52 protein-coding genes and 1 tRNA gene (1 of these 53 only partly in view) are annotated in these 52,361 nt (G+C 49.2%); 33 read left to right on the forward strand and 20 right to left on the reverse strand.

Annotated elements, in window-relative coordinates; all coding sequences use genetic code 11:
• The 7 genes from KK062_RS21810 to KK062_RS21840 all read left to right on the forward strand — a co-directional run.
• Window positions 1–388: the 3' portion of a dihydroorotase gene (locus KK062_RS21810; protein ID WP_254086474.1), read on the forward strand. 872 nt of this gene lie to the left of the window's left edge; the window shows 388 of its 1,260 coding nt (coding positions 873–1,260); its start codon lies off the left edge, out of view; it ends in the stop codon at window positions 386–388.
• A gap of 11 nt (window positions 389–399) precedes the next feature.
• A complete protein-coding gene (locus KK062_RS21815) occupies window positions 400–924 on the forward strand; it encodes a DUF4199 domain-containing protein (RefSeq protein WP_254086475.1) in 525 nt (174 codons plus the stop codon).
• Between the two features lie 7 nt (window positions 925–931).
• Window positions 932–1,447 (forward strand): DUF4199 domain-containing protein, encoded by a 516-nt coding sequence (locus KK062_RS21820; RefSeq protein WP_254086476.1) that lies wholly within the window; start codon window positions 932–934, stop codon window positions 1,445–1,447.
• Between the two features lie 3 nt (window positions 1,448–1,450).
• A complete protein-coding gene (locus tag KK062_RS21825) occupies window positions 1,451–2,458 on the forward strand; it encodes a glycosyltransferase family 2 protein (RefSeq protein ID WP_254086477.1) in 1,008 nt (335 codons plus the stop codon).
• 3 nt (window positions 2,459–2,461) lie between these two features.
• Window positions 2,462–3,424: a glycosyltransferase family 2 protein gene (locus KK062_RS21830; RefSeq protein WP_254086478.1), complete on the forward strand. Its 963-nt coding sequence runs from the start codon at window positions 2,462–2,464 to the stop codon at window positions 3,422–3,424.
• Between the two features lie 86 nt (window positions 3,425–3,510).
• Entirely contained in the window at window positions 3,511–4,719 is a 1,209-nt protein-coding gene (locus KK062_RS21835) for an OmpA family protein (RefSeq protein WP_254086479.1), read from the forward strand.
• 100 nt (window positions 4,720–4,819) lie between these two features.
• Complete coding sequence (locus tag KK062_RS21840; protein ID WP_254086480.1) at window positions 4,820–5,596, forward strand: hypothetical protein; 777 nt, start codon at window positions 4,820–4,822, stop codon at window positions 5,594–5,596.
• Window positions 5,597–5,598: 2 nt separating this feature from the next.
• Here KK062_RS21840 and KK062_RS21845 read toward each other — a convergent pair whose 3' ends face one another.
• The 9 genes from KK062_RS21845 to rpsT all read right to left on the reverse strand — a co-directional run bounded on the left by KK062_RS21845 (window position 5,599) and on the right by rpsT (window position 13,864).
• Window positions 5,599–5,883: a GNAT family N-acetyltransferase gene (locus KK062_RS21845; RefSeq protein WP_254086481.1), complete on the reverse strand. Its 285-nt coding sequence runs from the start codon at window positions 5,881–5,883 to the stop codon at window positions 5,599–5,601.
• A gap of 85 nt (window positions 5,884–5,968) precedes the next feature.
• The gene (gene rny, locus KK062_RS21850; protein ID WP_254086482.1) at window positions 5,969–7,537 is read right to left on the reverse strand and encodes a ribonuclease Y; all 1,569 of its coding nucleotides are present in this window, start codon (window positions 7,535–7,537) and stop codon (window positions 5,969–5,971) included.
• Between the two features lie 68 nt (window positions 7,538–7,605).
• Window positions 7,606–7,893: a cell division protein ZapA gene (locus tag KK062_RS21855; RefSeq protein ID WP_254086483.1), complete on the reverse strand. Its 288-nt coding sequence runs from the start codon at window positions 7,891–7,893 to the stop codon at window positions 7,606–7,608.
• Between the two features lie 24 nt (window positions 7,894–7,917).
• Entirely contained in the window at window positions 7,918–8,214 is a 297-nt protein-coding gene (locus tag KK062_RS21860) for a hypothetical protein (RefSeq protein ID WP_254086484.1), read from the reverse strand.
• 89 nt (window positions 8,215–8,303) lie between these two features.
• Window positions 8,304–10,730, reverse strand: coding sequence for a phenylalanine--tRNA ligase subunit beta (gene pheT / locus KK062_RS21865; protein ID WP_254086485.1), 2,427 nt, complete (start codon window positions 10,728–10,730; stop codon window positions 8,304–8,306).
• Between the two features lie 107 nt (window positions 10,731–10,837).
• On the reverse strand, window positions 10,838–11,458 hold the full coding sequence (locus KK062_RS21870) for a DUF1684 domain-containing protein (RefSeq protein WP_254086486.1): 621 nt from the start codon (window positions 11,456–11,458) through the stop codon (window positions 10,838–10,840).
• Window positions 11,455–12,723 (reverse strand): serine hydrolase domain-containing protein, encoded by a 1,269-nt coding sequence (locus tag KK062_RS21875; RefSeq protein ID WP_254086487.1) that lies wholly within the window; start codon window positions 12,721–12,723, stop codon window positions 11,455–11,457. Before KK062_RS21875 ends, KK062_RS21870 begins: the two co-directional genes overlap by 4 nt.
• Before the next feature lie 51 nt (window positions 12,724–12,774).
• Entirely contained in the window at window positions 12,775–13,473 is a 699-nt protein-coding gene (gene radC / locus KK062_RS21880; protein WP_254086488.1) for a RadC family protein, read from the reverse strand.
• Window positions 13,474–13,609: 136 nt separating this feature from the next.
• Window positions 13,610–13,864 carry a 30S ribosomal protein S20 gene (gene rpsT, locus KK062_RS21885; RefSeq protein WP_254086489.1) on the reverse strand — a complete coding sequence of 85 codons (255 nt, stop codon included), beginning with the start codon at window positions 13,862–13,864 and terminating at the stop codon, window positions 13,610–13,612.
• A 346-nt stretch (window positions 13,865–14,210) separates the two neighbouring features.
• Between rpsT and KK062_RS21890 the strand changes: the two genes are divergently transcribed.
• Window positions 14,211–15,164: a zinc dependent phospholipase C family protein gene (locus tag KK062_RS21890; RefSeq protein ID WP_254086490.1), complete on the forward strand. Its 954-nt coding sequence runs from the start codon at window positions 14,211–14,213 to the stop codon at window positions 15,162–15,164.
• 16 nt (window positions 15,165–15,180) lie between these two features.
• On the opposite strand, the gene KK062_RS21895 is transcribed toward KK062_RS21890, so the two are convergent.
• Both KK062_RS21895 and KK062_RS21900 read right to left on the reverse strand, forming a co-directional pair.
• Entirely contained in the window at window positions 15,181–15,468 is a 288-nt protein-coding gene (locus KK062_RS21895) for a hypothetical protein (protein ID WP_254086491.1), read from the reverse strand.
• Window positions 15,469–15,538: 70 nt separating this feature from the next.
• On the reverse strand, window positions 15,539–16,069 hold the full coding sequence (locus KK062_RS21900) for an SRPBCC family protein (RefSeq protein WP_254086492.1): 531 nt from the start codon (window positions 16,067–16,069) through the stop codon (window positions 15,539–15,541).
• Between the two features lie 230 nt (window positions 16,070–16,299).
• Between KK062_RS21900 and KK062_RS21905 the strand changes: the two genes are divergently transcribed.
• Window positions 16,300–16,761 carry a DUF4199 domain-containing protein gene (locus KK062_RS21905; protein ID WP_254086493.1) on the forward strand — a complete coding sequence of 154 codons (462 nt, stop codon included), beginning with the start codon at window positions 16,300–16,302 and terminating at the stop codon, window positions 16,759–16,761.
• Between the two features lie 54 nt (window positions 16,762–16,815).
• Here KK062_RS21905 and KK062_RS21910 read toward each other — a convergent pair whose 3' ends face one another.
• Complete coding sequence (locus tag KK062_RS21910; RefSeq protein ID WP_254086494.1) at window positions 16,816–18,129, reverse strand: alpha-L-fucosidase; 1,314 nt, start codon at window positions 18,127–18,129, stop codon at window positions 16,816–16,818.
• A gap of 67 nt (window positions 18,130–18,196) precedes the next feature.
• Between KK062_RS21910 and KK062_RS21915 the strand changes: the two genes are divergently transcribed.
• From KK062_RS21915 to KK062_RS21925, 3 genes are read left to right on the forward strand one after another with little or no spacing between them, the layout of a single operon-like run.
• Window positions 18,197–19,492 (forward strand): aminopeptidase P family protein, encoded by a 1,296-nt coding sequence (locus KK062_RS21915; protein WP_254086495.1) that lies wholly within the window; start codon window positions 18,197–18,199, stop codon window positions 19,490–19,492.
• Between the two features lie 11 nt (window positions 19,493–19,503).
• The gene (locus KK062_RS21920) at window positions 19,504–20,304 is read left to right on the forward strand and encodes a DUF4198 domain-containing protein (RefSeq protein WP_254086496.1); all 801 of its coding nucleotides are present in this window, start codon (window positions 19,504–19,506) and stop codon (window positions 20,302–20,304) included.
• 21 nt (window positions 20,305–20,325) lie between these two features.
• Window positions 20,326–20,742, forward strand: coding sequence for a RidA family protein (locus KK062_RS21925; protein WP_317195803.1), 417 nt, complete (start codon window positions 20,326–20,328; stop codon window positions 20,740–20,742).
• On the opposite strand, the gene KK062_RS21930 is transcribed toward KK062_RS21925, so the two are convergent.
• Window positions 20,731–21,129 carry a hypothetical protein gene (locus tag KK062_RS21930; RefSeq protein ID WP_254086498.1) on the reverse strand — a complete coding sequence of 133 codons (399 nt, stop codon included), beginning with the start codon at window positions 21,127–21,129 and terminating at the stop codon, window positions 20,731–20,733. The genes KK062_RS21925 and KK062_RS21930 overlap by 12 nt on opposite strands.
• Before the next feature lie 130 nt (window positions 21,130–21,259).
• Between KK062_RS21930 and KK062_RS21935 the strand changes: the two genes are divergently transcribed.
• The 3 genes from KK062_RS21935 (at window position 21,260) to KK062_RS21945 (ending at window position 25,486) form a co-directional block, all read left to right on the forward strand.
• A complete protein-coding gene (locus tag KK062_RS21935) occupies window positions 21,260–21,844 on the forward strand; it encodes an acyl carrier protein phosphodiesterase (protein WP_254086499.1) in 585 nt (194 codons plus the stop codon).
• 66 nt (window positions 21,845–21,910) lie between these two features.
• Complete coding sequence (locus KK062_RS21940; RefSeq protein ID WP_254086500.1) at window positions 21,911–22,270, forward strand: hypothetical protein; 360 nt, start codon at window positions 21,911–21,913, stop codon at window positions 22,268–22,270.
• Window positions 22,271–22,297: 27 nt separating this feature from the next.
• Window positions 22,298–25,486, forward strand: a complete 3,189-nt coding sequence (locus KK062_RS21945) for a sensor histidine kinase (protein WP_254086501.1) — start codon at window positions 22,298–22,300, stop codon at window positions 25,484–25,486.
• Here KK062_RS21945 and thiL read toward each other — a convergent pair.
• Window positions 25,471–26,508, reverse strand: a complete 1,038-nt coding sequence (thiL, locus tag KK062_RS21950) for a thiamine-phosphate kinase (RefSeq protein ID WP_254086502.1) — start codon at window positions 26,506–26,508, stop codon at window positions 25,471–25,473. The two genes, KK062_RS21945 and thiL, sit on opposite strands and share 16 nt — an antisense overlap.
• Window positions 26,509–26,640: 132 nt before the next feature.
• On the opposite strand from thiL, the gene KK062_RS21955 reads away from it, so the two are divergent.
• Window positions 26,641–26,802: a hypothetical protein gene (locus KK062_RS21955; RefSeq protein WP_254086503.1), complete on the forward strand. Its 162-nt coding sequence runs from the start codon at window positions 26,641–26,643 to the stop codon at window positions 26,800–26,802.
• Here KK062_RS21955 and mce read toward each other — a convergent pair.
• Window positions 26,780–27,196, reverse strand: coding sequence for a methylmalonyl-CoA epimerase (mce, locus tag KK062_RS21960; protein WP_254086504.1), 417 nt, complete (start codon window positions 27,194–27,196; stop codon window positions 26,780–26,782). The two genes, KK062_RS21955 and mce, sit on opposite strands and share 23 nt — an antisense overlap.
• Window positions 27,197–27,332: 136 nt before the next feature.
• Between mce and KK062_RS21965 the strand changes: the two genes are divergently transcribed.
• From KK062_RS21965 to KK062_RS22015, 11 genes are all read left to right on the forward strand, one after another.
• A complete protein-coding gene (locus tag KK062_RS21965; RefSeq protein WP_254086505.1) occupies window positions 27,333–27,659 on the forward strand; it encodes a HesB/IscA family protein in 327 nt (108 codons plus the stop codon).
• A 41-nt stretch (window positions 27,660–27,700) separates the two neighbouring features.
• Window positions 27,701–28,228 (forward strand): redoxin domain-containing protein, encoded by a 528-nt coding sequence (locus KK062_RS21970; protein ID WP_254086506.1) that lies wholly within the window; start codon window positions 27,701–27,703, stop codon window positions 28,226–28,228.
• A 142-nt stretch (window positions 28,229–28,370) separates the two neighbouring features.
• Window positions 28,371–30,155, forward strand: a complete 1,785-nt coding sequence (gene lepA, locus KK062_RS21975; protein WP_254086507.1) for a translation elongation factor 4 — start codon at window positions 28,371–28,373, stop codon at window positions 30,153–30,155.
• Window positions 30,156–30,170: 15 nt separating this feature from the next.
• Complete coding sequence (locus KK062_RS21980; protein ID WP_254086508.1) at window positions 30,171–31,058, forward strand: bifunctional 5,10-methylenetetrahydrofolate dehydrogenase/5,10-methenyltetrahydrofolate cyclohydrolase; 888 nt, start codon at window positions 30,171–30,173, stop codon at window positions 31,056–31,058.
• An 85-nt stretch (window positions 31,059–31,143) separates the two neighbouring features.
• Window positions 31,144–31,725 carry a 7-carboxy-7-deazaguanine synthase QueE gene (locus KK062_RS21985; protein WP_254086525.1) on the forward strand — a complete coding sequence of 194 codons (582 nt, stop codon included), beginning with the start codon at window positions 31,144–31,146 and terminating at the stop codon, window positions 31,723–31,725.
• A 7-nt stretch (window positions 31,726–31,732) separates the two neighbouring features.
• Window positions 31,733–32,707: an aminodeoxychorismate synthase component I gene (locus KK062_RS21990; RefSeq protein ID WP_254086509.1), complete on the forward strand. Its 975-nt coding sequence runs from the start codon at window positions 31,733–31,735 to the stop codon at window positions 32,705–32,707.
• Window positions 32,691–33,287, forward strand: coding sequence for an aminotransferase class IV (locus KK062_RS21995; protein ID WP_254086510.1), 597 nt, complete (start codon window positions 32,691–32,693; stop codon window positions 33,285–33,287). The genes KK062_RS21990 and KK062_RS21995 overlap by 17 nt, the downstream gene beginning before the upstream one ends.
• 8 nt (window positions 33,288–33,295) lie before the next feature.
• Complete coding sequence (locus KK062_RS22000) at window positions 33,296–35,224, forward strand: OmpA family protein (protein WP_254086511.1); 1,929 nt, start codon at window positions 33,296–33,298, stop codon at window positions 35,222–35,224.
• Between the two features lie 217 nt (window positions 35,225–35,441).
• Entirely contained in the window at window positions 35,442–38,606 is a 3,165-nt protein-coding gene (locus KK062_RS22005; RefSeq protein ID WP_254086512.1) for a SusC/RagA family TonB-linked outer membrane protein, read from the forward strand.
• A 35-nt stretch (window positions 38,607–38,641) separates the two neighbouring features.
• Complete coding sequence (locus KK062_RS22010; protein ID WP_254086513.1) at window positions 38,642–40,177, forward strand: SusD/RagB family nutrient-binding outer membrane lipoprotein; 1,536 nt, start codon at window positions 38,642–38,644, stop codon at window positions 40,175–40,177.
• Between the two features lie 51 nt (window positions 40,178–40,228).
• Entirely contained in the window at window positions 40,229–41,071 is an 843-nt protein-coding gene (locus tag KK062_RS22015; RefSeq protein WP_254086514.1) for a BT_3044 domain-containing protein, read from the forward strand.
• A gap of 99 nt (window positions 41,072–41,170) precedes the next feature.
• On the opposite strand, the gene KK062_RS22020 is transcribed toward KK062_RS22015, so the two are convergent.
• Entirely contained in the window at window positions 41,171–41,896 is a 726-nt protein-coding gene (locus tag KK062_RS22020) for a hypothetical protein (protein WP_254086515.1), read from the reverse strand.
• Between the two features lie 139 nt (window positions 41,897–42,035).
• On the opposite strand from KK062_RS22020, the gene KK062_RS22025 reads away from it, so the two are divergent.
• Both KK062_RS22025 and lpxB read left to right on the forward strand, forming a co-directional pair.
• Window positions 42,036–42,455, forward strand: a complete 420-nt coding sequence (locus KK062_RS22025) for a 6-pyruvoyl trahydropterin synthase family protein (RefSeq protein WP_254086516.1) — start codon at window positions 42,036–42,038, stop codon at window positions 42,453–42,455.
• Window positions 42,456–42,492: 37 nt separating this feature from the next.
• Window positions 42,493–43,614, forward strand: coding sequence for a lipid-A-disaccharide synthase (lpxB, locus tag KK062_RS22030; RefSeq protein WP_254086517.1), 1,122 nt, complete (start codon window positions 42,493–42,495; stop codon window positions 43,612–43,614).
• 5 nt (window positions 43,615–43,619) lie between these two features.
• Here lpxB and clpX read toward each other — a convergent pair whose 3' ends face one another.
• From clpX to KK062_RS22050, 4 genes are all read right to left on the reverse strand, one after another.
• On the reverse strand, window positions 43,620–44,855 hold the full coding sequence (gene clpX, locus KK062_RS22035) for an ATP-dependent Clp protease ATP-binding subunit ClpX (RefSeq protein ID WP_254086518.1): 1,236 nt from the start codon (window positions 44,853–44,855) through the stop codon (window positions 43,620–43,622).
• Window positions 44,856–44,951: 96 nt separating this feature from the next.
• Window positions 44,952–45,626 carry a ClpP family protease gene (locus KK062_RS22040; RefSeq protein WP_317195804.1) on the reverse strand — a complete coding sequence of 225 codons (675 nt, stop codon included), beginning with the start codon at window positions 45,624–45,626 and terminating at the stop codon, window positions 44,952–44,954.
• Window positions 45,627–45,843: 217 nt separating this feature from the next.
• The gene (locus KK062_RS22045; RefSeq protein WP_254086519.1) at window positions 45,844–47,190 is read right to left on the reverse strand and encodes a trigger factor; all 1,347 of its coding nucleotides are present in this window, start codon (window positions 47,188–47,190) and stop codon (window positions 45,844–45,846) included.
• An 88-nt stretch (window positions 47,191–47,278) separates the two neighbouring features.
• Window positions 47,279–47,363, reverse strand: a tRNA-Leu gene (locus KK062_RS22050).
• Between the two features lie 123 nt (window positions 47,364–47,486).
• On the opposite strand from KK062_RS22050, the gene KK062_RS22055 reads away from it, so the two are divergent.
• The 4 genes from KK062_RS22055 (at window position 47,487) to KK062_RS22070 (ending at window position 52,246) form a co-directional block, all read left to right on the forward strand.
• Window positions 47,487–49,700, forward strand: coding sequence for a RelA/SpoT family protein (locus tag KK062_RS22055; RefSeq protein ID WP_254086520.1), 2,214 nt, complete (start codon window positions 47,487–47,489; stop codon window positions 49,698–49,700).
• 421 nt (window positions 49,701–50,121) lie between these two features.
• Window positions 50,122–50,595, forward strand: a complete 474-nt coding sequence (locus KK062_RS22060) for a Fur family transcriptional regulator (protein ID WP_254086521.1) — start codon at window positions 50,122–50,124, stop codon at window positions 50,593–50,595.
• Between the two features lie 12 nt (window positions 50,596–50,607).
• A complete protein-coding gene (locus KK062_RS22065; RefSeq protein WP_254086522.1) occupies window positions 50,608–50,937 on the forward strand; it encodes an STAS domain-containing protein in 330 nt (109 codons plus the stop codon).
• 28 nt (window positions 50,938–50,965) lie between these two features.
• The gene (locus tag KK062_RS22070; protein ID WP_254086523.1) at window positions 50,966–52,246 is read left to right on the forward strand and encodes an adenylosuccinate synthase; all 1,281 of its coding nucleotides are present in this window, start codon (window positions 50,966–50,968) and stop codon (window positions 52,244–52,246) included.
• The last annotated feature ends 115 nt before the right edge of the window (window positions 52,247–52,361 follow it).

A 52,361-nucleotide genomic window follows, 5' to 3' on the forward strand; every position in this document is an offset into this window, starting at 1 on the left:
GCTTCGCGACGGTACTATCGACGTCCTCTGCTCGGGGCATACGCCCCACGAAGAAGAAAGTAAAAGCCTGGAGTTTGACATGGCCGACTTCGGCTTGATCAACCTCCAAACCTTTGGCGCCAACCTCGTGGCCCTGTCCAAAGCAGTCGACCTGGATGTATTACTGGAAAAAGTAACCATAAACCCCCGGAGATTACTCAACCTGGAGATACCACGCATCGAGGTCGAGGAGAAAGCCAACCTCACACTGTTTGACCCCGATAAGACCTGGACATTAGACGACCGGACGAACCTGTCGAAGGCTAAAAACTCGCCCTGGTTTGGAAAAGAAATCACCGGCAAGGTCGTAGCAGTATTTAACAACAACCGGCAACGGACGGAGGACTGAGTGGTAAGCGTATGAAACAGCCTCTGTTAAAGCTATCAATCCGGTATGGCCTCGTAGCGGGAGTGATGGCCTCCGCCGTATTAGTGGCCATGTTTTACATGGGAAGACACCCCGCCATGGTTTCTCCCTTCCTGGATTTTCGCATCATGGTCTTTGGTATCTTTATCTTTTTCAATTTGAAGGAGTTGCGCGATTATTACCAGGGCGGCGTGCTGTACTTTTGGCAGGGTATGATCGGCGGTGGATTGATTGTGCTTATCGCTACTGTGGTATCATCGCTGGGCCTGCAACTCTTCGGTAGTTGGGAAGGAGAATTTGTCAGTCAGTACATCAAACAAATGACCGACTACTTAAAAACCTTCCCCAAAGAAGACATCGAACGGATCGGAAAAGATGTCTATGAACGTAATTTGAACGACCTCCCCGAGACTAATATCCGGAAGCTGGTGGAAACGTATTTTGCGCAGGGTATCGCCATTGGCTTTTTTGTGAATATCATTCTTTCGGTAATCCTGAGACGGCAACCTAAACCCTAAAAACGATATGGAAAACATTGTAGCCAAGCCCAGCACTTTTTCGGTAGGACTGAAATGGGGTCTGATTTCGACCTTGATTCACGTTATTGTTTTTTTGACTACTTCTTTGGTCGGAATAGACCCCTTCGATCAAAAAATGGCATTCCTAAATATCCCGCTTAGTATTGCAATCCTCATCCTGGCACACAAAGCATTTAAGGACGGCGGCGATGGATTTATGACCTATGGCCAGGGAATCGCAATCGCCTTTTGGATCTCATTATTTGGCGTAGTCATCGGTGGCTTGTTCACCTTCGTGTACACAAACTTCGTAGACACTGCCTTGATGGAGACCTACTATCAAAAACAGATGGATGCAATGAGCGAAAAGAAAATGAGCGACCAACAGATCGAAATGGCCATCACGTGGACCAAGAAGCTGTTTTGGCCCATTTACGTGTTTTTTGGGATTTTCTTTGGCGTATTACTCGGCCTAATTGTTACTATCTTTACGCATAAAAAGAATCCAGAACCGACATTTTAATTCATGAACCAACCGGATATTTCGGTCATTGTGCCCGCCAAAGACGAAGAGGAATCAATTCCAGAACTCAGCCAATGGATAAGCCGTGTCATGCAGGCACACGGATTCCGGTACGAGGTCTTTTTTATTGACGACGGCAGTTCCGATGGAACCTGGCAACAGATTCTGAAAGTGAACGCCGCCGACGAGCGGTTTAAAGGGATTCGTTTTAATCGCAACTTCGGAAAGTCGGCCGCCCTGCAAACCGGCTTTCGCGTAGCGCGCGGAAAGGTGGTAATCACCATGGACGCCGACCTCCAGGACAGCCCTGACGAAATACCCGAGCTGTATCGCATGGTCACCCACGATGGATATCACCTCGTTTCCGGCTGGAAAAAGAAGCGGCATGACCCGATCTCCAAAACAGTACCATCGAAATTCTTCAACTACATAACGGGCTTGCTCTCGGGCATACGTTTGCACGACTTCAACTGTGGCCTGAAAGCCTACCAGTCGACCGTAGTGAAGAACATCAACGTCTACGGTGAAATGCACCGCTACATTCCGGTCATTGCCAAATGGGCTGGCTTCACGAAGATAACAGAGAAAGTGGTAGAGCACCGTGAGCGTAAGTTTGGCTATACCAAATTTGGATTGGAGCGCTTTATCAACGGCTTTCTGGACCTGTTATCCATCACGTTTGTAAGTCGGTTCAGACAGAAACCCATGCACTTTTTTGGCACATGGGGCACCGTATCGTTCCTGATCGGTTTCGTATTTACCGCCAAGCTTTTCTGGGATAAAATGAACTCCCTCTTTTTCTCCCGGGTACCCATGAAACGTGAGATCACCGAGCAACCGCTCTTTTACCTGGCGCTTGTGGCAGTCGTCATTGGCGTACAGCTATTCGTAACAGGATTTTTGGCAGAGATGTTCGCAATGCAGTCCCTCTCCAAACGCGATTACCTTGTAATCGAAAAAGTGGGCCTGGAAGAAGAAACAGCACGCAAGCTTCAAGGGGTTGTTAACTGAGTCGTGAAATATTCCATCATTGTTCCGGTCTACAACCGCCCCGAAGAGGTGCGCGAGCTATTGGATAGCCTCACGCACCAAACGGTAAAGGACTTTGAGGTACTGATTGTGGAAGATGGATCTTCCGTGCGATGTGACGACATAGTAGATAGATACCGCAAGCAGTTATCCATTCAATACTTTTTTAAGCCGAATGCTGGTCCCGGTCCAGCCCGGAATTTTGGCTATTCCAAAGCCGCAGGCGAATATCTAATCGTATTCGATTCAGACTGCATTATACCTCCCGGCTACCTGGAAGCCGTCCACAAGGCATTGGCTATCTACGGCTGGGATGCGTGGGGTGGCCCCGATCAGGCACATACAACCTTCACCCTTGTACAACGCGCCATGGGATATACCATGGCATCGGTATGGACAACGGGGGGGATCCGTGGCGGGAAGAAACGTGTCGGCTCGTTCCAGCCCCGCAGCTTTAATATGGGTATCTCCCGGAAAGTATACACGCAGACACAGGGATTTCACTTTGACCGGTATGCCGAGGATATAGAATTTAGCATCCGGATGAAAAATGCCGGTTATAAGGTAGGACTAATACCAGAGGCCTACGTCTACCACAAACGCCGTACATCGTTCTCCCAATTTTATCATCAGGTTTCTAACTTCGGCAAAGGTAGAGTCCTGGTAGGCCGCGCGCATCCGGGCGAAGTTAAAATTACACACTGGCTACCGGCCATATTTGTACTCGGTACACTCAGCCTACCCCTGTGGGCGCTGATCAGCCCGATACTCTTTTATACCGTGCTGGGTGGGTGGTTGTTCTACCTGTCCGTTATTTTCCTGCATGCATTATGGCAGAACAAGAATCTGGGGGTGGCCTTCCTGGCAGTTCCCGCGGCATTAATCCAGCTGAGCGGCTATGGGCTTGGATTTTTACGCGAATGGAGTAAACCATACATTCGCAAGTGACCGATTTAGTGACATTTAATCATGCCTGATACGGTTTTATTCATTATTTTTAAATAATATTGATAAGAAACTGTCTTTATTCTTACATGAGAAAATCATTCGCGCTTGCACTTATAATTGGCTTTGCAAGCCTCTCATCCACCGCTTTCTCCCAAACGCCCGAACTCGCTCCTGGTTATTACCTCGTAGTAGGCGCGTATGCTAAAACGCGCGAAAGCGCAGCCCAGGCTTACACGCAACAACTAAAACAACAGGGTAAAGAAGCGACCTACGGTTTTAACACAGGTCGTGGGTTATATTTTGTCTACCTCCAATATTATACAAGCCTGCGCACATCCTTGCTTGAGATGACGGCAGTACGTAAGCAAGAAGCCTTCAAAGACGCCTGGATCCGCGTCGTGCCGGGCGACATAGCCGCCCTGCAACCTCCTGGTAAGAAAGTAACAACAACGCCGGTAGTAGAGACGCCGCCGGTAACGCCGGAAACAACTCCTTCCGAAAACCCGCAAGAACCCACAACACCTGGCGATGGTATCGTCGTAACCGATAACCCCGAGATCGTGCAATACAAGGTCATGACCCTCGGAAACACCGAAGTATTCTTGAGCGTGTACAACGCTCGCAACGATCGTATTGTAGATGGTACCGTGCAGGTGATCGATACAGACCGTGCCCATCCGATTACGCGCGTGAAAGGAAATGAATACCTCAACCTCCCAGACCCGAAAAGCAAATCCGGCCAGCTAACACTAATCTGCGACATATTTGGATATCGTAAGCTACAACAGGAGATAAACTACCCATTGCCGCTGGCCGACACCGTCAAGCCATACATTGACCTGGTGGGCACCACCGTCGTAATCAACTTTGACATGGTGCGCTACCATCCCGGAGATATAGCCACCCTGTACAATGTATACTTCTATAACGACGCAGCCATTATGCAGCCCGAGTCGAAATATGAGCTTAACAGCTTGCTGCAGCTCATGCAGGAAAACTCGCGCTACCGCATTCGCCTGCACGGCCACACGAATGGAAACTACCATGGCAAGCTCCTCACAATGGGTCCCGATAAGAAATTCTTCTCCCTCGACGGCGCCAAACAAAGCACAGGATCGGCCAAAGACCTTTCGCACCATAGGGCCGACGTGATCAAACAATACCTGGTGGCCAACGGCATCGATGCCAGCCGCATCGAGATCAAAGCTTGGGGAGGAAAACGTCCGCTATACGACAAGCGCAGCGCAAACGCCAAAAAGAACGTACGTGTAGAAGTTGAAATATTGGAAGAATAATACAGTTGATTCGATTGGAGCCCCGCTAAAAGCCCCACCTGGGGCTTTTAGCTTTTTAACGAGGGTATTACCTTCGCGTGGTTTATAAAAAAAGACTTACGTGAAAAAGGTACTGAAAAGCTTCTTCCTCATCATCAACTATAAGACCCTCATCATAACCGCATTATCGGTCATTTCAACCTATGTATGCTACCACCTCGGCCTGACTGCCAAATTTCCCGACATGCTGGTTGGTGTAGCAATCGTATTTCCGGTAGTGTTTTCGATTGGCTCCGCCTACAATCGCCGCGAAACAGCCCTGCAACGGTTCTCGGATTTTAAAGGACATGCACTGGCCGTCTACTTTGCTACGCGCGATTGGACAACAGACAAACAAAATGATATACCTCAACGGACACGGATCATCGTCGGGTCTATGATCGTCTTGATGCGCTCGATGTTCACATCAAGACACGACAAAGATATAGTCGCAAACGAGAAGAAAATCTTTCAGTATTTCTCAGACCTGTCCTTACTGATGAGAGAGCTCAAGAACCACGGGGTGCAGGCAGGGGAACTCTCGCGCGTGAATCAGTATATCAGTAAAATGATCATCGCCTTTGATAATCTGCGGATCATTCACGTATACCGCACCCCCATCACACTACGGGCCTACAGCAAAGTGTTTATCTATATCTTTCCCATCGTCTACGGCCCATATTTTGCCAGCACATTCCACGATTTCTCGGCACACCTCGAATATGTCATGCCCGTATTATACAGCTTTATACTGGTAAGCCTCGACAATATACAGGACCACCTGGAGCATCCCTTCGATGAAGTCGGCGAAGACGACGTCCGGTTCGACGAGAAAGAAGTGATCATGCACATGGAATAAGCCTATTGGTCCAGCACATCTCCGTACTCGGCCACCTTGTCAAAAACGCTTTTGGCAAAAGGACAAAGCGGAAGAATCTTTAAGCCATGATCGCGCGCATGTTGAACAGCGGCCGCGACGAGTTGCTTGCCAGCACTCTTCCCGCGCAGAGCATCCGACACTTCCGTATGATCGATAATGATGAGGGTAGGGCCGGCTTTGCTAAAAGTCATCTCGGCCGCGCGGGTGCCGTCTTGCTCGATGTAAAATGCCCCCTTGTTTGCCGTTTCAGTAAGTTTAATTTCCATAGTCGCCAGATAGTTTGTCAAGCTGCATTAAATAAAAAGGCCCTGCACATAGCGGGGCCTTTCTGTATAAAACGTGGTTGTATATTTATTTTGCGTAAGAAACGCTGCGCATCTCGCGAATCACCGTCACCTTCACCTGCCCCGGATACTGCATATCCCGCTCAATTTTTTGTGAGATATCAAAGCTAAGCTGACTGGCGCGCTCATCGCTGGCCTTTTCAGCATCGACGATCACACGCAGCTCACGGCCGGCCTGGATGGCATAGCACTTCTCCACGCCGTCGAAGCTCAGCCCCAGTTCTTCCAGTTCTTTGAGGCGTTTGATGTATTGTTCCATCACCTCGCGACGAGCACCTGGTCGCGCACCGCTGATGGCGTCACAAGCCTGTACGATCGGCGACAGGATGTTGGTCATTTCGATTTCGTCGTGGTGAGCACCAATGGCGTTACAAACCACCGGATGTTCCTTGTATTTCACGGCAAGCTCCATACCGACAATAGCGTGCGGCTTTTCAAGTTCCTCATGCCATACCTTGCCAATATCGTGAAGCAGACCAGCACGCTTCGCTTGTTTAACGTTCAAACCGAGTTCACTGGCCATGATGGCGCAGAGGTTAGCTACCTCACGCGAGTGTTGCAGCAGGTTCTGACCGTACGAAGAGCGGAAACGCATACGGCCTACCATCTTCACCAGCTCCGGGTGAAGCCCATGAATGCCCAGGTCGATCACCGTGCGCTCGCCGATCTCAACGATTTCGTCTTCAATATTCTTCGTAGTCTTGGTAACGATCTCCTCGATACGGGCCGGGTGAATACGACCGTCTTGCACCAGGCGATGCAACGACAACCGGGCAATCTCCCGTCTCACCGGGTCAAAACCCGAAATGATAATGGCTTCTGGTGTATCGTCTACGATGATTTCGACACCGGTAGCCGCTTCCAGCGCGCGGATATTCCGGCCTTCACGACCGATAACCTTTCCTTTGATATCGTCGCTCTCGATGTTAAAGATGGATACACAGTTCTCAATAGCGTGTTCCGTAGCAGTACGCTGAATGGTCTCGACAACGATCTTTCGGGCTTCCTTGGTAGCCGAAAGTTTCGCCTGCTCCATGATGTCCTTAATGAAGCTGGAGGCACGTGTCTGGGCTTCGTCTTTCAGGGCAGCGACAAGCTGCTCGCGAGCTTCTTCAGCGGTCAGCTTGGAAATACTCTCCAGTACCTGGATCTTCTGCTGGTTGAATTTATCAAGCTCTTCCTTGCGCTTCTTCGTATGCTCGAGCTGGGCGGCCAGGTCCGTCCGGATGTCGTCAAGCTCGCCCTCTTTACGCTTCAAATTCTCGATTTCCTTGCTCAGGGTCTGTTCCCGTTGCTTGATCTTTTGCTCGTTGCTGATGATAAGGGATTTCTTTTTATTGGCCTCGTCTTCAAACTCCGAACGCATCTTAAGGATCTTTTCCTTGGCTTCCAGGATTCTGTCCTTCTTCAGGTTTTCAGCCGCAATTTCGGCCTCTTTCAGAATCAGATCGGACTTGTCTGTGGCTTCTTCCTGTTTCTTTTTAAGCTTCCGCTTGTACGACGCGGAACTAATGAGCAGACTCAGCACAGCCGTAACGACTATGCTGACAACAATAGCTATAGCAATGGATGACATAAAAAAATAGGGTTTATACTGCCCGGAGTGCCACCTTGGCTCAGAAAATGATCATCAGGAACGAAGGATTACAGAATGGATTGGGAAACCAAATGGTTGAGATGACTAACTTTCTCAAACACGGTTTTATCGATGACATGATGCGTTTCCTCTGCTGCCATTTTATCGACAAGACAGTCAAATGCAGCCATAGCCAACAAATCTTGTTTGTCGTCGATCCCAAATTGCTCCCGGTAAGATTTTAGCTTTTCGTTGATGAGTTTACCGGCCAGTCTTACCCGCTCTTCATCAGATCGCTTCACCTTCATCGGATATTCGCGGTCGGCTATTTTGATTTTTATAGAAAGTTCCTCCATCAAGAAATCTTACAGGGTTTTACCTTATCTGCTTAAGTGAGCGATGCACTTGTCGATCTCGCGAATGTATTCGTCCACTTTTTTCTTCAGCTCCAGAACACTTCCGTCTTCCGGGTTCAAATTATCCACAATTTTAGTGATTTTCAGTTGATTATGAAAGCTGCTGATCTGCTCGTCCCGAGCTTTAAGAGCCGACTTTAGTCCCTGGTTTTCGATTTTCAGGTTTTTAAGTTCCTCCTTCAGGTTTTTGTGCTCGTTCAGGAGCACTACAAGTTTACGTTCCAGCCCCGAAAGGTTAGACTTTAAGAGTTCTTGATCCATGCGAATATCTTTTGCCCTGGCAACGCCATCGGCTCTTGTAACAGTTCGTTCTGGTAGCGCCCGGCTCCTTTCCGGATATATACCTTTTTCTACTTCCGGATAACCGCCCCAAGCTTCGTTTCAAAAGCCTGCATCAGGCGAGTCATGGTCTTTTCAATCTCTTCATCCGTCAGCGTCTTCGTCTCATCCAAAAGGGTAAACCCTAATGCATAGGCCTTCTTCCCCGCAGGGAGATTCTCACCCTCATAAACATCAAACGCTATAATATCCTTGATCAACCGCTTCTCGGTAGCCATCACAAGACTGCTGATCTCACTGAAATGTACCTGCCTGTCCAATACAAGCGAAAGATCACGTCGCACCTCAGGGAATTTAGCAACTTCTTGAATTACTAACTTAGGGGTTGCCGATTGGAAAAGCAAGGATGTGTTTAGGTCAGCAAAAAATATTTCCTGTTTGATGCCGAAATCCTTCAACAAGGCCGTTTTTACTTTTCCAAGTGTCCCGATTTCAGTGTTTCCACGAAGAAGTTTCGAGCCATATTCCAGCAGTTGGTCTTCTGTGTTTTCCTGCTGTACCGACGAAATACCACTTTTCGAAAGTATATGCTGTACCTGCTGAGCTAAGTCATAGTATGTTACCGCCTGTGTCTTATGCCGCCAGTTCTCCGTCTCCACGTTACCCGTCATAAACAGCGACAAACGGTCCACCTCCTGATACTTACCCCCGTCTTTATAGTAAATCTTTCCAAACTCATAAAGCTTCAGATCGCGCTGACGACGGTTGATATTATAAGCGCATACCTCCAGCCCGGAGAATAATAACGTCTGTCGCAAAACACCTTGCTCTTCACTCAGCTTGTTCAAAATTTCCACCGGAGAGCCCGTAAAGCTGAGCTGGTGCTTCTGCTGGTAGGCCTTGTTCGTAAGCGAATTGGTCCAGATCTCATAAAAACCGTTGGCGACAAGCATTTCGCCCATACTCCGCTTATACTTATCTATACTCTTAACCGGGAACTCCGCCAGAAAATCCGTGCGGGCTGTATCCGAAAGCGGTATATTATTGAAGCCATAAATGCGCAGAATCTCTTCTACGACATCCGCTTCTTGTAAGACGTCCACACGGTACGGCGGCACAGACACCGTATAGTGGTCCGCCTGCTTTTCGATAATCTGTATGTCCAGTCCCTCCAGAATGGCAAATGCCTCTTCCCGGGAAATGGTCTTGCCAATCAACCGGTCAACATTCTTGTCCTTAACGACGATAATACGACGCTCGATCCTGGAAGGATAGACATCGACAATGTCCGACGAGACCTTTCCGCCCGCAATTTCCTGGATCAACAATGCAGCCCGCTTCAGCGCATATACCGTAATCTCAGGATCTGTGCCACGCTCAAAACGGAACGAAGCATCGGTCTTCAGCTGGTGATGCTGTGAAGACTTGCGAACAGAGTCCGGCGAGAAATATGCACTCTCCAGGAAGATGTTTTTAGTTTGTCCCGTGATGCCCGAAGTAGCGCCGCCAAAGACACCGGCAATACACATGCCTTCCTCGGCATTGCAAATCATCAGGTCGGTAGCCAGCAACGTACGCTCTTTGTTGTCCAGCGTAGTAAACTTGGTGCCGGCTGGCAATGTCTTAACAATGACCTTTTTTCCGGCGATCTTGTCAGCATCAAAAGCATGCATGGGTTGCCCCAATTCATGACAGACAAAGTTGGTGATATCGACAATGTTATTGATCGGAGAAATTCCGATGGCAAGCAGACGGTTCTTTAACCAGGTAGGAGACTCTGTCACCGTCACACCCGTAAGCGTCACACCCGAATAACGCGGGCAAGCCTGTGCGGCCTCCACCGATACCGTGATGGTGAGATCCTGGTTGTCGATCGTGAAGTGATCAACAGAAGGCCATCGGATGGCACGCTTCTGCGAAGCGCGGATGTCACGCGCCACGCCCAAGTGAGATGCAGCGTCGGCCCGGTTAGGCGTCAGGCCAATCTCAAAAATATAGTCCGATGCGATATTATAGTATTGGGCCGCAGACGTGCCGTTGGCTAATGACAACGCTTCAGGGCTGGTCAGCACGATGATCCCCGCATGGCCTTCTCCCAGACCGATCTCGTCTTCGGCGCAGATCATACCCTCCGACTGCTCGCCCCTGATTTTCGCTAGTTTGATTGTAAAAGGTTCTCCTTGAGTAGGATAGATCGTTGTGCCGGGAACCGCTACAACAACCTTCTGGCCGGTTGCCACATTCGGCGCGCCGCAAACGATCGACAACGGTCGCTCACCGCCTACATCCACAGTTGTCAGTGAAAGCTTGTCAGCGTTCGGATGCCGGCTGCAGGTAAGGACCGTTCCCAGTACGAGCCCCTTCAGTCCACCCTTAACCGTCTCATGTTCTTCCACTTTTTCAACTTCCAGGCCGGTAGACGTCAATACCTTGCCGATGTCCTCCGCGGTCTCCGGAATATCAATGTATTCTTTCAGCCAATTATAAGAAATGGTCATAATTCCAGTGTAAAAAAGCCCTGAACACTGCTCAGGGGTGTGTAAACCTCAAAAATAAGGGTTTGGTGCTAATTATTATGCTAACGTAATACTTTAAGATAACCCGCTTAATGATATTGTCGCTCACCTGCCCGGATGGCGACTTTCAGCAGGTTTTCCGCCGGTGGAAGCGGACACGAGAACTTGTCAGAATAGGCACAATAAGGGTTGTACGCCAGATTAAAATCCAACGTAACCGTATTGGCGCCCTGTACCTTGTTCAGATCCAGGTATCGCCCTGCTCCGTAGGTCTCTACGGCACTGGTCTCATCGCCGAAAGCCAGAAACAATTTTCCTCGGAACGGTCCCATGTCAATCATTTCCAGGATCAGTAACCGGTTATGATAACCACCCAGGTCGAAATCGGCGTAAGCGTATTGAACGTAGCGCTGCTCCTTCCCATCGTTGGTTGCCAGCAAGACCACCTGCTTGTTCGTAATAGGAGAAAGGGTGGCCATAACCTTATAGCGAATGTCTACCGGGTAATAGCGCAACCCCGTAAACGCAGCCGTGGAATCATTTGCAAAAGGAGATTCCTGAGAGGTACGCATAAATTGATCCTTAGAATCTCGCTCCTCCTGAATCTTGTCTGCGTAGGCACTTTGGTCTTGACTACCAGTAAAAGAATACAGCACCCCGACGACCGCGGCGACAACAACAATCAGGATAATAACGCTTTGCTTCTTCACGGAACTTGTATGTTGGGGGATAGTGCCCGGCGCTGGCGATCATCATATACTAAAATGGAATCCCGGTGCGCACGGAATAAAGTAAAAAAAGTAGGAATGCCCTTGTCGGCCACTGCACCCGGTGCATTGGCGAGGATACAAATGGCAATATGATCTTTCGTATTAACGGCCACTTCACTGCGATACCCATTCACAAACCCGCCATGATAAATAACAGTATCGTTGGGATAATATAACACACGCCAGCCAAGGCCGTAGTACGAACTGCTAAGTCGTTGAGACCGGCCATAATTCCGGTTCTTGGAAGGAGCCTGTACCTGCGGAGAAAACAGTTGATGCACCGTGGCCTGATCGATCACATCCTCGCGATGGCCTAGTAATGCGATCATCCAATTTGCCATATCGGAGATACTTGCATTTACGCCGCCAGCAGGGGCCACGTTATAATATGTGCTTGTAATCGAAGCCGGAACCCACCGCCCACCACGCGACTTGTGCGGACGTGCAATGTTGGGATTCGTCATAAGCGTAGTGTAATCCATCGACGCCTGCTCCATGTGCAACGGCTTGAACACCCGCTCCGCCATATTTACCTCATAGGGTTTGCCCGTTGCCTTATGAATAACTTCACCAATTAAACTGTACGCTACATTTTGGTAACTATACTCCTTACCAACCTCTCGGAACAAATCGACATCCTTCAACTTGCCAAGCAACACCGGAAGTTCCATGCCTGCTTCCACCAGGTTAGTATACGTATGATAGGGGAGCCCCGTAGTATGCGATAAAACATGCCGAAGCCGAAGCGCACGGGTTTGCTCAGGCGACTTTAATCGGAAGTCAGGCAAATACTGAATCACAGGATCATTCCATCCGAGAATACTATCGGAAACAAGAATGCCCGTGAGAAAAGAAGCAAAACATTTCGACACCGAAGCAATTCGAAATACCGTATGCGCATCCACGGCGGCGCTACTGCCAGCCGCCCGAACACCAAACCCTTTCAGATAAACAATGGATGAATCTTTCACCACAGCAATGGCAAAGCCAGGTGTTTGAGAGGTTTGCGTCAGCAGGTCGATTTCATGCTCATACGCATGCATAAGTTGATCGAAGGCTGGATTTATATAGGGAGGAGGGGGTGCCGGTTGCACCAGGGGTACCACAGTAACAGGTGTCGTGTTACTTTTCCATACCTGTGCCAGGAGGATAGGTAAAAGGATGATAAGCGTTCCGACAAGTAAGAGTTGCTGCTTTTTTTTCATTCACCACACAGATATCTCCAGGCATCCGGCTACGGGGATGTTCCCCACCGTTTACAAAATGCCCTCGTCTGCAAAGCTAAAATATTTCTGGCCCGCGAGGATAAGATGATCCAGAACTTGTATTTCGAGCAACTTACCGGCTTCTTTTATTTTTTGAGTGAGATTAATATCTGCCTGGCTAGCCGTAGTTTCTCCCGACGGGTGATTGTGAGCCATAATAAGGCCCGACGCGAGATTATCAACAGCAAGTTTGAAAACAATTTTGGGATCAGCCACCGTGCCGGAAGTTCCGCCCTGACTGATCTGGTGAGTTCGGATAACCCGGTTAGCACGATTTAATAAAATGATCCAGAACTCCTCGTGGTTAATATCTTGCAAACAAGGAGCAATAACCTCAAAAGCATCTCCAGAGCTGACAATCCTCGGTCTTTTTTCGGTATCAGCAGCTTTCCGCCGCCGCCCCAATTCCAACGCTGAAACAATAGCCAACGCCTTCTCCTCGCCAACACCCTTAATCTTCATCAGATCGCTGGCCGTAAGCTGTGCCAGATTGTGCAGATTATTACCCGCCATCTGCAAGATCTTCTGCGCAAGATCAACAGCACTCAAAGTGGAAGTTCCCGAGCGCAAAAGAATTGCAAGCAGCTCAGTATTAGAAAGCGATGATTTTCCGTGGAGGAGGAGTTTTTCACGAGGCTGGTCTTCGCGCAACCAATCTTTAATGGCAGGTCTTTTTTCTATTATCTCCATATCTACAAACAACGTAACCCACAAATATATCCCTCCCCCTCGGATTTTCAAGCCCCGCCAATAAAAAAAAGAAAACCCCTCACCGCACGGGTAAGGGGCTCCCTAAAATATCAGTAATCCTAAAAAGGATGCTTAATTAGGCGAGTTTGTTTACCAGACGAGTCAGTCTGGACTTCTGATTGGCCGCTTTCTTCCAATGAATGATGTTCTTCTTGGCCAACTTGTCGATCATAGAAGAAACTTCTTTCAAAAGAGTCACAGCTTCAGATTTTACCGTAGCGCTCTGCAATCTCTTGATGAACGTGCGGGTAGTCTTGTTCTGGTAGCGGTTTCTCACGCGCTTAGCCTCATTAGCACGGATTCTCTTTTCTGCTGATTTATGGTTTGCCATAGCTCGTTTTCAAATAAGGACTGCAAAGGTAGAGGTATTCTCCAAATTTCCAACGCCCCTCTAAAATCTATTTTTCAAAATACTGAAAATGAATGTTTTGGGAGTATTGCGATATCTCCAGAAGGCCGGTCGTGACTTGTCGAGGCAGAGGTTCTCGGGAAGCTTAAAATGGTGCTCAGTTGGGTTTTACCCGTATCAAAGCCGTACCAAAGCTATACATTACCCGTATCAAAGCCATATCAAAGCTATCCTTGACCTAACCCTGACCTATAGCACAGTTGCCCTCATCCCGTAAAATACCGTATCTTCCTCCAAAGAAAATGTTGTGAAACCTATCCACTGCCTTTTGGCCATTGTCCTTCTTACCCTCACAAGCCTGACCCTTCCCAACCCCACTTGGGGCTTCTTCGCCCACCGCCGTATCAACCGCTTGTCCGTATTTATTCTCCCACCTGAAATGGTCGGCTTCTACAAAAAGAACATCGGCTACCTAACCGAAGCCGCCGTAAACCCCGACCGCCGTAGATTCATCCTTCCCGACGAGGCACCCCGGCACTACATAGACCTCGACCACTTCGGCGACAGCGCCCAATATAAAGTCCCCCAATACTGGGATAGCGCCGTCTCCAAATATTCTGAAGACACACTCAAAGCACACGGTATCCTGCCGTGGCATATCGTGAAGACTTATTACCGCCTGAAAGATGCCATGATGATTCGCGACCCCGCGGCCATCTTACGTCTGTCGGCAGACCTTGGTCATTATATTGGCGATGCCCACGTTCCGTTGCACACAACAGTAAATTACAACGGGCAACGCACCGGCCAGGAAGGCATTCATGCCTTCTGGGAATCCAGACTCCCCGAACTGTTTTCTGACGACTACGACTTTTTTGTAGGAAAAGCAAAGTACATCGAGCATCCCCAGACGGCAACGTGGAACGCAATTCTCGGAGCGCACCGCGTAGTGGACTCAGTGCTACAAGAAGAAAAGAAGCTCGGCGCCCAAATGGGCAACAAAAAATACTCATTTGAATCGCGCGGAATGCAAACGCAAAAAGTCTATTCACAAGAGTATGCCGCGGCGTACCACCGCATCGTGGGGCAAATGGTAGAACGTCAGATGCGCGCCGCGATACACCTCACAGGAAGCATTTGGTACACCGCATGGGTAAATGCAGGCCAGCCCGATCTGCAGGCGTTGATAGTAGAGGTGCCTTCAGAAGCAGAATTACAAGAAAGGCGGTCAGTCCTGCAGGATTGGAAAGGACAGCAAAAGAAAATCCGTGACCACGAATGATTCGTGAGAATAGAAATCAGGATAACAGAGCTTGCACTATATTTTCCCACTCTTCTTGTAGGCCGACCTTTGGTACCGGCTTGCCTGCATGATGATACCAGAAAGAGGCATTTCCAGGATCACCTTCGACACGGTGAAGATAAGCATGTACCCATGAGCCTTCAGCCGTAGGCACATCTTGTGCGAGAGCATGTGCAGCATCCCAATCGTCGTTTCCCGCAAACCAGAGGGCTTGTAACAGCGGCGAGAGAGTAGGTGATGGCGCCGTGTCTTCCAGGGAGGCAGTAAATTCTTCGTAAGTCATGTCGCCAAAGTATTAAAGCCTCGTCAAAAACCAAAGCGCCGTCTCCTGGGGGCCGCCACCGGAACCTGTTCTACTGTACCGGTTTCGCTTCTGCCAGCGCCTTCAGGTGGGTAAGGTTATAATCAAAAGCCTTGTTCATTTCGGGCTTCATGATAATACCAAACCATCGCGAGATCGGATTGGGGCCCAGGTCGCTGGAAAAACCAATCGTCAGCTGCGTGCTGTCACCCTTCGGTGTAAATGTATACCAGCCTTTGGCAACACCATGCTCCATAAAATCAAGATCCGTTTTAATCGACGAACCAGGAATGCTTTCAGTGATCGTTACCTTACCATCACCCGACTTCTTGCCCGTCCAGGAATACCATGCACCCGAGCCCACGCGCTTGTCGCCATAGGTCAGTTGCATATCATCTTTGTATAGATCGTTCCAATAAGACCACCTGCCCCAGCGCTCGAGATCATTGATTTCCTCAAAGATATTTTCCGCAGGCGCTGCGATAGTAATATGGCGGGTTATCTCCATCTTTCCTGGTAACATCAGGCCGACGATAGCCAATAGAACAAGAATGGCTAAAAGTCCGAAAAAGAATTTTTTCATAGTTGTGGAGGGTTAAAGTGACGAAGCAGGAAGATAAGAAATAATCTTTTACGAAAACGTTTGCATTTATAGCAGAATGTCAGGATATTCAGCAGGATATGCGTTGCTAAGTGATTGATTGGTAGTAGTATAAATAGGATCAAAAGAGATTGTCAGAACGTAGTGGGTACCAGTCCTGTGGCACAGTATTTTAAGATTTTCTATCAGAAGAACACGAAACCTAAAGAATTATGAATATCTGGAACAGAAGCACCCGCATTCCTGAGATCTACGGTACAGCGATCGCACTGGGATTGATTGTTTATTTCTTCTTCATGTACGCTGTGGGGCTGATCCATGTCGTCGAGCTTCGACTGCTTAATCTGGTCATCATGCTGGCCGGTGTTTATTACGCGCTGAAACAATTCACCCGTACCCATAATGGACAGCTAAACTACTTCCGCGCCATGGCTATCGGCGTAGGAGCTGCTGCAATAGGCTCTGCCACGTTTGCAGCATTTTTGTTTTTCTACCTCAAGATCGATACAAACCTGATGCAATCCCTCATAAAAAATGAACCGATGGGACCTTATCTGAACGCTTACATAGCTTCATTTATGGTCCTGCTGGAAGGCCTTTTCTCCGGTCTGTTTGTGACGTTCGTACTCCTGAACTGGGTACGCACCGATCAGGTAAACCAGCCGGTTGGCTAGTGAAAAAATATAACTAAAGAAGCCCATGAAACAAGGGCTTCTTTAGTTTATAGACTACTTCATTTGAAGTTCAATAATCGTATCAAACTCCTGCCGCCCGGCAGGAGGTATCTGTAACGTAATGCCGTATTCATTCTCTGCGAACTTGACCGGTGTCGTCGTACCGTAAACTTTGGCGCCCTTAACCTTTTTGCCCCAGGAAGGGATTGTTAGCACATTATCCGCCCAGCGTAGAATATGAACAAAAACCTTATCCCCTTTTTGAGTCGTTACGCCCCAGTCTCTCGCGGTCAAGGGGCCACCGTGCGTACCATAGATGGTCTCTCCATTCTTGGTTAGCCACGCCCCCACCTTTTGCAGGCGTTCAACATGTTCCGGCTGTATTTGCCCGTTCGGCATCGGTCCAATGTTCAGTAGGAAGTTGGCATCATAGCCGGCCGCTTTGACCAGGTACTGAACAAGCTCTTGTACACTTTTGTGGTGGTCGTCTTTTAAATTAAAGCCCCACGAATGGTTGATGGTCTCGCAAGTCTCCTTCGGCAGATCACCAACCTTTTGCTCAGGCGCAAATCCCGTAGTATTGTGGCCGGGCAGATCTTTTTCGAACATCTGGAAATCTTCGCCCGCAAAAGGTGTCACGTGGTGGTTACTGCCGACGAGGGCACCAGGCTGAAGCTTGTGGATCAACGAGTACGTGCGCGTCAACCGCCAATCGGCATCCTTTTTATCCCACATACCGTCAAACCAAATACCACCGATCTCACCATAGCCTGTCAGGAGCTCCGTAAGCTGGGCGTCCATATAGTCGAGGTAAGCATTCCAATTGCCTTGTTCTGGCCGGCCCGTCCAACTGCCGCCGGTGTTGCCCCGGGGAAAATAATCAGGATGATGCCAGTCTAACTGAGAATGATAAAAGAACAGCTTAATGCCCTCACGGCGGCATTCATCTGCGAGCATCTTTAAAACATCCTTGCCATAGGGCGACCGTTTTACAATAGTATAATCCGACACACGGCTGTCCCACATCGCAAACCCGTCGTGGTGTTTACTGGTGATGACAATATACTTCATGCCTGCAGCCTTGGCCAATTGCACCCAACTCTTCGCGTCAAAAGCCGTAGGGTTAAAGAATGCCGGAAGCTTCTCATAATCACGGATGGGAATCTGCTGCTGATTCATAACCCACTCGCCGTCGCCTAGCACGCTATATACGCCCCAGTGAATAAACAGGCCGAACCGCGCCGATTGAAACCATTCCCGGTTTTGCTTGTTGACATCAGAAGGTGTATAAGTTGATTGTGCCATGACGTTTCCCGAAACCCACAACAGGATCAGGAACGACTTTAGAAGGATAGAAATTGGCTTCATAGAGTTTTGGTTTAAATTGCAGCCTAACCACCGTTTAAAACGGTGTTTTGAAAATTAACCATTGAAAATGAGATACAAAAACATACCCAAAGAACTCTTCGAATCGAACCGGGAAAAGCTTCGCAAAGAGCTAAAACCCCACTCCCTGCTGGTGGTCAATGCGAACGACGTGATGCCGACAAACTCCGACGGCACCGTGCGCTTCCGACAAAACAGTGACCTCTTCTACCTCTCAGGCGTCGACCAGGAAGAAACCATTTTGGTAATGTGTCCCGATTTTCCCGACGAACGATATAGAGAAGTCCTCTTCATACGCGAGACCAGCGAGATGATAGCCATTTGGGAAGGACATAAGCTCACCAAACAGGAAGCGCGCGAAAAGACAGGCATTCAAACCGTCGTGTGGGTATCAGAATTTCAAAAGGTATTTAACCTCATGATGCTCATGGGGGATACCGAATATGTATACCTCAATACCAATGATCATTACCGCGCCGACAATCCCGTGGAGACACGCGAGGGGCGTTTTGTGAAATGGTGTATGGAAAAATTTCCGCTTCACAAATACGAACGTCTGGCACCCATCATGCACCGCTTACGGTCGGTAAAATCGCAGCACGAGCTCGACCTGATGCAACGCGCATGCGATATCACGGAAGCCGGCTTCCGCCGCGTCTTGAAGTTTGTAAAGCCTGGTGTAAAAGAATATGAGATCGAAGCCGAATATGTACACGAGTTTCTGTGCAACGGTTCGCGTGGCTTTGCCTATGAGCCCATCATTGCTTCCGGCACGAACTCGTGCGTGCTGCATTACCTGGACAACAACCAGGTCTGCCAGGATGGCGATCTCCTGTTGCTCGATGTAGGCGCAGAATATGCCAACTACAATGCCGACCTAACGCGTACCATACCGGTCAATGGCCGGTTCTCCAAACGCCAGAAAGAAGTGTATAATGCGGTGCTGCGTGTAAAACGTCATGCATACTCGCTGTTGCGTCCCGGCGTAAAATATTACGAGTACCACAAACAAATCCAGCAGTTTACCGAGCAGGAACTGATCGGCTTAAAACTTATAGACAAGACCGACATTAAAAACCAGGACAAAGACAAACCCCTCTTCATGAAATACTTCATGCACGGTACCAGCCACCAGCTTGGCCTGGATGTGCACGATGTCGGCAGCATGTATCATGAAATGAGCGTAGGACAGGTTTGGACAGTAGAGCCCGGTATATATATCCGGGAAGAAGGCCTCGGCGTACGCATTGAAAATAACGTTGTGATCGGCAAAGAAGGCGTGCACGACCTGATGAAGAACATCCCTGAAGAAGTAGAGGAAATAGAACACATCATGAATAGCTAAACGGATCGACCATGCGAAAGCGGATTCTCATGCTGACAATACTTCTCGCGGGCACGTGGGGCGTAGAAGCTGCCACATGGTGGATGTTACCCAGCAACTACTTCTTCGAAGTAGGAGAGACCGCCAGGATCGGCTTCGTACAAGGAGAAGAATTTAAGGCAGAGCCCTGGCCACTGACGCAAGACCAGGTAGTACGCCTCGAACATTATCGCGCGGGGCTTGGCGTCAAAGACCTACGTGCTTCCATACAAAACGACGATCGCGAGCGACTCACCATAAAGTTTGACAGGGCCGGCACACACTTGCTGACCCTGCAAAGTGCAGTGCAATTTAAAGCGTGGGATGCCGCAGAATTCAATACGTTTCTCGAAGAAAACGGATTAGAAGACGTTCTGACAAAGCGTAAGGAAAACGGTACGAGCGATAAGCCCGCCGGTGAGCGCCATGAGGTCTACACCAAACTATTAATACAGGTCGGGAATACATCAGACGATGTGTATAAAAAAGTAGTAGGTTTTCCCCTGGAGATAATACCCGAACGAAATCCATATAGTCTTCAGTCGGGAGATGTCATGCGCTTTAGGATATTGAAGGATGGCAAGCCCATCTTTGGAGCGCGGGTTAAAGTATGGAATCGAAAAGATAACCGCACCACCCTGCAAAATATCTATACCGAGAAAGACGGAACCATGGAAACCCGTCTGAGTAGCGCTGGGCCGTGGATGGTAAGCGTCGTACAAGTAGAACAATCAAAAACAGCAGGCGCTGAATGGGATACATCTTCAGCCAGCCTTGTCTTTGGTATTCGATAGAATCAAAAAACAATGGAAGCTATGCTTTTTTCAGATAAGGCACCCAAGCCCGTCGGCGCATATCCGCACGCAAGGCAGGTCGGCAACTTACTTTTTTTATCCGGCGTAGGCCCGAGAAAGCGCGATGCAAAGGACATTCCCGGTGTTACAGTGGATGCAGAAGGAAAAATTGTACAATACGACATAGAGACGCAGTGTCACGCTGTCTTTGAGAACGTACGCTATATCCTGGAAGCATCCGGAGGCCGCTGGGAGAACCTGGTCGATGTAACGGTCTTCCTCACCAACATGAAAGACGACTTCCAGACCTTTAACAGGATTTACGCCGAATACTTCAAAGAGAATCAACCGTGCCGTACCACGGTGGAGGTAAATGCACTACCCACTCCCATCGCAATCGAGCTCAAATGCATTGCCGTGGTGGGATCAGGACACTAAGTACTTTTTCGTGAGCTCTTTCAAAGCGGCCGTTTCTTCAGCCGACATGGGAGTGGCCTTCACATGCAGCAACAGGTCGAACATCACCTGTTGATCGTATCCTAATGATGCCGCAATCTTGGAGCAAAACATCATCTCCTCCTTGTACATGCGTTCGTCAATTTTCATGAGTTGAACCAAACTGAAGATATAGTTGAACTTCTCGTCGTCCGTAAGATCTTGTGGAACAATCAACTCGTGGTAGGCATCAAAAAGAGGTTCGATCTCATCGGGATAAAAACCGTTGGCCCGGCCAATGTTAATGATGTAAAATTGTTCGCGTTCAGCTACGCGACCGTCGATCTGTGCAAGACTGATCAATAGCTTCATTTGTGCAAGTGGTGCCATAGAGAGAAATCCGGATTGTCGGGCTGGGGCAAAATTAACGACAATAAGCAATTATGTCCAAAAGTCGTCGTCCGAACAGCCATGGAGCATAAAAACGTCATATTTAAGCGAGGAATTGTAATTTACGGACATGAATTTTTTGGCGCACCTCTATTTATCGGGCAACAGCCCGAAGATCATGGCAGGCAACTTTATGGGAGACTTTGTCAAAGGACGCGCCTCGCTTGAAAAGCTCGACCCTGAAATTGTACGAGGTGTGGAGCTGCATCGCGCCATAGACCACTTCACAGACCACCATCCTGTCGTCTCACAAAGCAAAAATCGCCTGCGCCCCACCTACAGGCACTATGCCGGCGTGATCGTAGACGTATTTTATGATCATTACCTGGCGCGACAATGGCCTAAGTATCATAGCATATCGCTGGAAGACTTTGCCGCAAACGTCTACGCCACCATGCACGAGCTTCGACACTTGTTGCCGGAGAGCCTGCAGCAAATGCTGCCCTATATGATTCGCGGCAATTGGCTGGTAGGCTATTCTTACACAGAAGGCATACAGCGCACCCTCATCGGTATGTCCCGGCGAACGACGCACGTCTCCCGCATGGACGAAGCCGTCAACGACCTGCGCAAGTACGATAAAGAATTTGAGCGGGAGTTCGAAGCATTCTTCCCGGACCTGCAACATCACGCCCAGGCATTTTTAGCACGTTAGAATAGTGCAAGACATTGTTTTTCAGCGAATGAAATAGTTTTTTTACCGTGACTTTTATTATGAACTATGCAGAACGATCCTGAACTGAACGGAAAATACCTGGGCACCATCTCACAGGATTTTGTTAAAGTAGCAGATGCGTTGAAAGAAGCATCCTACCAGATCCGTAAGGCGGGCTTCGACTATCCTGTTTTTGTGCTGTGCAAAGATGTACAACCCATCGGACAATTATTGTTCGATCAGCGCCAGCAAAGCACAGCGTGGAACTACTTTGCATCCTTTCTGGATGAATTTTTGCAACGAGGATTGGTCGCAGATCGCGAAGACTTTGAAAAAGCATACAAAGACCCCGATGAATTTTGCTGCCTGTTCGTAGTGGACGAACAGTTTACGAACTTTTTATTTATTCCCTATCCCGAGGACTAATACATGCAGCATACCGGAAATTTAGTTATGCGTAAAACGCTTCACAGTCGACTTCCGGTATGGGTATTGTTTCTATTTTCCCTCCCCGGCATAGCCCAGATTATGCCCGACGACGTTCCCTTCGAACATGTATCCGTTCCGGGCAGCATTCGCTCTTCTTACGCCGTGGACATACTGCAGGATCCGGGAGGACTATTGTGGTTTGGAACGGCCAGCGGCCTGTTCCGCTTTGATGGCTACAACTTTACCGCCTTTGACTACGTCGAGCCCGACTCCGTACATATGGCCAGCCGACAGATAACGTCGCTCCTGTGGGACGAGCAGGGCAAGCGCCTGTTGGTTGGAACCCGGCAGCATGGCTTGCTGATGTACTCAAACGTACGCGACAGACTGGTAACACTTGTCCGCTCAAAAGAAGCCGAGCTCAACGAGCTGGCGCAAACACGTGACGGTGTGATTTGGGCAGCCTCCGGTACCGCCGGCCTGTACCGTGTGGCAAACGATACCCTGATATATTGTGATACCCACGATTCCGATCCCGGGGTATCGGCCTTGTTAGCCCACGAAAACAAGATTTTCGCGGGAGGCAAACATCACGTCACCGTCATGGAAAACGGAGTGTTCCAATACGCCATTCCCTTGCAGAAGGATGGATACACGTTTGCATCCAAGACACGCGTCACAGCCCTCATGATCGACCACCGCAACCAGCTGTGGGCGGGTACAGACCTGGAAGGGGTAGTGGTGATCGATCTGGCTACACGCAAAATTGTAGAACATTTCTCCGCCAACGAAGAACCCTTCACCGGCCGCATTAATAGTTTCATGCAGGATGACCAAAAGCTGATCTGGATCCTGACAAAAACATCCGGAACCGTATTATACAATCCCGATACCCAAAAAATGGTGCAATTGATGCGGGATCCAACAAACCAATACTCCATCAGCGGAAACAATTGCGCATCCATTTTTCAAGACCGGTCCGGCATCATTTGGATCGGCTCGAATGGCGACTTGAACAAATACGATCGGGATAAACGTAAATTCATGCACTATGAATTTAATCCGCATAATCCACATTCGCTTAGCGACAATATTATCCGTGGCATATATGTAGATCCAAACGATCGCATCTGGACGGCGAGCGAAGGCGGCTATATCAACATCGTCGATCAGGCAACACATAAGGCTCAACGCATAAAAATCACAATACCGGGTTTTGATGATATCGTGATACCCTATGCCTTTGCGCCCAAAAGCAAAACGGAAATGTTCGTGGGGTCGTCCGCGGGAATGCTCTTGTTTAATACCCGGTCTCAACAGATATCCGCGTATAACCCCCTGGCGCAATACACCGACGGGAAACGCGTACGGCAGCTATTGCGCATCGGGCAGAAGCTATATGCGCTAGTAGCCGGCAATGTGTTGGTCTACGATTTGCAAACGGGTGACGTCGAAGAATGGAAAGACTTCGGTGGCCGAGCAACCTTTTTGTATGAAGACAACGAAGGTCGTATCTGGATCAGCACACCGGACTACCTGTGGCACCGTGACAAAGGTACCGGCGTCCTGACGCGACAGCAGTTTTCTGCGGATACAGTAAAACAAATGCCATTGCTCATCCAACAGGTGGGGCATTCATTGATCGTAACGGTATACGAAGCCGGTATGTATATACTGGACGTAGGCGCCGATGGCAAGTTCACGGTGAGAAAACACTTTACGACAAGAAACGGCTTGCCCGATAATACGGTGTACGCCGCTCTGGAAGATAAAAGTGGCAACCTCTGGCTAAGCTCCAATCAGGGTATCGTTCGCTATGGACACAGCGACAGCACGTTCACCAGCTTCGATACATCCGAGGGAGTACAGGATGAGGAGTTTAATCGCCTGGCATTTGCCCGCACCAACAGCGGAAAATTAATCTTCGGCGGAATCAACGGGCTAAACGTATTTGATCCCGAACGCTTTTCCATTAAAAGGCATACTGTCACCCCTGTTCTTTTTGGCCTAACGACCTACACAGCCGAGTCCGCATCAAACACACGCGACTACTATACGCTCTTCGATCGGAAAGATTTAAAACTGAAACACATCCAGAATTTTTTCACCATCACCTTCGGTACGGCCGATTTTCATACCCCCGTTCGTCACACATACCAGTATAAATTAGAACACATCGACAAAAACTGGATCGACGCCGGGCAGCATAATTTTGCTAATTACACAGAATTAGAACCGGGCGAATATATATTCCGTGTCAAAGTCACCGGTACCGGCGGGACAGATACGGAAGCATCTGTTAAAATCTATATCATTCCACCCTTCTATAAGACATGGTGGTTTAACGTGCTGGCCTTCGTGGCCGCCGGTGTAATTGTGCTCGGCGTGATACAAGGTCGTGTGCAGCAAGACAAACTGGATCGGCATCGCCTGGAAGGCCTGTTGACCATGCGTACCGGAGAGATTGAACGCTCGCGTGAAGAGCTGAAAGCCCTGAACCAGAAAAAAGACCTCATCTTCTCTATCCTCTCGCACGATCTGCGGTCGCCTTTGACAACGTTAAAAGGCTTCTTGGGAATTCTCATTGAAGATGTCGGCGTACTGTCTCGGGAGGATATAAAAAAATATGCATTGACAATTCGCAATTCGGTCACCAACTCACTCGACCTCATCGATAACACCCTTTTCTGGTCGCTTTCTCAGATGGGCAATATCACCTACAATCCCTCCCGTGTACCGGTAAACACGATTGTAGAAAAGATCATGGGGCTGTATCAACTGACCGTACAAAAAAAGAAGATCGAGCTCACCTATAAAGCCGATGAAGCATTGGTCGTATATGCTGACGAAAATATGTTTTACGTCACCCTGCGGAACCTGGTGTCCAACGCCATAAAGTATACTCCTGAAGGCAAGGCCATTCGGGTAACCTGTATACGCAAAGGAAACATGGCCGAAGTCGTGGTCCACGACGAGGGTGTTGGCATGAGCGCCGAATACCTCAGCAAAGTGTTATCGATGAAACAACCGATCCTGAAAAAAGGAACACTCAACGAAAAAGGTACTGGTCTCGGATTGTTGTTATGCAAGGAGTTCATCGCCTTGAATAACGGCACCTTTGATGTCTTCAGCGAAGAAGGCATAGGCACCACCATCCGGGCAGCGTTTCCGCTCGCCGGAGAAAACGCTCCGCAAAGTCAAGATGCAAAGTGATTCCATCCCTGCGCTTGCAGCGGTACGATGGTGCCTTGCTTGCTGATCATCAAATGCTGATTGGCCTTGTCGTGCACATAACCAATCATATGAATGTCCGGATGGTTTTTGATCTTCTCTTGATCCGCCTGCGAGATCGTAAACAACAGCTCGTAATCTTCACCGCCGTTCAATGCACACGTGATAGGATCTAGATTGAACTCGACTGCCGTATTAAAGGTGACCTGATCAATGGGAATTTTGTCTTCAAAGATTCGAACGCCTACACCGGAGTTTTTACCAATATGGAAAAGCTCAGAAGCCAATCCGTCCGAAACGTCGATCATCGAAGTCGGGAGGACACCTGCTTCTGCCAAATCAGAAACAACATCGGTGCGCGCTTCGGGTTTAAGTTGACGACCAACGATATATTCAAACGAATCCAATGCCGGCTGCATATTGGGATCCGCCAGAAACACTTGCTTCTCGCGCTCAAGGACTTGAAGGCCGATAAACGCGCCGCCCAGGTCGCCCGTTACGCAGATGATATCATTGGGCTTTGCGCCACTGCGATATACTACCCTATCTTTCTTCACACGACCGGTCACCGAAATGGAAATGACCAATCCTGACGGAGAAGCAGTAGTGTCGCCGCCGATGAGATCAACACCATAATTTTCACACGCCGCATGAATACCCTTATACAAGGCGTCGACAGCTTCCACTGAAAAACGGTTTGTCAGCGCAAGACTCACCGTAATCTGCTCTGCCTTACCATTCATAGCGGCAATGTCCGATACGTTGACCGCCACAGCCTTATATCCCAGGTGGATCAACGGCATATACGCTAGGTCAAAGTGAATACCTTCCACCAACATGTCGGTGGACAATAACAGGTAATCATCCTGCCCAGCCGACAGCACGGCAGCATCGTCACCAATGCCCTTAATAGAAGAAGTGTTCTTTAGGGAAAAACCCCGACTGATGTGGTCGATCAGCCCGAACTCTCCAAGCTGGCTGATTTCTGATCTGGTCTCGCTCATAAAATAAAATAAGGCAGATGCTGCTTCACCGGGAGAACAGCCCTTTCATCCTGCAAAAGTAAGATTATGCTCGAATATGAGCGATTTACTTCCTAATATCGTAGTAACTATGCCCCTGAAAAGGAGACTACGATGAAGAAGATGATCGCGATGTTGGTTGTAATAGCAGTGGTTATTGGCGCCTGCGGCTCGTCAAAACCCTATTACAAGACAAAAAAAGGGAAGAAGAAACAGAAGTATTATAACGACATCCAGTTTGGCGGAAAAAGCGCTAGTCAGATGAAGCGTCCCTAATCTCCTGGCAAAGCTCCACCAGCACCCCCTGCGTCGTTTTAGGATGCAAAAAGCAGATACGCTTGTTGTCGGCTCCATTTTTAGGTTGCGGATTGATCGGCTCAAACCCCTTCGCCTGGTAAACTTTTATGCTTTTTTCCAGGTCGGCTACTTCAAAGGCCAGGTGATGGATGCCTTCACCACGCTTTTCAATGAACCGGGCAATAGGCGAATCTGGCCGCGTAGCCTCCAGCAGCTCAATTTTCACCCCACTCACGTCAAAAAAAGCCGTGCGTACGCCTTCGGAGGCCACTTCTTCCACCTTGTAATGCGGCTTTCCCAAAAGAGCAGCAAAAAGCGTATTAGCCAGCTGCATGTCCTTTACCGCAATACCGATGTGCTCAAGTTTTTCCATAATGTGTTAGCTTTGTATTCAAAGATGAGCCTTTTGCCAGAATTAAACAGCGCAAAAGCTTCTAGTGAAGGCAAGAAGGGAACATTAATGGCCTGCGGGCAGTTATAATACAACAAAGACAAAGTTCATTCCTACAATGATACAGGTAACGGATAAAGCAAAAGAAAGGATTGCCGCTTTGCGCGTCGAAGAAGGCAGAACAGAAGAACATAACATTCGTGTTTCCGTAAAGGGCGGCGGGTGCTCGGGACTGATGTATGACCTCGGATTCGATAACGAGATCAATCCTGCTGACCAGGTTTTCGAAGACAAGGGCGTGAAAATTCTCGTCGATAAAAAAAGCCTGCTGTACCTCTTAGGCACCGTGCTGGATTTTACAGACGGCTTAAATGGAAAAGGCTTTCAATTCATCAATCCCAATGCCACCCGTACGTGTGGTTGCGGTGAAAGCTTCTCGGTTTGACCCACTATCGGCGCAACCGACTCGCACAATATTTTCCGCACATGGCACTCCTCTGTTGGGTGACCATGATCAGTTGGCATACAACCGCACAGCAAAAAACTTTACGGGATACCCATACACAAGGCCTTACTGACAGCCTCACGGTATGGGTATTTCTGGCAGTGGACTGTCCCATCAGCCAAAAGTACATAAGCGAGCTCCGCCGCATGGATAGCGTCTACACCGCGCATAAGCTCCGCGTACGGGGTATCGTACCGGGAAAGATTAATCCAAACGAAGTAAAAACATTCGTGGACGAGTATGCCATTAAATTTCCAGTATCGATCGACCGCGATTTCACGGACGTGCGACGGTTCCACGCCACCATTACGCCCGAAGCCATTCTCGTAGATCGCCAGGGCCAAATCCTCTATCAGGGGGCTATCGACAACTGGTTTTTTGATCTCGGCAAATATCGCCAGCGAGTAACAGAACATTACCTGCAGGATGCCATCGACGCTGCCCTGCAGGGCAAAACACCCACTGTTCGAAAAACAGAGGCGGTTGGCTGCATTATTCAAACGCCATAGACGAAAGCGGGAATACCGCGAAGACAACGAAAATCGCCATGGATAAGGCTCTAAAGACCGCTTTGGGCCGGCAAATTCCCGGAGGTTAATCCAGTAATAATTCCTACTTTTGCATTCCTAAATTTTTGAGGAACAGACGGGTATGGAAAACATCCGCAATTTTTGCATAATTGCCCACATCGACCACGGTAAAAGCACGCTGGCGGACAGGCTCCTGGAATTCACGGGAACCCTCAATGAACGGCAAATGGAAGCACAGGTCCTCGACAACATGGACCTGGAGAAAGAAAAAGGCATCACCATCAAGTCACACGCCATCCAGATGAAATACAAACTGGATGGTCAGGAATACATTCTCAACCTCATCGACACCCCCGGCCACGTCGACTTCTCCTACGAAGTGTCGCGTTCAATCGCCGCCTGCGAAGGAGCGCTTCTCATCGTAGACGCCAGCCAGGGCATCGAAGCGCAAACCATCTCCAACCTCTACCTGGCATTGGAGCACGACCTGGAAATTATTCCGGTCATGAACAAGATCGACCTCCCACACGCCATGCCCGAAGAAGTGACCGACGAGATTGTTGAGCTTATTGGCTGCAAACGTGAAGATGTCATCCGCGCCAGCGCAAAAGAAGGTAAAGGGATTGAAGAAATTCTCCAGGCAGTAGTACGCCGCATCAAGGCGCCGAAGGGTGATCCAAAGGCACCACTCCAGGCGATGATTTTTGACTCCGTGTTCAATTCCTTTCGCGGTATCGAAATCTATATGCGCGTAGTGAATGGAACCATTCGCAAAGGCGATAAGATCACGTTTGTAAACACCGGTCAGGAATACTTTGCGGAAGAAATCGGTGTATTAAAACTGGATAAGCAACCCCGCAGTGAGATCAGCGCAGGCAACGTGGCCTATCTGATTTCGGGTATCAAGGTTGCCAGTGAAGTGCACGTCGGTGATACCATTACACACCCTGATCGACGCGGTGAATCGCTAAAAGGTTTTGAAGAAGTGAAACCCATGGTGTTTGCCGGAATCTACCCGGTAGACACCACCGAGTTTGAAGAGCTCCGTGCATCCATGGAGAAACTTAAACTCAACGATGCATCGCTGGTGTGGGAATTAGAAACCTCCGCGGCCCTCGGCTTCGGCTTCCGTTGCGGCTTCCTCGGCATGCTGCACATGGAGATTATCCAGGAACGATTGGAGCGGGAATTCAACATGACGGTGATCACCACCGTACCCTCGGTGGAATTCAAAGCCTTCCTGACAGATGGCGAGGAGCTAAGCGTCAACGCGCCATCGGAAATGCCGGACCCGACCCGAATAAACTATCTCGAAGAGCCATACATCAAAGCACAGATCATTTCCAAATCCGAATACATTGGACCGATCATTAGCCTTTGTATGGATAAGCGTGGCGTCATCAAAAACCAAAACTACCTCACGACCGACCGCGTTGAGATGTCGTTTGAGATGCCACTGTCCGAAATAGTATTTGATTTCTTCGATAAGCTGAAATCAATTTCCCGTGGATATGCGTCCCTGGACTATCAGCTCATTGGCTTTCGCGAGTCAGACATGGTGAAGCTCGACGTGATGCTCAACGGCGAAAAGGTCGATGCACTTAGTGCGATTGTACATCGCGGCAAATCCCACGAATGGGGCCGCAAGCTCTGCGAAAAACTCCGCGAGCTGATTCCGCGCCAGATGTTCGACATCGCCATCCAGGCTGCCATTGGTCAGAAGATCGTTGCCCGCGAAAACCTGAGCGCTATCCGCAAAAACGTACTCGCCAAATGTTACGGTGGTGATATCTCCCGTAAACGTAAACTGTTGGACAAGCAGAAGAAAGGTAAAAAACGCATGCGCCAGATCGGCTCTGTAGAAGTGCCACAGGAAGCATTTATGGCGATCCTGAAAATTGAATAATATTTTAAGCAGGGAATGACAGAAGCAATGACGTATACATTGATCGACGGTAGAAAAGTATCGACCGATATCAAGAATGAGATCTCACAAAAAGTAGCCGAGCGAAAAGCCCTGGGCCGGAAGATTCCCCACCTGGCCATCATTCTCGTCGGCGACGACGGCGCCAGCCAGACCTACGTAGACAACAAAGTGAAGTCTTGCAAGTCGGTGGGATTCCATTATACCATGATGCGATTTGCCGACACCATCTCGGAAGAGAAATTGCTCAAACACATCGATCACGTCAACAACGACGACGACGTTGACGGCTTCATAGTACAGCTGCCCCTGCCACCGCATATTTCCGTAGAGAAAATTACCGAAAAGATTCGCTCCGATAAAGACGTGGATGGATTTACCAACCACAACTTCGGTAGCATCATCTCGAAAAATCCACTGCTGATGCCGGCCACACCCTTCGGTGTTATGGAATTGCTGCGTCGCTATAACATCGATACAGAAGGTAAACATGCTGTAGTAGTAGGCGCCAGCCGCATTGCCGGCGCACCACTGAGCATGATGCTCGCCGAACAAGGCCGTGCCACGGTAACCATTTGCCACAAGTTCACAAAAGACCTGGGTAGCTATACCCGTTCGGCCGATATTCTGCTCGTCGCCGTAGGCAAGCCCGGACTGATCACGGCCGATATGGTAAAAGAAGGCGCTGTTGTCATTGACATCGGGACCACCCGTGTAGAAGGTCCCCAATATCCGAAGGGATGGGCCATTCAGGGTGATGTAGACTTCAAAGCAGTAGCCCCCAAAACATCCTATATTACGCCGACACCAGGTGGGGTAGGACCCATGACCATTGCTTCGTTGCTGCTCAATACCCTGCGGGCTACTGAACTGCAACACCCCTAAAGTTGTTTAGACGCACAAGGGCCTGTACAGCCCATGAGACAACGTGAAAACTGCACAAGCTATAGCGCCGCCGTCACTTCCTCTGATGGAAGATTTTTATACCATTCAGGGAGAAGGGCACTATCAGGGCCATGCGGCCTATTTCATCCGCCTGGGCGGATGTGATGTAGGATGTGTGTGGTGTGACGTAAAGGAATCGTGGGATGCCAGCCTGCACCCGTCCGTTGCAATAACGGAGATGGTAGACCGCGCCACGGCAGCAGGAGGGAAGATCGTCGTGATAACCGGTGGCGAGCCAGCCATGCACGACCTCGCACCCCTCACCGCAGCATTGCAACAAGCTGGCCTGCGTACCCACATCGAAACGTCGGGTGTATATCCGCTTACCGGCACCTGGAACTGGGTATGTTTCTCACCCAAAAAATTTAAGAATCCACACGAGTCAATCTTTGAGAAAGCAGATGAATTGAAGATCGTGGTATACAACAAAAGCGACTTTGCCTGGGCCGAAGAGCTTGCAAAAAACGTAGGCTCGTCGTGTCAGCTCTTTTTGCAACCCGAATGGTCAAAGGAAAAAGAAATGCTGCCGTTGATTATTGACTACGTCAAGGCCAACCCGCAATGGCAGGTATCGCTTCAGGTACACAAATACATGAATATACCGTAAGACACGCATGACCATTACCGACTTTGTCGATACAATGAATGCATGGGGGCAACAAAAGGTCCCCTTTTTATTTGTGATCGACTTTGAAATGGAAAAGCCTTTCATTGCCCGGCTGGCAGATCTGCCGGAATCGGAAATATGGTTTGATATTAATGGTTATACTAACACTTCCAGCGCAGGATACGCCGGCACACCCATTGAGCCTTTACGCGTAACACCGCACGACCGCGAGGAGTACATCCGAAAATTCGCACACGTATTTGAAAGGCTGGGATATGGCGATTCGTTTTTGACAAACCTCACGGTTAAGACCCACGTAACGTCCAACAATTCCCTTCAGACGTTATTTCACGCCAGTCGCGCCCGGTATAAATTATTATTCCGAAACGAGTTCCTGGTTTTCTCACCCGAGATCTTCGTACAGATACGCGACGGCAAAATATACTCCTATCCCATGAAGGGCACCATCGACGCCGCGGTGCCGAACGCAGCCCAACGAATCCTCGACGATGAAAAGGAACGGGCCGAGCACACGACAATAGTCGATCTGATCCGCAATGACCTGAGCCAGGTGGCCACACGCGTAACCGTAAACCGATTCCGCTACCTCGACGAGATCCGTACAAGCCACAAGAATCTGTTACAGGTAAGCTCCGAGATCATCGGCGAGCTACCCGGTGACTACCGGTCGCGACTGGGGAGTATCCTCGTCACGCTGTTGCCGGCAGGATCCGTGAGCGGCGCACCCAAAGTGAAGACGTTGGAAATCATTCGTCAGGCAGAAGGAGAGAAACGTGGTTATTATACAGGAATATTTGGTTATTTTAATGGACAGCAACTGGACAGTGGTGTCATGATCCGCTTCCTCGAAAACCAGGACGGAACATACTACTACCGAAGCGGTGGTGGTATTACCACCCAAAGCCAGGTTGACGCAGAATACCAGGAAACAATCGACAAAGTCTATGTCCCTCTTACTTGAAACGATTAAGCTACTCGACGGCAACTTCCTGAACCTCTCCCGCCACGAACAACGCATGAACCGTGCGCTGAAAACACTGTGTGGTGCCGAGGACCACGTGGAGCTGGAGCCTATGCTGAACACCCTGGCACGTCCCGGGCAAGGGTTATATAAATGCAGAATTGTATACGACGACGTCAGCCGCGAAATTGAATTTGTTCCGTATACTTATCGCCCGGTACAAAGCCTGCGCGTAGTGGAGCACGATCGTATAAACTACGAATTTAAATATACCAACCGTAAACTGTTAGATCAGTTGTTTGCCTTGCGCAAAGATTGTGACGATATCCTGATTGTGAAGCGTGGCTATGTAACCGATTCATCCTACGCGAACGTAGCGTTCCGGCGCAAAAATCAATGGGTAACGCCCTGGTCTGCATTGCTCAAGGGTACACAACGACAAAAACTCATTGAGCAAAACATTCTACAAGAGGAAGATATACGCGTGGAGGACATTCGGTCGTTTGATGCCTGCAAGCTCATCAATGCCATGCTGGAATTTGATGCGCCTGAAATTGACGTATCCAACATAGTTTTTTAGCTTTAAGCATGCGTAGACTTCTGTTCCTGCTCTTACTCGTATTGTTGTCCACCAGTTATGTATCCGCACAGGTTCAGCTGAGCACCAAATCAAAGAGAGCCATCGACTTGTATACACAGGCCGACAACTTTCGCGTACGCCGTCAGTTCAATACCGCCATCGACATGTTGCGGCAAGCCATTGAAAAAGACGAGGAATTTGTAGAAGCCTACTATCGCCTGGGCCTGGTCTATGCCGACATGAAAAATCCCACCGAGGCAATCCGCTATTACGAACAGGGACTATCACATACAACCGATGTCAACAAACAAAAGGTATTCTGGTTTGACCTTGGCGAAGCATACTTCGCCTCTGGTAACTATGAAAAATCCGCAGCGATGCTGAACCAGTATCTTAAAAAGGAAACCCAGAACAGATCTCGTTTGGGCCGGGCAGCCCACTTGCTAAAAAGTGCAGAGTTTGCGCTACAGAATCAAAAAGAAGTAGCTCCGTACAAACAAAAAGCTTTAAGCGACACCGTAAACTGTTTCGCCATGCAGTACTTCCCCGTGCTGACAGCGGACCAGCAGCAACTGATCTTCACCCGGCGCGTAACCAACGATCCGAATGCCGACGAAGACCTGGTGGTATCAAAAAAAGACGCGCAGGGCCGGTGGACTACGCCCCAGGCTATATCCAAAAATATTAATACCCAGTTAAACGAAGGCACCAGTACAATTTCCGCCGACGGCCGCAAGCTGATCTTTACTGCGTGTGTGGGCCGTCCCGACATCATCGGCAGTTGCGACCTGTACGAAAGCCGCAAGATCGGCAACGACTGGACTAAGCCCGTCAACCTGGGGGCTAGCGTAAACAGCACGGCGTGGGAGTCACAACCATCCCTCTCGGCCGATGGCCGTACATTATATTTTGTCTCCGATCGCCGCGCAGGCATGGGGCGCCGCGACATTTGGATGTCCACGCTCGACGACCTCGACCGTTGGACCAGAGCCGTGAACGTCGGCAAGCCCGTGAACTCAGCCTTTGACGAGATCTCACCCTTCATCCACGCAAACAACCAAACGCTATATTATGCCTCCAACGGTCTGCCGGGTTTTGGTGGTTATGACGTTTTCTTTGTAGAGAAGGACTCCACGGGTTGGACTAGCCCCGTGAATATTGGTGCCCCCATAAACACGCATGAAGACCAGTTCTCATTATTCGTTACCGCCGACGGTAAGAAAGGATACTACTCACACGAGGAAACCACCGGCCCAGGCACCTCCCGTAGCCGAATCTTTGAGCTGGAATTTCCCGAGGGCACGCGCCTGAACAAAAAGAGCAATTACGTACGAGGCATCGTGCGCGACAAGCAAAGCCGGCAGCCTCTGGGCGCTCGGGTGGAGCTGGTAAACCTGTCGAGCAACCAGGTAGTAGCCCTGGTAACATCAGACTCCATTTCCGGCGAATATCTAATGGTGCTGCCGGAAGGAGCCGATTATGCACTTTATGTTAACAAAACGACGTATCTGTTTAAAAGCTTACACTTTAATTACGCGGGACCGGTGGAGTTGCGACCGGTAGAGATCGATGTAGACCTGGAAAAGGCGGCAATAGGCTCTGGCGTCGTCTTAAACAACATTTTCTTTGATGTAGACCGGTACGAGCTTAAGCAACAGTCTATTCCTGAGCTCGAAAAGATCTTGCGGTTCCTGAACGACAACCCGACCCTGAAAATTGAAATAAGCGGCCATACCGATAACTCTGGCGCCGCCGCCCACAACCGCCAGCTTTCCGAAAAACGGGCCCTGTCCGTATACAGTTACCTTATATCGAAAGGAATCGCCAAAACCCGGCTCATTCCAAAAGGGTATGGTCCCGACAAACCCATTGCCTCCAACGACTCCGAAAACGGCCGCCAGCTGAACCGCCGGATCGAATTTACTATTGTTCGGTAGCCGGGGATTCTACCCCATTTTCAAACAAACGATTTAAAGGTGTTTAAACGCCGTTTTTTGGCTAACACATACTAGCACAAACGTTTCCTATAACCTTTTTTGGGGGATTTTTTTCGGCATTACCTACTAAATTTTGAGGGAGTACCCTTTTATGGGTTATTATTTTGTTATAAGTTTGAAGTGCATATTTAATTTTCATTAACCTAAACTTAGCAGTATGAAGAGAATTCTACTCGTATGCTTAACAGCGATGTTTGCACTCGCCAGCAGCGCTGTATGGGCACAGGAGCGAACGGTCACAGGCCGTATCACCTCCGCCGAAGATGGTAGCCCGCTACCAGGTGTTAACGTTGTCTTGAAGGGCACCACCAATGGTACCGTTACAGACGTCTCAGGTGCTTACACCTTGAAGGTCCCCGCAGAAGGGGGAGTACTCATTTTTACGTTCATCGGCCTGACCTCACAAGAAATGGAGATTGGCAACCGTGCGAGCGTAGATGTAGCAATGACACAAGACACCCAACAACTCTCCGAAGTTGTGGTAACTGCCCTCGGCGAACAAGCCAGCAAAAAATCAATAGGCTACGCCGTACAGGACATCAAATCTGACGAACTGTTAAAAGCACGCGAAGCCAATGTGGTAAATTCACTCTCCGGTAAAATCGCCGGTGTACAGATCACAAATTCTTCTGGTTCTGTAGGTGCTTCTTCCCGTATCGTGATTCGCGGTTCAAACTCATTTGGGAACAACCAGCCCCTGTTCGTAGTAGACGGTGTACCGATCAGCAACGAAGGCTTCGGCTCAATCGGTCCCTCGACAACGGTAGGAACAGGCACAGGTACTGGTACTGACGGTGTAAACCGCGGTAACGCCGCCGCTGACTTGAACCCTGACGACATCGAATCGATCACGGTACTGAAAGGCCCGAACGCAGCTGCCCTTTACGGTTCGCGTGGTGCCAACGGTGTTATCATTGTAAAAACGAAGTCTGGTAAAAGAGGTGCAGGCCTGGGCATTCAGGTAAACTCCTCTGTTACCTTCGACAAGCCGTTCCGCTTGCCCGACTATCAAAATTCATATGGACAAGGCTCTGGTGGGATCTTCTCATTCGAAGACGGTGCTGGTGGTGGTCTCAACGATGGTACTGACGAAAGCTGGGGTCCGCGTCTCGACGTAGGCACTTCCCTGCCGCAATTCAACTCACCGGTAGTAGACGGTGTTAGACAGCCTACTCCCTGGGTTTCTCATCCCGACAACATTAAAGATTTCTTCGAAACTGGTAAGACCGTAGTAAACAGCGTGTCTATCAGCGGCGGTGGTGATAAAGGTGCCGTACGTCTTTCGTATACGCGCCAAAGCCAAGACGGTATGATTCCCAATACCGACCAAGACAAGAACACTGTGGCGATTAACGCTAACCTGAGCGTGACAGAGAAGTTCAACATCTCTGCGTCTGCCAACTTTGTAAACACACACAGCGATAACCTGCCGGGTTATGGTTACAGTGGTCAAAACGTAATGCAGCAGTTCGTATGGTTCGGTCGCCAGGTAGACATCGCCGAACTGAAAAACTACCAGAACGCTGCCGGTGAGAAATACAGCTGGAACTACAACTATCACAACAACCCGTACTTCACGTTGAACGAAAACCTGAACGGGATGGACAGAAATCGTGTCTATGGTAACGTTAAAGCGCAATATCGCTTTAATGACTGGCTGAGCGTGTTCGTAAGAACAGGTACTGATTACTATTCATACCTGAACACCGGCCGTATCGCGGCGGGCGACATAGACAATCCGCAAGGTGAGTACTCGGAGACGTCTAACACATTCTCAGAAGTAAACTCCGACTTCCTCCTCTCGTTCAACAAATCGTTGAGCGATGATATAGTTCTTTCACTGAATGCTGGTGGGAACAGAATGACACAACGTAAGCATCAGATAACAGGCAATGCCGACGAGTTGGCGGTACCAGGTATCTACACGCTGGGCAACTCAAAGGTAGCGCTCAGAACATCAAGCTACGAAAACACGAAGCGCATCAACAGCTTGTACTTCTCAGGCCAGATCGGTTTCCGTGATGCCCTCTTCCTGGATTTCAGCGGTCGTAACGACTGGTCGAGCACATTGCCTGATGGCAATAACTCCTATTTCTATCCCGCGGCTAACGTAAGCGTCGTAATCTCTGAACTGGCCGGTCTGCAGTCAAATGTACTGACATCGTTGAAAGTGCGCGGTGGTTTTGCTCAGGTAGGTTCTGATACCGATCCGTTCAGACTGTTGAACTACGTGACGTTCGGAGATAGCTGGAACGCAGGTACAAAACTCCCGAATTTGTTCGTAGACAATACCCTGTCTAACCCCGATCTGGAGCCTCAGCGCACAAACTCACTTGAATTTGGTGTTGACGCATCGTTGTTTAACAACAAAGTCAGAGCAGAACTGACGTATTACAACCAGAAGACCACGAAACAGCTCATCGCGGTTCCGGTATCCAGCTCTTCCGGTTATTTGGAGAAATACATCAACGCCGGTGAGATTTCTAACAAAGGCGTAGAACTTACCTTAGGTGTTACGCCGCTGTCAACAGCAAGCGGTTTCCAGTGGGACTTCACCGTGAACTTTGCAAAGAACGTAAACCAGGTAGTAGAGTTGTATCCGGGTGTTGAACAATATGTACTCGGTACATACTGGAGCATGCAGGTAGCAGCGGTTCCCGGCCAGCGATTCGGTACACTGTATGGCTATGGCTTCGAGCGCGATCCACAGGGACGCATCATTCACGAAAGCGGTCTTCCTGTAACGTCTACTACACCGAAAGCACTGGGTAACTATACGCCGGATTGGACAGGTGGTTTCAACAACCAATTCAGCTACAAGGGTATTTTGCTTTCGTTCCTGATCGACGTGAAAAGAGGCGGCGACGTCTACAGCATGACGACTGCATGGGGCCGTTACGCAGGTATCCTGGAAGAAACGCTGAAAGGACGTGAAGCAGGTATCGTAGGCGATGGTGTGATGAATGTAGGTAGTGCGGAAACTCCGGAGTACGTGACGAACAACATCGTCGTAACAGCAGAAGACTATAATAAAGCGGCGTTTTCAAACACGATCACCGAATCCTCTATATTCGATGCCAGCTATGTAAAACTGCGTGAAGTTCGCCTGGGATATACCGTGCCGAACAGCCTGTTAGGCAAACTGCCGATCAGAGACGTAACGTTTGCTGTTACCGGCCGCAACCTAGCATTGCTCTATAGCAAAATCCCGCACGTTGATCCTGAAACTTCATTCAGCAATACAAACGTGCAAGGTCTTGAATTTGGTCAGTCTCCTTCTGCCAGAAGCATCGGCTTTAACATCGGCTTTAAATTGCAATAAGAATTCTCGTTTGACGAACTCTTAACATGACAACTATGAAGAAAAATATTATAAAATACGTTGCACTGGTTACGCTCGCGGTGGGTGTCAGCGCATGTACTGATAACTTTGATAAATTCAACACCAACGAGAACGCGCCGACAGCCGAACAGGCAAGCCCGAACTTGTTGCTGACAAATGCAATCGAGAGCTCTACCGACCGGCTTCATTCCATCGGGCTGGGTCATGAGATCGGCGCCGGCTGGGTGCAGTATATGGCGAAGGCGCAATATACCGACGAAGACCGGTATCAACCCCGCGTCTCTGAACTGAACACTACCTGGAACAGCTTCTATAGCGCATCTGGACAGGATATCGCAAAGCTGCTTAAAATTGCGGATGCTTCAGGAAACACTGCCTATAAAGCAGTTGGTTTAATCATGCAGGCTCACATCATGTCTATCGTTACAGACCTGTGGGGAGCTGCTCCATTTTCGAAGGCTTTCCAGGGTGACCCAGTCGATGGCGGCATCCTCAGCCCTGAATACGACACGCAGGAAGCCATTTACCGCGCGATCATCGAAAACCTGAAAACAGCCAATACGCTGTTGGCAGAAACCGAAAACGAAATCGCCGGTGATATCCTGTTTGATAATGATCTGGCCTTGTGGCAGCAATATTCCAACTCCCTGCGTTTGAGATTACTGCTAAGAATGTCTGCGAAAGATGTTCCGTTCGTAACAGCTCAGATGACGGAAATCGTCACTACACCTGACGTGTTCCCCATTTTTGCAGATGGTCAGAGCGCATACCTGCAGTACTTAGGTCTGGCTCCGAACAACAACCCGATCAACGAAAACAGAAAGACACGCGATGATCACCGTGTGAGCAAAAACATCATTGATATGCTCGACGCCAATGGTGATGAACGTATCATGCTGTATGCACAACCTGCTTCTGGCACAGCGTCATATGTAGGTATGCAAAACGGCCTCACGTCTTCTGCAGCAGCTGCATACAATGGAAACGGCCTGGCCAATACATCGAAAATCGGCACGTATTTCTTGCGCGGCGAAACCCCCGGCATGTTGTTGAGCTATTCCGAACTGCAATTCATTCTGGCAGAAGCGGCGCACAAAGGCTTTATCCCTGGTGGTGAGGCGCAAGCACAGGCCTACTATGAGGCTGGCGTCGAAGCTTCGTTTTATCAGTATGAAGATTATTTCCAGGATTTGATCGACAGACACGTAACATCGGGCGGCTGGTCTATGCCGGATTCGCTGTATAAGGCTGTTGAATATCAAATTGAGGAAGCAGCACCTTACACCCCAGCCGAGGCCGACCGATTGATCGCTACTCAAAAGTACATTGCCATGTTCGATCAAGGTCTGGAGTCCTGGTTTGAATGGAGAAGAACTGGGTACCCCGAGTTGACGCCGGCGGTTAACGGCCTGAACGGTGGTAAGATCCCTGTGCGCCTGCAATACCCGCTCGACGAGGAAACTAAAAACCCTACTGCGTTGCAAAAGGCTAAGGACGATCAAGAGGGTGACGAAAGCATGAATAGCCCGGTGTGGTGGGATGCAAATTGATCACGTGTAAAAAGGAAAAAGTGTTTTTGAATAACATTAGATTAAGAACAAATGAAAATATTTAAATACTTTCTGCTAAGTGGTCTTGCAGCAATGGCATTTGCTTGTGAGGACAACGAGGATCAGATAACGACAAATGCAATAGAAGGTGGCCTTTTGGTGCCCCAATCAGCCTCTATTTCCTACGTGCTTGGTAAAACAGCATCGATAGACGTGGTCTTGACCGTTCGCCAGGGAATTGGCGTGGAAAAGGTGCAGGTATATAAATCATATTGCTCTGAATGTGGCCTGGAATCGACAGCGAAGCATAGCAACGAAGTGCTGGTAACAGAGCTGGAAGTTAACAGCTCCAATGTGGAGGAACGCGTTGATGTGACGCTCAACCAAACCTATGCCCAATTACGCAACGGATTGCTCCTTGAAAATCAACCCCTACCTGAAGATGAAGCTACGCTACGGATTGGTGATTTCTGGGAATATCGCTTTGTGTCAGTAATGGCTGACGGCCGCGAAGTGGTGAATCTGAACACAATTACAGTGTCAGTAGCAAATGCATACTCCGGGAGCTATAAATCGGTCGGTAAGTTTGTTCACCCGACGGGCGGAGAACGAGGTATCAACCGGAACAAAACGCTGGCGCCAATTGATCCGGAAACTGTTTCTACAGAATATGCTGACCTTGGTGGTAGCGGCTGGGTTATGTGGTTGGTCGTAAATCCTGATAACACAGTAACGTTAGTACCGAAAGGTCCTGCTAGTACGGGAACCGTGCAGTTCCAGGTAGATGCAGATGACAATACATACAACCCGGATACTAAGGTCTTTAAGCTTCGCTACAAATATGCAGGTGACGGAGGTGACCGCGTCGTGAACGAAATACTCACCAAGCAGTAATCAAAGTTCAAAGTCATGAAAAAGCCATCTGTGATAAACAGATGGCTTTTTTTGATTTAAAGAATGAAAGAGGCAGAGGCCTTCTTTACTGAAAAGCTGTTATTGATTCTGTGTCTCTCCGTTAAGTATGCTTAACATATTAATTAAATCCGGTAATCGCTTGCTATTCAGATTTGCTGCGATCAGACGATCCTGTGCATCCTTAGGTTCTTGTTGGAATATTTCCGGGATACTTTTCTTTTTGATCGACTGGGCAAGAATCAGGTGACCCTGTTTGTCGGCCAGGTAGTATTTATCGCTCTTTGACAACTGAGCGTCCGGCGAGCCAGCATCTAAGGCCGCTACGTAACCACTCTTTACTAATTTTACTTCAGTTTTAGACACCAGGTCCCAGTCCCCATCAACAATAACTTGCAGAAAGCCTTGTATAGGTGTACCGTCTAGCGTGTAGTTCCTCGAGTTTACATATGTGGTGAGTCCTGCATTGCTATTGTCATCCTGCTGGAACTTGTCAACACGCTGCCCTGAAAGTACTTTAACCTGATTTTCTATTTTTATTTCAAATTGATTGTGTTGGATGTCATACTTAAAATAGTAGTCTTTAAGGGACATCTCTTTCAGATAGATCGTCCCCCGTTTCCAATCGTCCGTCAAGTAATAGCTCCCTTTGATTTCCGCCGGTGCAGGTGGCAGCTGCGTGACAAAGCCCCCTGAGTTGGTCTGTATATCCATTCCCGCAGAAGGATTATTGCCAACGGTTTGAGCATGCGCCTGAAACGAAAGCATGAGTGCTAACAGGGTCGCGCTGATAACATGTTTTTTCATATGGTTAGGTGAAGGTTAATCCGAAGGATGTTTACCCGTATAGGTAGTTGGATTTTTTGAACTTTGGAAGTTAAATTCCTGGAAACCAGTCGAATTTACTATGAGTGGGAGAGGTGTTATATTTGCAGTCTGGTTACTTATGATCTACATCTCACGGAAAGAACATTTTAACGCCGCCCACAAGCTTTACAATCCCCAGTGGACACCGGAAAAGAATGCGGAGGTATTTGGCCCGTGTGCCAACGAAAACTGGCATGGCCATAATTTCGAGCTGATTGTGACCGTAAAAGGCCATCCCGATCCTGAAACGGGCTTTGTGGTCGACCTCAAGCGCCTGAGCACGCTCATCCGCCGGGAGGTGATAGATAAGCTCGATCATAAGAACCTCAACCTCGACGTCGATTTTATGCAGGGCAAACTGGCCAGTTGCGAAACATTGATCCTCGAGATTTGGAAGATCCTGAACGTCCAGGTACCCGCCATTACGAAATACGGTACTCTGCATTCACTCCGCTTGTACGAGACGCCTCGGAATTATGTAGAGTACTTTGGCGAATAAATTGTAACTCGTACCCCGTTCATCAGTTCTATCAGCCATGCGATATTATATCATAGCGGGGGAGCGGTCAGGCGATCTGCATGCCGGCAACCTCGTCCGGGCCATTCAGCAGCACGATCCACAAGCCGAATTTCAAGGCTTTGGAGGCGATTACATGGAATCGGGTGGGGTAAAGCTCACGGTGCACTATCGCGACCTGGCGTTCATGGGGCTGGTGGAGATTCTCACGAACCTGAATAGAATATCCCGTTATATTGGGAAGTGTAAGGCCGATATCGCAGCGTACAAGCCTGATGTGATCATCTTAGTAGATTATGGCGGCTTTAACCGCCGAATTGCCAAGTTTGGCAAAAAGAACAGCATCAAGGTCTTTTACTACATTCCACCCAAGGTATGGGCCTGGTACCAGCGCAGGGCGCTCGAGCTCAAAGCCAATGTCGACCAGCTGTTTGTCATCCTACCATTTGAGAAGGATTTCTTTAAAAGGTTTGACTGGGAGGTGGACTATGTCGGCAATCCCGTGCTGGATGCTGTAAAAGCGCATATACAAGACCTGCAGTTCCTCGAACGTAATCAGCTTACCGGTAAGACTCCCCTGGTCGCTTTGCTGCCCGGCAGCCGCAGACAGGAGCTGCGCACGATTATTCCACTGATGGCAGCTGTGGTGGAGCGATTCCCGGACCGCCAGTTTGCTGTGGCGGCGGTATCAAATCTGGATAAGTCGTTATATGGCTTGCTGCAGCAGTACCCTAACGTAACATTTATCTTTGAGGACACCTACAACCTGCTGCAACATGCTGCTGCGGCAATTGTGACCTCCGGCACCGCGACACTGGAAACAGCGTTGTTTCGAGTACCTCAGGTGGTGGTTTATAAGGCGAGCCAGGTGTCGTACTGGCTGGTGAAGCAGATCATTAGAGTTGCGTATATATCCCTGGTAAACCTGATTGCCGGCAAGGAAGTGGTCAAAGAAATGATCCAGGGAAAGGCCAATCCAGATGATGTTTCAGCGGAGCTTACCCATATGTTAGAGGATATACCCTACCGGGAAAACATGTTACAAGAATACGATCGGATTATACAAATACTGGACACAGGGTCGGCGTCCGACAATGCGGCGCGGCTGATGACCCAATATTTAAAGAAAGCCGGAAAGTAGCCTGGTTAGGCTACTTTCAGCTTGCTGTAATGTGATTTGCTAAATTTCTCTTCCGCGTATGCGCGGTTGATCACCAGCCTGTCGGTATTCTTCTCAGACGGAAGCTCGAACATGGCGTCGTTAATGATGGCTTCGCAGATGCTGCGTAGACCACGGGCTCCCAGCTTAAACTCCATGGCTTTCTCGACGATAAAATCGATGGCGCCATCTTTGAATTCGAGCTCGATGCTTTCCATGTCGAACAGCTTGCGGTATTGTTTAATGAGCGCGTTTTTGGGCTCCGTCAAAATCTTACGCAGGGCGTCGGTGTCCAACGGGTTCAGATAGGACACCACTGGCAGACGACCAATGAGCTCGGGAATCAGGCCGAAGCTTTTCAGATCCTGCGCTGTTATAAACTGCAGCAGGTTGTCTTTGTTGATATCGGCAGGATGCAGGCCATCGAGACCCGCCACAAAGCCCAGGGGACGTGTATTGAGGCGGTTGCCAATAAAGCGCGAAATGCCTTCAAATGCACCGCCGCAGATGAACAGAATGTTCTCCGTGTTGACAGTGATCATTTTCTGGTCGGGGTGTTTCCGTCCGCCTTGGGGCGGTACGTTCACTGCCGTGCCTTCCAGAAGCTTCAGCAGCGCCTGTTGTACACCTTCACCGCTTACATCGCGGGTGATGGAAGGGTTGTCTGATTTACGCGCGATCTTATCGATCTCGTCGATATAAACAATGCCACGCTCGGCAGCCTCGACGTTGTAGTCGGCGGACTGGAGCAGGCGTGTTAAAATGCTTTCTACGTCTTCGCCAACATAACCGGCTTCGGTCAGCACAGTGGCGTCGGCAATACAGAACGGAACTTGCAGCATCTTGGCCAGTGTGCGGGCCAGGTACGTTTTACCGGTACCGGTCTCGCCAACCATGATGATATTCGATTTCTCGATGGTTACATCGCTGTCAAGCTTGCGCTGCATCAACCGCTTGTAGTGGTTGTACACCGCGACCGACATGATCTTTTTAGCATCGTCCTGGCCGATGACGTATTCGTCCAGGAACTTCTTGATCTCGATCGGTTTGATCAGCTTGAAATTGGGCGAAAAGCCCGCTTCCGTCTTGCTTTTCTTCTCCTCGCTGAGGATCTGGTTCGCCTGCGTCACACATTTGTCGCAAATGTGCGCGTGGATGCCGGAGATCATCAGGTCAACATCTTTTTTACTTCTTCCGCAAAATGAGCAGGTAACTTCAGCCATGTTTTGTAGAGATTACCAATGTGCAAATGTGCGCATTGGGTGTTCAAAAATACCCAATAGTTAGCACATCTGCACAGTGACAAATCTGCCTTTAAATTAGATTTTCTTACGTTCCAGAACTTCGTCGATCAGGCCATATTCCTTGGCTTCAGAGGCGCGCATCCAGTAGTCACGATCGGAATCTTTCTCGATTTTCTCGTATTTGGCGCCGCTATGCTTGGCCAGGATGTTATACAGGTCCTTTTTCACTTCCAGGGTCTGCTTCAATGAAATTTCCATATCCGAAGCCTGACCTTGCATGCCGCTCATGGGCTGGTGAATCATCACCCGTGCATGGGGCAGGGCAGAGCGTTTTTTAGCAGCACCCGCCGTCAGCAGCACAGCGCCCATCGAAGCTGCCAGGCCTGTACAGATGGTGGCAACATCAGGATTTACATATTGCATGGTGTCGTAGATACCGAGGCCGGCATACACAGAACCACCCGGGCTGTTGATGTACATGATGATGTCTTTCTTCGGGTCTGATGACTCGAGGAAAAGCAGCTGTGCGGTGATCAGGTTGGCGATCTGGTCGTCGATACCCATTCCCAGGAAAATAATACGGTCAGAAATAAGGCGCGTAAAGACATCGATCGCGCGGAAGTTGCCCGGCCGCTCTTCGATCACATACTGCGTCATGTTTTGGATTTGCTGCGCATAGCTGTCAACGGTATTACTGCTCATGCCCATGTGGTGCACCGCGTACTTTCTGAATTCATTGTTATACTGCATAGTCAATTATGAAAATAAATTACATTTTGGAGGTCGGAAATTATAGTAATCTTAGGCATCCAAGGTCACAAATCCAACCCTTTCGATCCTTAAACCCATTTAAAGCAAAAATGGTTTTAATTCCCTCCCGACGGCGGAATTAAAACCATAGTCGCATGACCGGTGCGCTTTATTGCAGCCGTCGGCAACGGCCGCTACCGGCCTGAATACGTATCGATTAGTGTTTGTGCTCTTCGACGATCTTCTTGAACTCGTCTGCTGACACTTTTTTCTCCTGTACCGTAATGCTCTCCCGGATCAGCTTCATGATCTTCTCGCCACGAAGCTGGTTGTAGAGGCGCATGAAGTTCTGGCCGTTCTCGCTTTGTAAATAATTGTCGGCAATGGCATCCATGCGGTCACCCAGTTGGGCAGCAAATTGCTGGCCGCCAAACTGTGCCAGGATCATTTCCTTCGCTTTGTCGCGAACTTCTTCCGACTCTACGGTGATCTGCTTGTCTTCGGCAATTTTGTTTTTCACCAGGTCCCACTTCAGGCCACGCGCGTACGCATCAAATTCTTTTGCCAGTACATCGTCTGTTACCTGACCATTGCTGGTCGACTTCAACCAGCTCTTCAGGAACTCAGCCGGCATCTCGATCTTGGTGTTATCGAGATAGTAGTCTTCAATGTGGTGGTCGAGGAAGTGTTCCGACTCGCGCTTGTAATTCTCGCCGATCGTTTCCTTTACCTTCTGAATGAAATCAGCTTCTGTCGTCACCACGCCAGGACCGAAAACACGATCAAAAAGCTCGGTGTTAACAGCGGCGGGCTCGTTATGGCTGATGTTGGTAACTTTAAAAATATAGGTTCCTTTGGCGCTTTTAGCTTCTTCAGCAGGAATGCCGAGCAACTGGCCGGTAAGACCTTCTTCAGCAAAAAGTTTGCTTACTTCAAATTCTACTTCTTCGTCTTTCTTCACGCCAACAAACCTGGCTTGCTCTTTCTTATCGACTTTGTCCAGTTGCAGGAAAGCGTATTCTTTTTTGAAGTCACCGTCTTTCGCGCGAAGCTCACCTGTCAGGTTATCTTCTGCACCGGCAGCCTCGGGGTAGGTCATGTTGCCAAAGCGGTTTTTCAGATCGGCGATCGTCTCGTCCATCACCTTATCATCCACTGTAATGGTGTAGCCTTGAACTTTTACGCTGGGAGAAAGATCGTAGGTGAAATCTTCCACCATCCCAATCTGGTATTCGAACTCAAAATCACGCTGAGTATCCCAGTCAATGCCGCTGGCCTTTTCCTGATTGGGCAGGGGCTCGCCGAGAATGCGGAGCTTATTTTCTTTGATGTAGTCGGAAAGCTTGTTTGACAGAAGGTGGTTGATCTCGTCTACCAGGATGGATTTACCGAACATCTTCTTGACCACTCCGGTAGGCACCTTGCCCTGACGGAAGCCTTTGATATTCGCTTTGCGCGAATAATCTTTCAGCTTTTCTTCCACGCGGGGTTGATAATCACCTTCGGTTAATCTAATTTTAATTAGACCTTCAGTGCTGTTCTTTTTGTTCAGAGTTATTTCCAAAGCTTAAAACGTTTGATTGTTTACCTTTCCAGAGAAACCAAGAACCCTCTCTGCCCGCGCTTTTGTTAACGAACAGTGAGGGTTCAGCTGGTCCGGATGGAGGGACTCGAACCCCCACGCCTTTCGGCACCAGATCCTAAGTCTGGCACGGCTACCAATTACGCCACATCCGGAAAATGAGGCCGCAAATTTATGGAATATTCGCAAATAAAGAATAGTTTACGTTTTTTATTCACAAAGAGCTTACAAAAGAGGAAAAAACCTCGTTTATTAGTTCAAATCAGGGATTTCAGAAGATGGTAATCGACACGGAGCAGGAGAAAAAAGAGATCATCAGCCGATACAGAAGATTACTACGCAAGGCTAAACCCATCTTAAAAGATGAGGACGCCAAATTGATCAAAAAGGCTTTTACACTGTCGCTGGAGGCTCACAAGGACATGCGCCGCAAGTCTGGAGAGCCCTTTATTTTCCATCCCCTGGCAGTAGCCGAGATTTGCGTGGAGGAAATCGGCCTGGGCACAACCTCGATCATTGCCGCCCTCATGCACGACGTCGTGGAAGACACCGACATCGAGCTGATCGACATCGAGCGCATGTTTGGCAAAAAAATCGCCAAGATCATCGATGGTCTGACCAAAATCCGCGGTGTTTTTGAATACGGCACTTCGCAACAAGCGGAAAACTTCCGCAAAATGCTGTTTACCCTGTCGGAAGACGTGCGGGTGATCCTTATCAAGCTGGCCGATCGTCTGCACAATATGCGCACGCTCGACAGCATGCCCCGTCAGAAACAGCTGAAGGTTGCCAACGAGACCATTTATCTCTATGCCCCGCTGGCACACCGCCTGGGCCTAAATGCCATCAAAACCGAACTGGAAGACCTCTACCTGCGCTTTACGGACCGACCTATCTACCAGTCTATTGCGCAGCAGATCGACGCCACCCGGTTCGCCCGGAACAAGTTTATCAAACAGTTCGTGGTGCCGATCAAAGAGGAGCTCGACAAGCTCAGCATCGAATACGACATTAAAGGGCGTCCCAAGTCCATTCACTCCATCTGGAATAAGATGCGCAAACAGAACATTCCTTTCGAGGAGGTGTATGACCTGTTTGCCATCCGCATCATACTCGACACCACTATGGAGCACGAAAAAGCGCTCTGCTGGCAGGTGTATTCCATTGTGACGGATTACTACACCCCCAATCCCGACCGCCTGCGCGACTGGATCAGCACCCCCAAAGCGAACGGCTACGAGTCGCTGCACACTACGGTCATGGCCAAAAACGGCCAATGGGTGGAGGTGCAGATTCGCAGCAAACGCATGGATGAAATCGCGGAAAAGGGTTACGCTGCCCACTGGAAATATAAAGACACCAACACGACCGCCGAATCGAACCTCGAGAAGTGGTTGGCCCGCGTACGCGATCTATTGGAACAAAACAACCATAGTGCTCTGGACTTTGTCGACGACTTCCGCGGCAACCTGTTCAGCGACGAGGTATTTGTGTTCACTCCCAAGGGGGAGCTGAAAACATTGCCCTACGGCGCGACAGCGCTGGATTTTGCGTTCGAGATCCACACCCAGGTGGGTTCCAAATGCATCGGCGCCAAAGTGAACAATAAGCTGGTGCCGATCAACTATGTGCTGAAGAACGGCGACCAGATTGAGATCCTCACCTCTGCCAAACAACGCCCTCACGAGGACTGGCTGCGGTTTGTCGTGAGCTCCAAGGCCAAGTCGCGCATCAAAGACGAGCTTAAAGAAGACAAAAGGAAATCGGCCGAAGAGGGAAAGGAGATACTGCTCCGCAAGCTTCGCCAGCTAAAAGAAGAGCCCACTCAGCAGTTTATGGAGCAACTGCGCGAGCATTTTAAAGTGCCCGCCAATTTTGAATTGTATTACCGTGTCGGCCGTGGTTTTATCACCGCGGCAGACCTCAAAAAATTTATTGAGAACAAACCGTCCTCGCCCATTAAAAGCAGGCCCAACCTGCAAGTGGCCGACGCGAAGACCATTGAGCAGGAAATTACCAAGAAAGGCCGCTACGATGACATTCTGTTGGTAGGCGAGGACATGGACGTGGTGGACTACAAGCTGGCTAAATGTTGTACGCCCATCCCCGGCGACGACGTCTTTGGCTTTGTGACTGTGTCGGAAGGTATCAAAATACACCGCACCAACTGCCCCAATGCACCCGAGCTCTTGTCGCACCACGGAAACAGGGTCGTAAAAGCCAAGTGGACGTCCCAGCACGAGGTGGCGTTCCTTACCGGCCTGAAAATCCGCGGCACCGACCGCGTAGGCCTCATCAACGACGTTTCTAAAGTCATCTCCGAAGAGCTGAAAGTGAATATGAGCTCCATGTCCATCCACACCGACTCCGGCATTTTTGAAGGCGAAATCATGCTTTACGTAAACGATACCCGCCATTTGGAGCAGCTGATTGAGAAGTTGCGGAGCGTGGAGGGGGTTGTGAAGGTGAGCCGTTTCGATTCTAAGGAATAACTACGACTGCCCGCGTAGGGGATATGTCAGGTATAGGTGAAGGATAGCTATGGTATAGGGTTGATACGGGTAATGTATGGCTTTAGTACGGCTTTGATACGGGTAAACCCCGGCTAAAACATATCAAAGGCAGGCCCAAGCCAGGGATATAGCATAGATATTGCATACATAAAGCATCTATAAAGCACAGATAAGCCAACATTCAGGAGCGCTGCTTTATCTCCGGTCAGGCAATGCCTCCGCTATGCCGTCAGGGTGCCTTTGCCACGGAAAGCCCCGCAATCATTCCGCTGTTACTCCCCAGTTTCCCTCTCTAAGCTCCACTAAAACCCTGTAATACAACCTTTTTGGCCAAAAGTCTACGCCTAAAAAAGCTAAATTGGCAGATCGCCGAAACTTGATTATTTTTGCCCGTTAATTCATGGCACTAAATCCGAAATTATACGACGAGGTCAGGAAGATCTTTACGGCTTACCTGGAAAACAAGGAGCTTCGCAAGACGCCTGAACGGTACGCCATACTCGAGGAAATTTACACCCGCGATGGCCATTTTGATGTAGAGTCACTTTACATCAGCATGAAGAATAAGAACTACCGCGTAAGCCGGGCCACTGTTTACAACACGCTCGACTTGCTGGTGGAATGCGACCTGGTTAGCAAACACCAGTTTGGCAAGAACCTGGCGCAATACGAAAAATCGTACGGCTTCAAACAGCACGATCACCTGATCTGCACCGAATGTCACAAGGTGGTGGAGTTTTGCGACCCCCGCATTCAGAACATTCAAAACACCGTGGAGGAGATCCTCCATTTCAACGTGATGCACCATTCGTTGATTCTGTACGCTGCCTGCACCAAAGTGGATTGTGAGCATCGCCAGGCGGCTTCAAACTAAGCACAATACACTATGAACTTTAATCACCAAATAAACGGTAGCAAACTGTCCATACGCCTGTCGGGTGACCTGATCGGCGAAGACAATGGCGCTGCCGTCATCGAGATCGTCAATAACGCCATACAAGAAAAGGCGCTGACCTGTATCATCGATATTTCTGAGCTGCGTTACATCAACAGTACCGGCATTGGCGTGCTCATTACAATTCTCACCAAGTTTCGCAATAAGGGCGGTGAGGTTTACCTCATGAAGCCGTCGGAAAACGTGCAAAAGCTGCTGGTCATTACCAAGCTCAACGCCATCTTCCAGATCATACAGTCGGAAGCAGAAATCGCAAAATAATTTATCAGATCAATAAGAAATTTCACGGATGTCTAAGGTAGATGTTTTATTGGGCCTTCAATGGGGAGACGAAGGCAAAGGGAAGATCGTTGACGTACTGGCCCCTAAGTACGATGTAGTCGCCCGGTTCCAGGGTGGCCCCAATGCCGGCCATACACTGGAGTTCGACGGCATCAAGCACGTACTGCATCAAATTCCCTCCGGCATTTTCCGTGAGACCACGCGCAACGTCATCGGTAATGGCGTGGTGCTCGATGCGGTGATCTTTAAAGCCGAAATTGACAAACTGGCCAAGTTCAATCTGAACGTCAGGAAAAATCTTTTCATTTCTAAAAAGGCCACGTTGATCCTGCCCACGCACCGGCTACTGGACGCGGCCTATGAAAAGGCGAAGGGCGAAAATAAAATTGGCTCAACCTTAAAAGGCATCGGTCCCACGTACCAGGATAAGATCGGTCGCCAGGGCCTGCGGGTAGGGGATATCCTCTCGGCTGATTTCAAAGACCGTCTGAAGCGCCTCACGGACGTGCACTTCAAGATCTTGAAAGATCACGATGTGACCTACAACTGGGCAGAGCTGGAAGCTCAATTCCTGGATGCCGTGCAATTCCTGAAAGAATTTAACCTCATTGAAAGCGAATATTTCCTGAACCGCGAGCTGAAGGCCGGATCGTCGATCCTGGCAGAAGGTGCGCAGGGAGCGTTGCTCGACATCGACTTTGGTAGTTATCCGTTTGTAACAAGCTCCAGTACAGTGACCGCCGGCGCGTGTACCGGCCTGGGGATTGCACCGCGTCATGTCGGCGAAGTATATGGCATCTTTAAGGCCTATAGCACCCGCGTTGGCAGTGGTCCATTCCCCACCGAGTTGTTGGATACCGACGGCGAGGCTATGCGCAAGGAGGGCAACGAGTTTGGCTCTACCACAGGACGTGCGCGTCGCTGTGGCTGGATTGACCTGCCAGCGCTAAAATATTCCATCATGATTAATGGCGTCACGCAGTTATTGATGATGAAAGCAGATGTGTTGAGCATCTTCCCGACCATAAAAGTTTGCACGCATTACGAGCTAAACGACGGTTCGGTGACGGATATGATCCCGTATGAGATCGTGCATGAAAAAATTTCCCCAGTTTATACAGAATTAAAAGGCTGGGGCACCGACCTGCGCAAATCGAAAGAAAGTTTGCCTTCGGAGCTGAACGATTATATAAAGTTTCTGGAAACAGAGCTTAATGTTCCTATTACATTGGTGTCGACAGGGCCTGATCGCACCCAAACAATACACCGTTCGCTGGTCACTGTGTAATTTTTTCACAGTTGAATTTGCAAAACGAAAAACACCTGCTACATTTGCATCCCCAATCGCTAGAAGAGCGGCGGGGATGCGGAAAGCGAGAGCTGATAAAGCAGAAGAATGGACT

Origin of the sequence: Dawidia cretensis (assembly GCF_018598175.1) — a bacterium.
Classification (GTDB): Bacteria; Bacteroidota; Bacteroidia; order Cytophagales; family Cyclobacteriaceae; genus Ohtaekwangia; species Ohtaekwangia cretensis.

What these genes read in the sequence shown, in the direction of transcription:
- KK062_RS21815 (WP_254086475.1), top strand. Translation starts at nt 400, where the DNA reads ATGAAACAGCCTCTGTTAAAGCTATCAATCCGGTATGGCCTCGTAGCG.
- KK062_RS21820 (WP_254086476.1), top strand. Translation starts at nt 932, where the DNA reads ATGGAAAACATTGTAGCCAAGCCCAGCACTTTTTCGGTAGGACTGAAA.
- KK062_RS21825 (WP_254086477.1), top strand. Translation starts at nt 1,451, where the DNA reads ATGAACCAACCGGATATTTCGGTCATTGTGCCCGCCAAAGACGAAGAG.
- KK062_RS21835 (WP_254086479.1), top strand. Translation starts at nt 3,511, where the DNA reads ATGAGAAAATCATTCGCGCTTGCACTTATAATTGGCTTTGCAAGCCTC.
- KK062_RS21845 (WP_254086481.1), bottom strand. Translation starts at nt 5,883, where the DNA reads ATGGAAATTAAACTTACTGAAACGGCAAACAAGGGGGCATTTTACATC.
- rny (WP_254086482.1), bottom strand. Translation starts at nt 7,537, where the DNA reads ATGTCATCCATTGCTATAGCTATTGTTGTCAGCATAGTCGTTACGGCT.
- KK062_RS21855 (WP_254086483.1), bottom strand. Translation starts at nt 7,893, where the DNA reads ATGGAGGAACTTTCTATAAAAATCAAAATAGCCGACCGCGAATATCCG.
- KK062_RS21860 (WP_254086484.1), bottom strand. Translation starts at nt 8,214, where the DNA reads ATGGATCAAGAACTCTTAAAGTCTAACCTTTCGGGGCTGGAACGTAAA.
- pheT (WP_254086485.1), bottom strand. Translation starts at nt 10,730, where the DNA reads ATGACCATTTCTTATAATTGGCTGAAAGAATACATTGATATTCCGGAG.
- KK062_RS21875 (WP_254086487.1), bottom strand. Translation starts at nt 12,723, where the DNA reads ATGAAAAAAAAGCAGCAACTCTTACTTGTCGGAACGCTTATCATCCTT.
- radC (WP_254086488.1), bottom strand. Translation starts at nt 13,473, where the DNA reads ATGGAGATAATAGAAAAAAGACCTGCCATTAAAGATTGGTTGCGCGAA.
- rpsT (WP_254086489.1), bottom strand. Translation starts at nt 13,864, where the DNA reads ATGGCAAACCATAAATCAGCAGAAAAGAGAATCCGTGCTAATGAGGCT.
- KK062_RS21895 (WP_254086491.1), bottom strand. Translation starts at nt 15,468, where the DNA reads ATGACTTACGAAGAATTTACTGCCTCCCTGGAAGACACGGCGCCATCA.
- KK062_RS21900 (WP_254086492.1), bottom strand. Translation starts at nt 16,069, where the DNA reads ATGAAAAAATTCTTTTTCGGACTTTTAGCCATTCTTGTTCTATTGGCT.
- KK062_RS21905 (WP_254086493.1), top strand. Translation starts at nt 16,300, where the DNA reads ATGAATATCTGGAACAGAAGCACCCGCATTCCTGAGATCTACGGTACA.
- KK062_RS21910 (WP_254086494.1), bottom strand. Translation starts at nt 18,129, where the DNA reads ATGAAGCCAATTTCTATCCTTCTAAAGTCGTTCCTGATCCTGTTGTGG.
- KK062_RS21915 (WP_254086495.1), top strand. Translation starts at nt 18,197, where the DNA reads ATGAGATACAAAAACATACCCAAAGAACTCTTCGAATCGAACCGGGAA.
- KK062_RS21920 (WP_254086496.1), top strand. Translation starts at nt 19,504, where the DNA reads ATGCGAAAGCGGATTCTCATGCTGACAATACTTCTCGCGGGCACGTGG.
- KK062_RS21925 (WP_317195803.1), top strand. Translation starts at nt 20,326, where the DNA reads ATGCTTTTTTCAGATAAGGCACCCAAGCCCGTCGGCGCATATCCGCAC.
- KK062_RS21930 (WP_254086498.1), bottom strand. Translation starts at nt 21,129, where the DNA reads ATGGCACCACTTGCACAAATGAAGCTATTGATCAGTCTTGCACAGATC.
- KK062_RS21935 (WP_254086499.1), top strand. Translation starts at nt 21,260, where the DNA reads ATGAATTTTTTGGCGCACCTCTATTTATCGGGCAACAGCCCGAAGATC.
- KK062_RS21940 (WP_254086500.1), top strand. Translation starts at nt 21,911, where the DNA reads ATGCAGAACGATCCTGAACTGAACGGAAAATACCTGGGCACCATCTCA.
- KK062_RS21945 (WP_254086501.1), top strand. Translation starts at nt 22,298, where the DNA reads ATGCGTAAAACGCTTCACAGTCGACTTCCGGTATGGGTATTGTTTCTA.
- thiL (WP_254086502.1), bottom strand. Translation starts at nt 26,508, where the DNA reads ATGAGCGAGACCAGATCAGAAATCAGCCAGCTTGGAGAGTTCGGGCTG.
- KK062_RS21955 (WP_254086503.1), top strand. Translation starts at nt 26,641, where the DNA reads ATGAAGAAGATGATCGCGATGTTGGTTGTAATAGCAGTGGTTATTGGC.
- mce (WP_254086504.1), bottom strand. Translation starts at nt 27,196, where the DNA reads ATGGAAAAACTTGAGCACATCGGTATTGCGGTAAAGGACATGCAGCTG.
- KK062_RS21965 (WP_254086505.1), top strand. Translation starts at nt 27,333, where the DNA reads ATGATACAGGTAACGGATAAAGCAAAAGAAAGGATTGCCGCTTTGCGC.
- KK062_RS21970 (WP_254086506.1), top strand. Translation starts at nt 27,701, where the DNA reads ATGGCACTCCTCTGTTGGGTGACCATGATCAGTTGGCATACAACCGCA.
- lepA (WP_254086507.1), top strand. Translation starts at nt 28,371, where the DNA reads ATGGAAAACATCCGCAATTTTTGCATAATTGCCCACATCGACCACGGT.
- KK062_RS21980 (WP_254086508.1), top strand. Translation starts at nt 30,171, where the DNA reads ATGACAGAAGCAATGACGTATACATTGATCGACGGTAGAAAAGTATCG.
- KK062_RS21985 (WP_254086525.1), top strand. Translation starts at nt 31,144, where the DNA reads ATGGAAGATTTTTATACCATTCAGGGAGAAGGGCACTATCAGGGCCAT.
- KK062_RS21990 (WP_254086509.1), top strand. Translation starts at nt 31,733, where the DNA reads ATGACCATTACCGACTTTGTCGATACAATGAATGCATGGGGGCAACAA.
- KK062_RS21995 (WP_254086510.1), top strand. Translation starts at nt 32,691, where the DNA reads ATGTCCCTCTTACTTGAAACGATTAAGCTACTCGACGGCAACTTCCTG.
- KK062_RS22000 (WP_254086511.1), top strand. Translation starts at nt 33,296, where the DNA reads ATGCGTAGACTTCTGTTCCTGCTCTTACTCGTATTGTTGTCCACCAGT.
- KK062_RS22005 (WP_254086512.1), top strand. Translation starts at nt 35,442, where the DNA reads ATGAAGAGAATTCTACTCGTATGCTTAACAGCGATGTTTGCACTCGCC.
- KK062_RS22010 (WP_254086513.1), top strand. Translation starts at nt 38,642, where the DNA reads ATGAAGAAAAATATTATAAAATACGTTGCACTGGTTACGCTCGCGGTG.
- KK062_RS22015 (WP_254086514.1), top strand. Translation starts at nt 40,229, where the DNA reads ATGAAAATATTTAAATACTTTCTGCTAAGTGGTCTTGCAGCAATGGCA.
- KK062_RS22020 (WP_254086515.1), bottom strand. Translation starts at nt 41,896, where the DNA reads ATGAAAAAACATGTTATCAGCGCGACCCTGTTAGCACTCATGCTTTCG.
- KK062_RS22025 (WP_254086516.1), top strand. Translation starts at nt 42,036, where the DNA reads ATGATCTACATCTCACGGAAAGAACATTTTAACGCCGCCCACAAGCTT.
- lpxB (WP_254086517.1), top strand. Translation starts at nt 42,493, where the DNA reads ATGCGATATTATATCATAGCGGGGGAGCGGTCAGGCGATCTGCATGCC.
- clpX (WP_254086518.1), bottom strand. Translation starts at nt 44,855, where the DNA reads ATGGCTGAAGTTACCTGCTCATTTTGCGGAAGAAGTAAAAAAGATGTT.
- KK062_RS22040 (WP_317195804.1), bottom strand. Translation starts at nt 45,626, where the DNA reads ATGCAGTATAACAATGAATTCAGAAAGTACGCGGTGCACCACATGGGC.
- KK062_RS22055 (WP_254086520.1), top strand. Translation starts at nt 47,487, where the DNA reads ATGGTAATCGACACGGAGCAGGAGAAAAAAGAGATCATCAGCCGATAC.
- KK062_RS22060 (WP_254086521.1), top strand. Translation starts at nt 50,122, where the DNA reads ATGGCACTAAATCCGAAATTATACGACGAGGTCAGGAAGATCTTTACG.
- KK062_RS22065 (WP_254086522.1), top strand. Translation starts at nt 50,608, where the DNA reads ATGAACTTTAATCACCAAATAAACGGTAGCAAACTGTCCATACGCCTG.
- KK062_RS22070 (WP_254086523.1), top strand. Translation starts at nt 50,966, where the DNA reads ATGTCTAAGGTAGATGTTTTATTGGGCCTTCAATGGGGAGACGAAGGC.